The sequence below is a fragment of the Fusobacterium sp. genome (assembly GCF_019012925.1).
GTDB lineage: Bacteria > Fusobacteriota > Fusobacteriia > Fusobacteriales > Fusobacteriaceae > Fusobacterium_A.
Map to the genome: position 1 here is coordinate 1 of NZ_JAGIRL010000021.1, position 57,671 is coordinate 57,671.

Here is a 57,671-nt window from a genome sequence, read left to right on the forward strand (position 1 = left end):
TATACTAGCTGAAGGACTAAGAATAAGACAAGTTGTCTAAAAATAAAAAGAACCGTAGGAACTACGGGGATAGCTTGGTAAATATAGTTGGCTAACAAAAGCAACTATTTCCCAAGAAGAAGCTCCCACTTCAAAAATTACTAAGTAATTTTAAGTGGGAGAGGTTCACTAGGAGGTGAGTGATATAAGAAATCTTATAATAAAAATCTTATTTTTGACCTTAACAGTTTTGTCATTTTCCAATGATAAGAGTGTTGAAGATAAGGTAGAGAAGTACAACCAATACAAAAAATTAGTAGCTGAAAATAGAGAAAAAGAGATTCAAAGAAATCTACCCTCTCCAGAGGAGATACAACTTTACTACACTGAAGAAAAACTAAAACTTGAAAGAGAAAAACTAGATTATGAGAAGAAGTTAGCCTATGAGAGAGCTTTAGCTGAAAGAAGAAGAGATAACCTAATAAATACTATCATAATAGGTGGAGTAGGCTATGGTGGATATAGACTGGGAAGACATCACCACTGGTGGTAAATAAAAAGAGGTCAGTTAATTATTATAACTGACCCCTTATTATTTTATCTTCTATATTTTGTATACTTTAATACTTGAATTATAAGTGTTGGAATAAAAGCAAGAACATAGATTAGAATTAAATCATTTGTTCCTAAAGGAGCAACTTCAAATATAGAGTGTAAGCTAGTTAACATAAGAACTCCATTCAATAGCACAAAACCTATTCCGAAAGCTATTAGTGAGAATGGATTACTCATCAATCCCAATCCAAATATTGAGCTATTTCCTCTACAGTTGAATCCATGGAATAATCTTGCTAGACATAGTACAGCAAAAGCCATTGTACTACCTTTTAAAGCATCTTTCATACTTCCAAATCCAAAGTAGAATCCAATGATAACACAAGTAGCAATAAGAAATCCCTCTCCTAAAATTCTCATAGATAATCCCTGAGTCAATATAGGCTCTTTAGGGTCTCTTGGTTTATCTTTTAATACCTCTCCCTGTGAGGGCTCCATTCCAATAGCAATAGCTGGTAGACTATCAGTAAGTAAATTTATAAACAATAGATGTACTGGAGCAAAAATTACAGGTAATCCTGCAAATGATGCATAGATAACTGCCAATATAGCTGCTGTATTTCCAGAAAGTAAAAATCTAATTGAATTTTTTATATTAGCATATATGTTTCTTCCTGTTGTTATTGCCTTGACTATTGTTGAGAAATTATCGTCAGCCAGTATCATAGATGCTGCATCTTTTGAAACTTCAGTTCCAGTAATTCCCATAGCAATTCCTATATCTGCTCTTTTTAGAGCTGGAGCATCATTTACCCCATCACCAGTCATAGCACAGATCTTTCCTAAAGATTGCCAAGCTGTTACAATTCTTATCTTATGCTCTGGAGAAACTCTTGCATAAACTGATGTTTGAGCTACTTTTTCTCTCAATTCCTCGTCAGACATCTTCTCAACATCAATTCCTTCTAAAACATTATCTCCATCTCTATATATTCCAATCTCTTTAGCTATTGTTCTAGCAGTAACCTTGTGATCTCCTGTTATCATCACTGGTTTTATCCCAGCTAATATACACTTCTCTACAGCTTCTTTAGACTCTAATCTCGGTGGATCGATCATTCCAATAAGAGCTACAAATATATATCCTGTTTCATCTTCTAGACTTATCTCTTTTTCAGAGTCTAATATCTTGTAAGCATAAGTTAGTACTCTCAAACCTGTTTCAGCAAATATAGTATTTATATTTTCTATCTCTTTTTTGTCATTTGCATTGATCTCTCTGATCTCATTTCCATGCATAATAGAATTTACTCTTGGAAGTAGTGAATCTAATGCTCCCTTTGTAAACATAACAATTTTTCCATCTATCTTATGAACTGTACTCATAAGTTTTCTATCTGAATCAAATGGGATCTCAGATATACGTGGATATCTTTCCTTTAGCTCTTTATAGTTAAAATTATAATTTTCAGCTAAATTGATAAGTGCTATCTCTGTAGGATCTCCTACCTCATTTGTAGCATCATTACAAAGTATACTCTCCTTCAACACCAAATTTTCTGTCTCTCTCTTTGAATCTAAACCATTCTCTTCCAATACTCTTCCATTTACATACACTTTTTTTACAGTCATCTTATTTTGAGTCAATGTTCCTGTTTTATCAGAACATATAACACCTACACAACCTAAGGCTTCTACTGATTTTAAATTTTTTATAATTGCATTCTCTTTAGAAAGCTTCTGTGTACCAATAGCAAGAACTATAGTTACAATTGAACTAAGAGCCTCTGGAATAGCTGCTACTGCTAGAGCTACAGCAAACATCAATGAATCTAACACATTTACACCATGGAATAGATTTATCATAAAAATCAAACCACACAATACAATAATTCCAATTGATAATTTTTTTCCAAAATTGTCCAATGAAACTTGAAGTGGTGTTGTCTTCTCTTTAGTATCTTTCAATAACTTAGCTATTTTTCCAAGTTCAGTATTCATACCTGTAGAAGTTACCAATACTACTCCTCTACCATAACTTACTAAACTCCCAGAAAATATCATATTTTTCTGATCTCCCAAAGCTAGATTATCTGCCACAATCACATCACTTTTTTTCTCTATTCCCTCTGATTCTCCAGTAAGTGAACTCTCATTAACAAGGAGTGAAAAACTATCTATAACTCTACCATCAACTGGTACTAGATCTCCTGCTTCTATAAAGATGATATCTCCAGGAACTATCTCCTCTGAAGAAAGCTCTCTCTTTTCTCCATCTCTTAATACCTTTGTCTTAGGAGATGAGAGATTTTTCAAGCTATTTATAGATTCTTCAGCTTTAATATGTTGAATTGTTCCAAGTATAGCATTGATTACTATTACTGTTAAAATAACAATTGTACTCTCTATATTCCCAGATACTGCTGAAATAATTGAAGCTATGATAAGAATAATTACTAAAAAATCCTTAAACTGTGATAAAAAAACAACAAGATTACTCACTTTTTCATCTTCATTCAACTGATTTTTTCCATATTTTTTAATTCTCTCTTGAGCCTCTGCTGTTGTAAGACCATCTTCTGTCACTTGAAACTCCTTAAAAATTTCATCTTTTGATTTTGAAAAATAATTTTTCATAAATCCTCCTTCTACTTTTTTGTTCCTATTTTTCTTATCTATTCTCTAATAAAAAAAGACTTTTAATATAGAGCAAAAACTCTATATTAAAAGTCTTGTTACCCATTAGGTATACAGTACCAGAGAACCCGTGGTTTCGTGATGTTGATACTATATTTTCAACTACTCCCTTTCAATATAAGAAAGATATTATTAACTTTTACAGTATGATATTATCATAACTTTATCTAAAAGTCAATATTTTATTTTCTATCTTCCCCAAGTGTCAGTATTTTTATTCCAAGAAGCTGCTATTTCAACCTCTTCCTCTGTTAAATAGTTCTCCTCTTTAGCTAACTCTAATAAAGCTGTAAAGTTTGATAAAGATTCCCATTTAATATTTTTTTCTGCAAAGTTTTTATAAGCTTTATCAAATTCATAAGAGAATATAGAAACTACTTCTACCTCTGTTGCTCCCTCATTTCTTGCAGCTTCAACAGCTTTGATTGAACTTCCACCAGTAGAGATTAAATCCTCAATAACTATTACTTTCTTACCTTGGAAATCTGCTCCTTCAATCTGTCTTCCTGCTCCGTGAGCTTTCTTTTCTCCTCTTATATAACTCATTGGTTTGTTCATAGCCATAGCTATAAATGCTGCCCAAGGAATTCCTGCAGTAGCTGTTCCTGCTACTACATCAAACTCTTTCTCAGATAATTTTTTTACAAACTCATCAACTACTACTTGTCTTTCAACTGGATATCCAATCATCTTTCTATTGTCACAATAAATAGGACTTTTAATTCCTGATACAAATGTAAATGGCTCTTTTACATTTAATTTTACTGCTCCTGTTCCTAATAATGATTTTGCTACATCTTTTGCTCTACTCATAATACTTAATTTCCCTCCCATATTTTCCATAAAATTGTTTATTTAAATATATTATTTGACCTCTTAATAGTGTTGCAAAAACGCTACCACCTTTATTAAATGATTCATAAGGGGTCCAGCTCGCCTTACTTATAACTGTTTCATCTTTTATAGGTGATTTGTCCTCTCTATCCACTATAATCAAGTCAGCATCATAGCCAACTTCTATTTTTCCTTTATTCTCTATCTTAAATATCTTAGCTGGATTTTCACACATAACTTCAATCAATCTTTTTAAACTTATCTTACCTTCATCTACACCTCTTAGCATCATCTCAAGAGAGTTTTCTACTCCAGGTATACCAAAAGTCAATTTTGCTAATTTTTCCTCTATCAAGTGCGGTGCGTGATCTGTTCCTATTGTATCAATAGTCCCATCTGCCAATGCTCTCCATAGCTCCTCATTATCCTCTTTACTCTTTAGCTCTGGCTTCATTCTTAAAAGCATTGAATTTCTTTCACTAGACTTTACATCATCTTCATTTAAGAAAAGGTGGTGTGGTGTCACCTCTCCAAACACTTTTAATCCCCTTGCTTTTGCTTCCCTTAACATCTTAGCTTCACTAGCTTTAGACAGGTGGCATAAGTATAGTGGCTTATCATATTTTTCACAAAGCTCAAGAGCTTTAGCTACCATCTCTTCCTCTGCGTGAACTGATACTATTTTTGATTCCTTAAATATATTTTCAATAGTTTGATTTTCAGTTATCAACATATCTCCAGTTGACATATTTAAAAATATCTTTGTTGACGCTACTTCATCAAAAATTTTTTTAATCTCTTCACTGTTATCATTTCTACTTCCACCAAAATTAAAACCATAATCCACATATGATTTTCCAACCATCATATTTTTCTTATCTTTTAATATTTTTGAAGTAATAACTGCTGGAACTGTATTTGGCATATCAATAAAAGTGGTAACTCCACCCTTAGCACACGCCATACTTCCAGTCATAAAATCCTCTTTTTGAGTAAGTCCAGGATCTCTCATATGGCAATGAGCATCTATAATTCCTGGGATTACAAGTTTTCCCTCTGCATCTAGTATTTCAACATTTCCTACAATATTAGGAGCTATCTCTATAATTTTTCCATCTGCTATCAATATATCTGTAATTTCTTCCTTACCATCAATTAAGATTCTACAGTTTTTTATTAACATAGACCTGCCTCTTTCATTCCTTCTAAGATTTCTGCCTCAATTAATTCTGCCGCTTTTGCTGGATCTTCATTTTTAGTTATTGGTCTTCCAACTACTAAGAAGTCGCATCCATTTATTATTGCATCTTTTGGAGTCATTATTCTCTCTTGATCATTAGTTGCTGCCCACTTAGGTCTTACTCCTGGACAAACAGTTTTAAACTCTTTTCCACAAGTCTCTTTTATAAGTTTTGCTTCCCAAGGAGAACATACTACTCCATCTAATCCAGATGTTTTTACTAATTTTGCCCAGTTTAGAGCTAACTCTGCCAATGATAATTTAGATTGGAAAGTCTCTTCCACATCTTCAGCTGATAAACTTGTAAGAACTGTTACACCTATTACTAAGTTCTCCTCATTTACCTTCTTAACCTCTTCAGCCACTTTAGACATCATTTTCTTTCCACCACTTGCATGTACATTGAACATAAATACATTTTGCTTAGCAGCAAACACAGATGCCATTGCTGTCGTATTTGGAATATCATGGAATTTAAGGTCTAAGAAAACCTTCTTTCCCTTAGCTGAAAGATACTCTATTATCTCTCCCTTTGAGTTTAAGAAAAGCTCCAATCCAACTTTATAAAAAGTTGCTCCCTCTCCTATTTTCTCAACTAACTCTTTAGCTTGATCTGCTGTTGGAAAATCTAAAGCTATTATCATTCTATCCTTTGCTGTATACATAAATCAATCTCCTTTTTACTACTTAATCTATATTCTATAACCACTATCTATGAGCTATTCCCACTAACTCATTTATATTTTCTATTCCATTCTCTTCACAGTACTTTTGTAATCCCTGCTCAATCTCCACAGCTAACATAGGATTTGAGAATATTGCTGATCCTATTGATATCATAGAAGCTCCTGCCATTATAAACTCAAGAGCATCCTCTACACATGAGATTCCACCCATACCAATTATTGGAATATTTACAGCTTTATATACTTGATACACCATTCTTACTGCCACTGGTTTTACCGCTGGACCTGAGAATCCTCCAAAAGTATTTCCCAATACAGGTTTTTTAGTCCTAATATCTATTACCATTCCTAGTAGAGTATTTATAAGTGAAACTGCATCTGCTCCATTTTCCTCTACTATTTTAGCTATACTTGCTATATCTGTTACATTTGGAGATAATTTTACAACTAATGGTTTTGATGTAACTTTTCTTACCTCTCTTGTTACTCTTGCTGCAACCTCTGGATTAGCACCAAAAGCCATCCCTCCATCTTTTACATTTGGACAAGAGATATTCAATTCAACTACAGCTATTTCTGGAATCTTATCAACTCTTTTAGCTATCTCTACATACTCTTCCACTGTTTTTCCATTGATATTAGCAATTATATTAGTGGTAATTCCATTAGCTTGCATATCTGGTAAAATATGTGATTCAAAATAATCTATTCCTGGATTTTCTAATCCAACACAGTTTAACATTCCTGCAGGAGTCTCAGCTATTCTAGTTCCATAATTTCCATCTCTTGGCTCTACAGTAAGCCCTTTTATCCCTATCCCTCCAAGGATATTAGGATCAAAATACTCTTTATACTCAAGTCCAAATCCAAAGCAACCAGATGATGTCACTATAGGATTCTTAAAATCTACACCTAAAAATTTAGTTTGTAATCTGCTCATCTTTTCCTCCAATAAATTAGTTTCCACAACAAGTTTCAGTTTTTTCTAAAACAGGATCAAAATCTACAATAGTTTCAGAATCAAATACAGGTCCATCATGACAAACCTTTTTCATTCCAACTTTAGTTTTTATAGAACACCCTACACAAGCTTTTACTCCACAAGCCATTCTAGCCTCTAATGATATCTCACATTTTGTGCTATACTTTTTAGCAGTTTTAGCTACAGCTTCCATCATTTTTTGAGGTCCACAAGTAAATACCATATCAAATCTCTTGTCTTTCATCAGTTCTTCCATCTTAACTATTACATTTCCCTTTGTTCCAACTGATCCATCATCTGTTGTAATATGAGTCTCTATTCCATCTAAAGAGAAATTAGACATTATCTCCATAGCAACTCCATCTCTTCCACCAGCTATAAAAGTAACTTTATTGCTCTTAGATAGAGCTTCAATAAGTAATTTCATAGGAGCCATTCCCATTCCACCACCTACTACTAATAACTCTTGATCTTTCATATCAGTAGAAAATCCTGTTCCTAAAGGACCTTGAATATTTATTATCTCTCCAACTTTCATAGAAGCTAGATCCTTTGTTCCTCCACCTTTTACTTCATAATAGAACTCAAGCTCTCTTTTCTCCTTGTCAACATAGTGTAAACTTATTGGTCTTTTTAAAAAATAAAATCCATTTTTACATTGTAACATATAAAACTGTCCTGCTTTTGCTGGATCAATTGTCTTGTCCCCTCTAACTCTCATAAGATAGTTATGTCCAGCAACTAATCTATTTTCTAAAATTTCACAATTTTCTAAAAACATTTCTCCTCCCAATATTTATATATAAATTAATTAATTATTTTATCTCTTTTCCACAGTAGTAACAGAACTTTCCAAAATCCTTAACTACTACTTTATTTCCTGTCTCTTCAAAATGTGTTACACACTTAGGATTTTTACAAACAGATAAAAAGTGCTCTTCTATCTCATCTTCGCTCTCTTTAGCAGGAGCTTTTGACTCTTTTAATCCCATTGCTAAAGCATACATAGCCTCTCTTGTAGGAACACCATTTGCAGCTTGTTTAAAATATAGAGCATGTTTTGTATCATCTAAATCAATGTTGATCTCGTCAACTCTAGGTAGTGGATGAAGTATTATCATATGCTCTTGGCACTTATTTAAGATTGTATCTCTTGATATTTTATATACTCCACTTACTTTGTTATACTTCTCTATATCATCAAATCTCTCTTTTTGAATTCTAGTCATATATAGTACATCTATCTCATTTAAAACCTCTTCGTATTCAGAGCAGATATGATATTTCATTCCCTTCTGATCTAGCTCCTTTGTAATATATTCAGGAATCTGTATAGATTCTGGTGCCACAAAGTAGAACTCACCATTGAACATCTCCAAGGCTTTTGTTAAAGAGTGTACTGTTCTTCCATATTTTAAATCTCCAACAAAGGCGATCTTAATATTTTCTATTCTTCCCAACTCTTTTTTTATTGTAAATAAGTCTAAAAGTGTCTGACTTGGATGCTCATTTGATCCATCTCCAGCATTTATAACAGGATTTTTAGAAACTTCCGAAGCAAATTTTGCTGCCCCTTCTATATAGTGTCTCATCACAATTATATCTGAATAAGCTTCTACCATTTTAACTGTATCTCTCAGCGATTCACCTTTTTTTAGTGAAGTAGCATCTGGAGAATCAAATCCTAACACTTGAGCTCCCAATCTATATGCTGCTGATGTAAAAGATAATCTAGTTCTAGTTGAAGGTTCAAAGAAAAGGCTTCCTACAATCTTTCCTTTAGCCAACTCTGGTTCTGCTTTTTGTGAAAGTTCATTGGCAACTTCTAGTACCTCTAATATTTCCTCTTTTGTTAAATCTTTAATAGATATGAAATCTCTCATTTCTACTCCCTCCTGTTTAAATTAGACAAGCATAAAAAAAGGAATGTAGCTGTTTAAAAAACAGCGTTCATTCCTTTAATATCTATGTTTACAATATAATTTCTAAAAAATATAAAACAATTAGAAAATAAAACAGAAATAGAGTATACTTTTTTAAATTTATCTATGAAATATCTCATCACTATTCCTCCTTACTTTCTACATATATCTTTGCTATTCTATCATACTTTTCATATTTTTTCAAGTAAGAATTTTAAGAATATTATTTTTTTTATTAATCTTTTAAAACAGTGATTAACTCCTTCTTATATTCGTCTAGATTATCAATAAGTTTATCTATCTGCTCTTTAGAAAGTTTTACTGTTTTATCAGTAGTTGGTACATTTTCAAAGCTTTTATCTATCTCAACATTTGTAACTGGGAACATATAGTTTTTCTCACTCATAATCTTTTGGAAGTCATCTGATAAGATTCTCTCCATAAACTTTTTAGCTCCCTCTTTTACCTCTTTTTTATTTACAAGAGCTCCTCCCTCTTGATACATAAAGCTTCCCTCTTCCAATAAGAAACTATCATATTTAGCTGAATCCTCTCCTGTAAAAAATAGATTACTTGTTGCATATCCTATCATCATTGGAGCCTCTCCAGCTGAGAATTTAGCAAAAGCCTCACTCCAACCTGGTTCTACACTATAAACAGCTGGTTTTAACTCCTTCCAAAACTCTATCCAATTATCTCCATATAAAGCCACACTCCACTGTAAAGCCTCTTCTCCTGTAATAGATACTTTTGGATTCTCTACCATAAGTTTTTTACTCATCTCTCCAAGCTCTTTTAGATTTTTAGGTGGATTTTTTATCTGCTCTTTGTTATAGTTTATAGCTAATAATCCATAATCTAAAGGTGTTACATAGTCGCTGTTCATTTTAAATTTTTCATTAGTTATATTCCCTATATTTTTAGGTGTATATGGCAGAATTAGATTATCCCTTCTAGCCATTTCAGTTGTAAGTTCAGTAAGTCCTACTACTACGTCAGCTTTAGGATTCTTTTTCTCCAATTTCAATCTTCCAACTATTCCATCTATAGCTATAAATTTTATTGTATCTCCCGTTTCCTTTTGAAATATACTTCCATATTTTTTCTCTATCCACTTCATAGAGCTAGGTCCATAGACAGTTATCTCTTCAGCACTAACTATTGTTGTTGCTCCTAAAATCAAACTACATAATAAAATCTTTTTCATTTTTTCCTCCTCATTATTTAATATATTATACTACAACTCCTACTATTTTGCAAAAAATGTAACCTATTTTACTATCCCTTTAAGCTTAAAATATGGCAGATTATTTTGAACTTCAACCTCACTCTCAACTCTATATACCTCTCTTACAAGCTTTGGAGTGAGTACCTCTCCAGTGACCCCTTCAGCATATTTTTTCCCATCTTTTAATACTAAGACTCTATCACTGTATTGAGATGCTTGATTTAGATCGTGAAGAACCATAACTATAGTTATATTTAGCTCCCTATTTAGCTCCCTCACTAACTCCATTATCTCAAATTGATGACATATATCTAAATATGTAGTTGGTTCATCTAGGAGTAAGACTGGTGTTTTTTGAGCAAGTACCATAGCTATCCAAACTTTTTGTCTCTCTCCTCCAGATAGACTCATAACCTTTCTATCTTTAAACTTCTCTATCTTACACATTTGCATTGCCCAAGCAACTATCTCATCATCCTCTTTATTCAATACTTCATACCATCTCTTATGAGGCATTCTCCCATACTTTATAAAAGCTTCCACAGTTATGTCATCTGGAATCTCATTATTTTGAGATACAAAAGCAAGTTTTTTAGCAAACTCCTTACTCTTTATGTTATGAATAATCTCACCTTCCAATGATATTGTTCCACTTTTATATGGTATAACTCTCGATATAGCCTTTAGTAGAGTAGATTTTCCACAACCATTAGTACCGAGTATACTCAATATCTCCCCTTTTTTTATAGTGAGATCAATCCCCTTAATAACCATATTTTTTTCATAAGCAATCTCTATATTTTCTCCATTTATTATGTACATATCAATCCCCTGTCTTTCTTAGTAAATATAGGAAAAATGGCACTCCAATTACAGCCATTACTATTCCAGCTGGAATCTCAATAGGAGCAAAGAGTGTCCTTGAAATCGTATCTGCCAACACTAAAACAATAGCTCCTAATATTGAGGAAAATGGAAGTAGATAAAGATGATCAGATCCTATTATCATTCTTGCCATATGTGGAACTATCAATCCCACAAACCCTATCAAACCAACATTTGCAACTGATATCCCCGTTAAAAAACAGGCAAAAAGAGATAGTTTCAATCTCTTTCTTGGAATATTAAAACCTAAGTTAATAGCAAAGTTATCCCCCAGTTGTAGGATATTAGCATCTCTTATCAATGTCATAGCCCCAGCTATTCCTACTACTGTATAGGGGAAAATTCCATATACATGATTCCAATTCTTTCCATTCAAGCTCCCGTTTAACCAAGAGAGTACCCCTTGTATCTCATCACTAAAAAGTATGAACATAAGCCCTGTAATACTTCCCAATATAGAGTTTACTGCCACTCCAGCCAAAATAACTCTCAGAGGTTTTAACCCCTTCTTCCAAGCTAATAAAAATACTAAAGCACAGGCTAAAGCTCCCCCTATAAATGCTGTCAGATTCATAAATAGCATTGCATTTGGAAAAATTATCATAACAATCAAAGCTGAAACACTAGCACCTGCTGAAACTCCTGTCAATCCTGGATCTGCCAATGGATTTTTCATAACTGCTTGTAAAAGTACCCCAGCCAAAGAGAGATTACAACCAACCATCAAGGCTATTAATATTCTAGGAATACGAATATCCCAGAGTATTGATTTTAATATCTCATTGTTGTAACCCTTGATAAAAAGAGCCTTAATTATCTCTTGCAATTCAAAATTAACACTCCCAAATCTCACAGAAAATAGAGATATCATAACTAAAATTAGCATTGAAAATAAAATAATAAAAGTTTTCCTATTCACCATAGACATATCTATATAACTCCTCTAAAGCATCAATTGAATTAACTCCAGCACTCATTCTAAACAGTGTTGGATCAATTATATGGATAGCATCATTCTTGTAAGCAGTAGTCAACTTCCATATAGAATTTGTTTTAAAGCTCTCTTTAAAAACCTCTCCATTCTTAGTTTTGCTATTTGGCATTATCAAAATAATATCTGGATTTAAAAGTACTAACTGTTCTAGACTAAATGGAACAGATTTTTTATCTGTGGAGTTTTTATCCAATGAAGTAACCACGTTTTCACAGTTTATCTTCTCTATAAGCTCCTCTAAAAAATGTTGCTTTCCAGTCATAAAGAAACTCTCTCCATTCCCATAGATGATTGCAATTTTTTTCCCTTGCTGTTTACTTGCCTTCTCTATTAAGATACTCTCTCTTCTGTCCCAATCATTTAGTATCTCTTTGGCTCTCTCCTCTCTATGAAATGCTCTTCCCAAAATCTCAACTGCCTCTTTGGATTGTGCATAAGTTTCAACTTCCATATAAAAACTTGGTATATTTAGCATATCATATTTAGGCTTAATATTGTTCTTAGAAAATAGTGTAGCTACAACTAGGTCTGTCCCTAAAGATTTTACTTTTTCTAAATCTGGCATTCCTGATTTTCCTATTCTTTCACTCTTATCATATCTTTTAGGAATTCTTGTAGATGAGTTTGGTACTCCCACTAAATCTATCTGTAAAGCATCAAAAAATCTTGATAAAATTGCTGAATCTGTTATAACTTTTTTAGGCGTATAATCAAGCTTTAACTCTTCATTTCCCTGTTTAATATAAAAACTCTCCCCCCCTAATGCAATAAAGGCTGTAAGTATAAATATACATATTATTTTTAAACTCTTCATCTTTACATCTCCTATTTATCATTAATCATATAAATTCTATTATTTAATTTATCCTTTGTCAATCATAATTTATTGTTTTACATTTTATAACATTCACTATTGACTTTTTAAAATAAACATAGTATATTGATATTAGAACAAAATATTGTTTTAAGGTTCTCTTTGGAGATTAATTGGGAAGAGAGGTTTATTCCTCCACGGTCCCGCCACTGTGTTACTGATGAACGGTAAAGATACCACTGAGCAATTGGGAAGGTTTACCTAGTAAGTTGAAGTTAAGTCAGGAGACCAGCCTTATACGTTATTTAATATCTTGCGAGGACAAGGATATTACTCTATCAATAGAGCAATTTACCTGTCCCCCAAAAAAAGTGGGGATTTTTTTGCCCCTAAATTAATTAGGAGGAATTTTATGAGAACAATTACAAAACTATTTTTAAGCTCAATGCTATTAGTTAATGGAGCTGTGGCATTAGCACATTCAGATGGAGGATTTGTGGACAAAGATTTTTTTGATGGAATGAAAAAAGATGATAAGGCTGCTATCTTAATGGTACACTTTGGTACTACTTTTGATGACACTAGAGCTTTAACTATTGATAGAATCAATGACAAAGTTAAAAAAGAATTTAAAAATGTAGATGTTAAAGAAGCTTATACTTCTAGAATTATTATGAGAAGATTAAAAGATAGAGGAATTGTAAAATTAAACCCTCAAGAAGTTTTAGATCAATTAAAAGCTGAAGGATATACTCATATCTTAGTACAAGGTACTAACGTTATGAATGGAGTAGAGAGTGAAAACCTAAGTAAAGAGATCGCTTCTTACAGCGATTCATTTAAAGATATTAGAGTTGGTGCTCCTCTATTAACTGATCACCAAGACTATGAGAACGTTGCAAAAGCTATTGCTAAAAAAATCGGTCCTCTTAAAAAAGATCAAGGTGTAGTATTAGTAGGACATGGAACACCTCACTTTGGTGGATCTGCTTATGCAATGATGGACTATGTATTCTCTGCTGAAGGATATGACAACTATGCTGTTGGTACTGTAGAAGGATACCCAGAGTTTGATAATGTTGTTAAAAAATTAAAAGATAGAGGAGTTAAGGATGTTATCCTTATGCCATTTATGTTCGTTGCTGGAGATCACGCTAGAAATGATATAGCTGGTGAGTGGAATGAAGAGCTACAAAAAGCTGGATTCACTGTATCTAAAGTTATATTAATGGGACTTGGACAAAATGAAGATATTCAAAATATCTATGTTGACCACTTAAAATTTGTAAGTCACCATGAGAAAGAGGATATGGCAGCTAAAAAAGTTCAATATTCTAATGATAAAGACTAATTAGATTTTACTAAAAGATTTAAGACTGTTGGTTAGACTTTCTAACTTAACAGTCTTTTTTTATTTCCCTAGCAACTTAAAAAAGAGCCGTGTAGATCAATGATTTTACTCATCAATCTATCACAGCTCCATTTTAGAATGCAATTATCTTAACTCTATTCTGCTGATCTTGGTTCATCTGTAGGATACTGTACTCCAAAGTTATACTTCTCTACTACATGTCCTATTCTTTTTACTAATGGATTTGGTGTTGTAAATTTACTTCCAAGTGGTAGTGTTACTGGATCTACTTTTATTATAAAGTTATTTCCTCTTACACTTTCTATTGGAATATCCTCTATATGATATCTTCCAAACTTATCAGTTGTTACCACTAATCCATCTATAGTCGAAAGTTTAGCTCCTGCTATTCCCTCTTCATGTACTCCTAGATTATATAGCTCTATCTGTTCATAATAGAATCCTGATACTTTTATAATCTTTCTATTTACTTTTAATTTTTCTCCTACTTCTCCTCTTCTCAACTCTCCTTTTTCTATTTTGATCACTTTTCCATTAGGGAGCATTGTTAAGTGAAGTCCGCTATCAGTAGTTATTTCCAATATTGAGATCTTATCTGGAGATTTTATTCTTCTTCTTAGGATCATTTTCGGTATCTCTTCTGTTTCCAACTCTCTACCTAAAATATCTCCTAACTCTCCATTTTTTATTCTAGTATAGTACCAATAATACTTATTAGTATTTACATACCAACCATCAATATTTTCATAATTATCTCTATGAGATTTTGTCTCGATTCTTACATCATAAGCATTAGCATCATCTTGCCAACCATCTCCATCTCTGTCATGGAATACCTTACCAATCACAGTAGACATATCAAACAATCTATCTAAAACAACATCTACAAAGGCTCTAGCTATATTTGAAATTCTCTTATCTTTCTTATTTGCTACATGAGCAATATTTTCATATACATTTGGTGTAACTCCTGTTCCAACTCTTAATATATATGTGATTTTCAAATTCTCTTTACCTTTTAATTTAGGAATAATAAACTCCATATGTTTTCCAGAAAATTCTGGTTCAACTTTCTGTTTTACATATTTTCCTGCTTCATTTTTTCTGTAGATTCTTGCTGTTCCTTTTACATATCTAAATCCAGGTGGTAACTTATCCCATACATGGATCTCTGTCAATCCTCCACCAGAATCTTTAGTATTTGTAATATCTAGTTCATAAGCTACTAGATCTCCAACACTAACTTGCTCTTTATTAGCTTGTTTTGAAATTTTGATTACTTCATCTTTTTCAATTGCTACTAAATGTGGTGGTTCTGGATCTTTAGCATTTATTATATTGTTCTCATCATAATTATATTTCTTACTTTGAAGAACTCTCAATGCTTTAGTTTCTGATCCTGAAATATGTCTTGATTCTATGAATTGTCCTGCATTGTGTACTGGCACTGCATCTTCCTCTATATCTACACCAGGAACTTTATTTTCAATTGCCTTTTCTATTGCATCTTCTACATCTTGAGGTAATTCATCATAGACTTTTACTCTAAATATAGCCTCTGTTACTCCAGTTCCTTTTTTATCTTTTAACATAGGTGGAAGAATAAGTTTACCTTTAATTCCCACTGATTTTGTATCAACATCACTATTTTTAAATAACTTTTGAGTTTCCACAAAAGCACTTATAGTATTTTTACTATCTTCCACTTTTTGTTCTTCGTGGTATATAATTCTAGGTTTTTCATTCTCTTGTAAGTTCATATCAGTGTAATGAGGAATATTTCCTAAAATTTCAACAACTTCATTCTTCTGTTTAGCCAAATGGTTCAGTCCTTGAATTTCCACTTCTTTATTAAATGGATTTACAAAAGTAAATTTATACTCAATAGTTTGTCCTGTTTCTACAATTTTCTTAGGATTATTTTCAACTTCTTTTCCTGACATAGTTTCTAGAACTCTTGAGGATAGCTCTATTTGAATTCTATAATCAATTGGAATTTCTGCAAAAGCACTATTAGTTTTATTTGTTTTAGTATCTTTCGCTTCTACTTTATTTACTAGATAATCTCTAGCTTCCAATCCATTTGTTAATGGAACTTTTAATTTTACTCTAAATTTAACTTCTACATTTCCATTTGCTTTTATTTTTATATCTCCAGAAATATCTTTACTATCTTTGTTATATTTTAAAGTATTTGAAATTGCTCCACTAACCTCTATTGATTTATCAATAAAATCAACAGTATCAAATAGTTCTATGTTCTTTTCTTTTTTGTCCTTATCTTTAACTTTTTCAGTTAGATAATCTTTAAAGTTTACTACCTTCTCTTTAATAGATGGGTTGAATAACTTAATTGTATATTCTAGTTCTTCATAAGGTTGTAGCACATGATTTTCTGGATTTGTCCACTTAGAATTTTCATCTTCTTCTTTTGGTCTTACATCTAGAGCCTCTTTTTCAACTCTAATTGTTACATCAAATCCAAGTCCCTCATCAATAATTTCTTCTGGAACGAATAATCCATTTTTAATAAATGCAGTGTTATAGAATTTCTTATCTTCATTTATTCCTGTATTTTCAAATGTACTATTAGCTTTGAAAGTTATATTTAATACAGCTCTTTCTTTTCCTTCCAATGCAGTTGGTAATGAATATTTTAATTCTCCATTACTATTAATTACTGATTCAGGTATAATTCCTATCTCTTTATATGAAGTTTCAGATTTTTCTTTAAAGATTTTTAAAGTCATGCTCTCAACTTTTGCAAATTTTAACATATAACTTAGATCATCTTCTATTTTAATATCACTTACATTCTGAGCTGAATAGTTTTCAATCTCTATATCATACCAGAATTTTTCTGTAGGATATATAAATCTATCTCCACTTTCATCTAAAGATGTCTTTTTAGATTTTAATAGTGATTCAAGATGTGGTCCTTGAGTGTATGCTCCTTCATCATATTTTTTATCTGAATTAGGTTTTACTAATGCTGTATTTTCTAAATAATGAGGATATTTTATATCCTTAATCTCAGATTCATTTTTAACTTTTACATCAAAAGTAACTGTTACATACTCTTTAGGCTCTATTCTCTCAATAATTGCATAGATTCTATTCTTAGCATCTGGTTTTACATCTTCTGGTTTAATTTCTTCTCTTGAAATTTCATTTAATGGTTTATAAATAGTAACATCTTTTCCTTCACTATTAACTACCTTGAAACTTCCCTCTATAAAATCAGCTACCTTATAAACTTCTTTCCATCTCTCTGTATCTTCTACAAACAATGGACTCCATGCAACACTATCTCCACTATTGTAAATTCTAATAAAGTATCTTACTCTATCTCCCGGTAAAACTACTACACTTCTATTTTCACCATTTGAATCTACCTCATTATGATCATCAAAAGCAAAGTAATTTTCTAGTGGTTTAGAGTAATCTATATTTCCATTTTCATCTGGTCTATATGCTTCATAGTCCTTACTTGCCTCTATTTTTACATTACTTGGAACTAAAATTGGTGGTTCTGGGTCATGTATCTCTTGACTTACACCACTTTCTGTTATAGTTACACTATTTGGAAGTTCTGTATTTTGTTCTACTTTTACAGGATTGTTTATTACAATATCAAATTCAATCTCTAAATATTTTTTATCAAATTTAGCTACTTCTGCTTTGATTTTTGTGTCTGTAACTGTAAATACAATATTCTTTTCAGCAGTTACATTTTCTAATCCTTCTACAACTCTTATACTTCCCTTATCAAGTTTAGCTACATTTTTTCCATTTGGAGAAAGTGTATTAGTTAAATCATCTTCAACTACAACATCACTTATTATACCTTGTGTTGCATTTGTAAATTTAAGTGTGTATGTTACTCTTTCACCAGCAATAACCTCTCTATCTCCACCTTGCTCTTTAGATACTTTTATTCCAGTTACATTTTTCATATGAACCTTGTATTCTTCAACTTCTCCACTTCTTGCATAACCAGTGGCATTCATAATCTCATCTTTATCAGCTGAATATCTAACTCTTAAATATCTAAAGTCTAATGGTTCATCTTTTCTTAACAAGATAATACCTGATAGAGCTTTTTCTAAATCATTAGGATCAATAGTTAACTCTTGTTCTTGTTGTGTAACCTTGTGTACATCACCTATTCTTACCCAATCAAAGTTATCTTTTCCTCTATTATTTCCTGTTAACCAGAAACTAATATATCCTTCTTGAGAAGTTTTAACTTTTATTTTGTTTTCTTGTCCTCTTGTTATTTGAACAATTTTTTCCTTTGCATTACCTTCATCAACTTTTGGTTCTTCCCCATTTACAAGGATAATTCCATCAGTATCATCATCAGGTTTTATCTCATTTTCAATAGAGATCTTATCACCTAGTTTATAAAGTTTTGAAACTATCTTAGTTTTTGGATCTATTATTCCTGCTCTAAAATGAATTACTGTATCTTTTGAATCTTTGTTAGAGTAATCTCTTTCCATCAATCCGTGTGATACCCTTCTTCCTTTTACTTGATTTTCATCATCAAAGTCTGGAATATATTGTCCTGCTATTAATCTATCTTTTACTTTAAATTCCTCTTTTTCATAAAGTTTATAGTCATTTCTATTAACTTTATTTTCTCTATTACTACTTTCGGTAATTTTCATTCTAAATTTAAAGCTCATAGCACTATTTTCTTTTAAGTTTTCAAAGTATACTTTGTATCTTGTAATATCTCCATATCTTCTTTCCATTTCAATACTACTGATATTTCCAGTATCTTTTGTTAACATTTCAAAGTAATTATTTCCATACTCTTCAATTTTATCAAATAAAACTTCTCCTAATCTTGTTTCAAAATAGATGTATTTACTTTGAACAGCATTTGTTTTATTAATAATAGTTACTGTATGCTCTACTGTTTCTCCTGGAACAATATTTCTATCATGTTCTCCAACCAATTTATTTTCAGATGTCATAAATCCTAAATCAACTGGATAGTAATCTTCATCTTTTTCCATTCCAAACACAGCATCTAGTCCCTGTCTTATTACAACTTTATGCTCTTCAATCTCTCCTGTTACAGCCATTTTTTCCTCAAGTTCATTTTTATCAGCAGAAATTCTAATAATAAATGCTTTTTCAAGTTCATTCTTATTTGCTTCCACTAAATATTCTGGAAGAATAAACTCTACATCACTATCACCATTTAAAACTAATTTAGTTGGTGTTGTTATTTGAGTATCCTTATCTCTAAATTCTAGTCTATCACTGTTATCTATTGAAGTATCTTTTATTTCTGTAACCCAAGCTGAAATAAATCCATTTCCTTTAGCTTTAATTTTTATTTTATTATTTAAGCCATCATATAGAATATTATTTCCTAAATTATCCTTATCAAAAATTATACCATCATTATCATCTGAATTTTGTGGTTTATTTTCCTCTTTAACTTTTTCTCCTAAGAATAATCCATTATCACCTGTTGTTAAATAATGTCTTGTAGCTTCATCATCTTTACCAACTTCAACAAGATTTCCAGCATAGTCTCTATTCATTAAAGTTAAGCTTACTCTGTTGTCCTCATTATAAGGTTTAAATTCAGGAATATGATTATCATAAATTAATCTATCTTTTAAATGGAATTTATAATCAGAAGTTTCGTTTCCTTTTTTCACTCCTTCTTTTAAATTCTCCTCTGTAACCTTGAATCTTAAAGTTAATGTTCTATATGAAGAACTTGGAATGTGTGGAACAAGAATTGTATATTTATATCCATCAACAGGTAAAATTATTCTTTCACTGTGATGTCCATATACTTCTGACTTACCTTGAACCTCTCCTTTTCCTACTTCCTCTTTTACTAACTCTACAAATTCTCCAGCTATGTTACTATTATAGACTAACCATAAATCTTTCTGAACACTATTTGTTTTATTTAAAATAGTAATCTTATGCTCTATTATCTCTTTTGGAGAGATGTTTCCATCTTTATCTCCATAAGTAGCCTCACTAGACATTCCTTCACCATTTATATAATTATAAGTTATTCCTAAATCTTCTGGCTTATAATCTTTTTCAGTTTCAATTTCACTACCAAATTTAACTGTTACACCAGAAATAATTTTTACTTTGTAGTCTTCCACTTCCCCAGCAGTTGCCATTCCAGTAGGATTTTCTACCTCTTTGTCACTAATAGGGCTGTATCTTACTCTTATAATTCTATCTTCTGGTATAGCTTTATCCTCTAATTCCTCTCCTAAATCAAATGAAATATGTACACCATTCGGATATTTTTCTATACTGTTACTTTCTATTTTTAAAGTGTTTCCTTTTTCAGCAAAAGTTTTTATATCTTCTTCTGGAGTTAATCTAATATTTAATTTTTTAGAATTTTTCCAATCTTTTGTATCTTTATCACTTAACCAAACAGAAATATATCCAGAGTGTGTAGGTTTTACTACTATCTCATTTGTTAAGTTGTTATAAAGGATATTTGTTTTATTTCCTTGTTCATCAACATTAGTACTGAACTCTACACCATCATTATCATCTGAACTATTTGGTCCATCTTCTGATGTTATTACATTTCCTAGTATCGCTGGATGTGTCCATAATGCAGTTGTCATTCCTGATGTAATATAGTGTCTTGCATCTGTTGTTACTTCATAACTTCCTACAAAATTATTTCCATAATCTTGTTCCATTACTTGAAGATTTTTTCTATTTTTATATTCTTCCGTATCTGGTTCTATACCATTAAATACTATTCTATCTTCTATTACGGATTTTTGAACTTCTCCTAGTTTTCTAAAAGATTCTCCATCTATTCTTAGTTTTATTTTTAATGTAATATCTTTTTTCGGAGCTATCTCTTTTATTTTTACTCTGTATGAATATTTATTTGTTTCATCTAAAGTTAGTAAGCTAATTTTTCCATTTTCAATGCTTTCTATACTTCCATTTTCTTCTGGAGTTACAACTTCGTAAACTACCTTATCATCATTTAATAATAAATTCAATAAGTTACTATTTAGATAGAATTCTTTATCTCTTTGCTCTGTATTAGTTAGGTTTCTAACTGTTATTGTATGTTCTACAATTTCATTTGGTGCAAAGTATCCATCTCTATCTCCTAAAGATTTTTCTTTATGTTCTTCACAAGGTATTCCTAAATCTTCTAGTCTATACTCTGTTGTATCTTCAAATGTTCCAAATTTAATATCCATTCCATCTTTAATAACTACTTTATAATCTTCTACTTCTCCAGTTTTTGCCATTCCAGTAGATTTTAATATATCTTTTTCATCTAAAGCAAATCTGACTCTTAATACTCTTTCTTCCTCTTTTAATTCAGGATTTAATTCTAATTTTGGTAAAATAAATTTAACTCTATTTTTTCCTAATTTTATCTTATATCCTTTTACTTTATCTTTTGCTGGTTCTTCACCATCAACAAGAATTGGAAGATTTATAGAACCTTTCCAGTCTTTTGCTTCTTTATTACTTAACCAAAGAGTTATATATCCACCGATTTCACTGTTAGTAGAAATATTTAAAGCATTTTCTAAATCATTAAATAATATATTTCTATTATCATTTGATTTAGTTATTTCTACCTTATCAAATTCTACACCATCATTATCATCTGATATTTGTGGTTTATCTTCTTTTGATATTTTTTCTCCTAAGTATGCAGGTTTGCTTCCATTTTCTTTTGAAATTATATAATGTCTTGCTACTTCTTCAGAATCTACTTCTATAAATCCTTTTCCAGCTTCTCCATAATCACTTTCCATTTTAACTAAACTTACTTGATTATTAATATCAAATTCAGTATATTCTGGTAAGCTTTCCTCATCTATTGTAACTACTCTATCTTTTATATAGAATTTATAATCTTTATCAAGATTTTCTTTAGTTACTTTGAAACGAGCTTTTATAGTTCTATATCCTACTTCATCTTTTGTTGTAGCTTTAATATCTTTTACTCTTATTATATAATTTATTAAATTATCTGGTTGCTTATTAACTGGTATTAATTCTGCATATTTTTTATCTTCATCTACAAATCCAATGAATTCTCCACAAATATTAGTATTAAATACTATATCTTGATATTCTTGATGATGATTTGATTTATTATAGACAGTTATTGTATGCTCTATTATTTCATCTAGTGCATAATATCCATCTTTTGCTCCTAAAGTTACATCTTTATTTTCAGCCTTGTAAGTTACACCTAAGTCAACTGGTTTATATCCTTTTTCTTCTTTATCTTTACCGAATTTAACCTCTGTACCTTTTTCAACTAAGACTTTGTAATCCTCTACTTCTCCTGTACTTGCCATTCCAACAGGGTCTTTTATTTCATTTTGATTTACAGCATATCTTATTCTCAGTATTCTCTCTTCTGATGTACCTATATTTTTCAATACATCTTTTAAATCAAAAGCAATATCAGTAGTTCCTGCTTCTATTTCTATTGGATTGTTTTTATTTACAACTTCTGAAATAGCATTTACATCTGTTCTTAATTGTATTGGTATTGAATCTTCCCACTTGTCATTAGTTGTATTTCCCTTACTTAACCAAGCATTGATATATCCTTTATGAGTTACTGATACAGTTATCTTATTTGTTAAGTTGTCATAGATAATATTTACATTTTTATCTCCTACAACTTTTTTATCAAAAATAACTCCATCATTATCATCTGAATTAACTGGTCCATCTTCTGATGTTATTACACTTCCTAGTATTGCTGGGTGTGTCCAAGTTGCTCTTGTTATTCCTGATGTAATATAGTGTCTTGCATCTGTTGTTGCATCATAACTTCCTACAAAATTATCTCCATAATCTTGTTTCATTAGTTCAACACTTACTCTATGATTTAAGTTTTCTTCTTTAGCAGTTTCTTTTGGAAGTTCAATATTTGGTTCTACTTTATCATATACCAATTTATCTTGAATATATGACTTACCATCTTTAAAATCTTCTCCAGTTACTCTAAATTTAACCTTAAATGTAAAGTCTGATTTAGGGTTTACAGTTTTTAATTTTATTAAATACTGATTTGCTTCAATAATTTTACTATCCATTATAGGAGTTATTGATTCAATTTCTCCAGTGCCAGTAGTAATAATCTCAAAGTCCTTACCATTATATCCATCTTTAACCAATGTATTTAGATTACTCTTGAAAATAATCTCTTTATTCTTTTGAACCTCATTTACAAAGTTTTTAACTGTTATTGTATGTTCTATTATCTCATTTGGTGCAAAGTATCCATCTCTATCTCCTAAAGATTTATCACTATGTTCTTCACAAGGTACTCCTAAATCTAAAGGTGTATATTTAGCATTTTCAACCTTTCCATCACCAAACATAACATCCATTCCAGTTTGAATTATAACTTTGTAATCTTCTACCTCACCAGTTAAAGCTGTTTGTTCTGGTTTTTCTAAATCTTTTTTATGAACTGCATATTTTACTCTTAGTACTCTTTCTTCGCCATTTGTAGCTGATAATTTTGGCACTATAAAGCTAATATGATTGTCTTGATTTGCTTTTACTTCATACATATTAGTTTCCACTGTTTCAGTTTGAGAATTTTCATCTTTTGGTTTATTAAGTGGAATACTATATTTTTTATCTGCTCCTAAACCATCACTTAACCATAATGCAATATAACCGTCATGAGTTGCCTCTACTTTAATACTATTTCTCATATCAGAGTAAATTATATTTCCTGTTTCAGCTAGATTTTTTACATCTGGTTTAACTTCACCAAAAGTAACACCATCATTATCATTTGATACTTGTGGTCCATTTTCTTCTGTAACTTTTGTTCCTAAATAAGCTGGGTTTACATTTCCATAAGTAATATAATGTTTATCCTTTGTTGAATCATAATTACCTACAAAATTTTCTCCATAATCTCTTAACATAGGAACATCTTTTTGTGCTAACTGAATATTTGTTACTTTATCATAAGCGTTTTGAATGAAATGCCAAGCTTTATCTTTTGTATTTCCATCTGTAACCTCAGTCATATTTTCAGAAGTAATTTTTACAAGATAAGTTAATCTTAAAGTTTCTCTTCCTTGAATTTCTTTAATTTTTATAGTGTATTCACTATAATTATCAGAATTAGCAAGTGGCATTATACCATTATCTACTTTAATTATTTGATCTATTTGACCTGTCTTATCTTTTTCCTCTTTTACAGATTCTTTTGAACTATCATTATCTGATAAATCAATGTTTCTTGTAATACTTACAAGTTTTACTTTATCATCAGTAATTACTCCATTATTTATTCTTAATTTAAGTTCTTGGTTTTCTTGAGTTAATTTAGATAGGTTTGTAAATGTTACTGTTTGTAACACATATTCACCAAGTCCAATATTTTCATCATTAGTTCCTACCATATTAGTTTTTAAAGATTTATAATTTTCTTTATTTAAACCAATTTCATTTGCTGTCATTAACTTATCAAGTGAATTTTCATCAACAGGAACTCCTAAATCTATTGTCTTTTCAAAATTAACTTCAAATCCTGGAATTAATTTTACCTTATAATCTTCAACCTCTCCGATCTTATTATATCCCTCTGCTCCATCATCATTTTTTAATAATGAATATCTTGCTCTTAATATAAATGTTGGATTTTGACTATATGAGTAACTTCTATTTCCAATATTATTTGTTCCAAGTTTATTATCAATTAAAACTGATAATTGATTTTCTCCATTTAATGAAGTTTCTTTTTTATTTACTTCAAATAAAGATTTTTCTAATTGAGAATTTTTTCCATTCTCTAATTTATCCCAAGATTTTTTATTAACATTAATATCTGATAACCATAATCTTATATATCCATCTTGTGATGGTAAAACAGGAATTAGGTTTTTGAAATTATTATAAAGAACTATTGTTTTTTCTTTTTCTATTTCATTTAAAATAGATTGTTCTCTAAATTCATTATCTCCACCTACTGTAACACCACTATATTTTGGAAGAAGTAATCCATTATCTACTGAAAACTCTTCTCTTGAATTATCTTCTGTTGATACAGTTTTTCCTAATTTTATTAAATGTTCCACCATGTTATCTTGGTTTAGTTTTTCCAACATTAATTTTTTATTAACAACTTGAACATTTGGTTTATTAACTTCTGTATCAATTATTGATGCAACATAGTTTCTAGCATCATCACCAAAATGTTTACTTCCAAAATCTTTCTCAAGTTTTCTTGTAATAGTATGGGCATTATTTTGTTGACCATTTTCTTGTCCGCCACCAGCATTATTATTAACTGATAGTTCTCCTTTTACAAAAATTTCTTGAGAAGTTTTTTCTGTTTTAGCTTCTTCTAATACTCTAGCTCTTATTTTTAAATATAGTGAAGTATTTGCTGGAATATATTTTAATGTTATTTTATATTTATTATTTCCAGATGAATTTAGACTATCTTTTTCTATTTTAGAAATATAATCTTTTATATTTGTTTCTTTTATAATTTTAAGAGTTGTTAATTTATCATCATCTATAAATAATTGAGTATTATCTAAAATCCATTCAGCATTAGTAATTTCAGCATCAATTACCATCTCTGCCCCTTGGTTAATTTCAGTCATATTATAAATTCTAATTAACTCTATAAATTCTTCTTCTGGAATTAAATGTCCATCATGGTATCCAGCTCTATTTCCTTTACCAAAGTTGCTATGTCCATCACTCAAGCTATCAGTATTAATTCCACCTCTATCAACTACAATTCCTAAATCTTGAATAAATTTATCTTCTGTTGATTTTTCTAAAATAGCTTCCTCTATCTTATCATCAATATCTTTAAAATGTTCACCATTTATAGAATCAACAAATCTTACATTTATTCCTGTTTGAAGATTAACAATATATTCTTCAACTTCTCCAGTTCTTCCAATTATATTATTATCTTCTAAATCTTCTTTATCAAGAGCATATCTTACTCTTAATAATTGTTTAGTATTTGGTTGATTCGGTGTTTGAATATAGATTTCATTAGGTTGTCCACCTTTTACTTCTATTGTTTGTAAAATTTCTGTACTATTTGTATCTCCATCTTTTCTAAGAACATCTATTGCAGAACTCCAATTTTTATTTATATTTGTTCCATCTTCATTAGTCATTTGAATTCTTATAAGTCCATCATGTGTAGGGTAAACAGTTATCTTATTTCTATAATTATTATATAGAGATTTTTCTGTACTATCTTTTATACTTGGTAATTCCACACCATCGTTTCCACTATCTTGACTTGGTTGATTTTCTGGTGTTACATTTTCAACTATATTTTCTTTTCTTAGTTGTACAAAATTACCATTTAATTCCCCTACTTTTGCTAAATAATGTCTTGGAGATTCTGTTGCATTACTTGGATTTCCATTATTATTTCCATAATCTCTTAACATCTCTTTTACAAATATTCTACTTGATCCTAAATCACTCTTACTTGGATCTTCAAGATCAACAAATATCTTATTCATAGTTTTCCAGTCAGAACCATTAGTTTTAATTATATCTTCATTTGTAATTTTTTCTACAAACTCAATTATAATTTCCTCTTTTGATTCTACCTTACCAATAGTTATTTGATATTGATTCATATTTCTATATTCATTAGAGTCAACACTTGGAAGACTTTCATAAGCTACCTTATCAATAGAAATCTTTTTATCTTCTATTGATTTTTTAGATACTACTTTAATTATAGAATTATCTGAATTTGTTGGATTTATTTCATCTTCTCCTGTAAGTTTAACTATTTTTCCTAAACTTGAAGTAAAGATAAAGGTTTTATTTTCTTGAGGATAATCTGTATAGTTTTGAATTTTTATTCTATGTTTTACATATTCCCCATATCCAATATATTCATCATTAAATCCACCTTGAGATTTTACATCTGTTCCTGTTAAAGTCCAATCTTCTTTTTTCCAGTTATTTTCATAGAATCCTAAATCTTTTGGTTTATAAATTGATTCATTTTCATTGTCAAACTGAACATTAAATCCTCTTACAACCTTAAGTTTATAGTCTTCTACCTCTCCAGATTTTGCTGGACCATATGGATTTATAATATCTTCTGGATTTAAAGCATATCTAATTCTTAAATATTTAAATCCATCATTAATATTTCCACTAGCCTTTTCAAAGTATCCTTCAAGATTTGGAATATGTAGTAATAAATCTGCTTTTCCATTTTCTTTTATAACTACTGGTTTTTTACCTGATTGATCTGTTTCTTCAGTATTATTTACATTATGAGGGTCATAAACTAATCTATCAATCAGTTTAATACTATAATCTGTATCATAATCGTTTGCACCATTAGTTGTTGGATTATTAGATAGCCATACTGAAATATATCCTTTTTGAGTTACTTCTAAAGGAATTCTATTAATCATATTATTATAAATAATATTTTTCTTAGTAGTTTCTTCTTTTGCAAATGTTAATCCATCATCTTCAGTAACTTCATTTTCTATTTGTTCTTCTGTATCAAGAAGTTTTCCTAATTTTATTAAATTATATTTATTTTCTTCTTGAACTTTAGGAGATACTATGTTCATAGCATCTATATTTGTTGAAACAATATAATGTCTAGCTTCTGTATGAATATTTTTATTATAATTTCTTAACATACTACTTCCATAATCTCTTAACATCTCTTTATTAGAAGTTGCATAGATTTTATATTTTTCAGCATTATCTTGTCCAACTTTATCTTCTGCTCTTATTCCATAATAAACTTCATTAGATAAATACCAATCTTTTTTAGCTATTAATATTGGGAATCCACTTGTCATATCAGTTGGAGAAATATTAGTTTCTTTTCCTTCTCCTAAAACTTTTTGTTTTAGTTTAATAATTAAAGTTTCATCTCCCATTAATTGCCCTAAAGTAACTTTATACTCTTTAGCTTTTTTCTTATCTACAAGATTTTCTTTTTCTCCTAAAGCTTCTATTGTCACTTTTCTAACTTGAGATTTATCATTTTTAGAAATCATATTCTTTTCATCTTTATCCCAAATTTCAAAATAGTCTAAATAAACTTCTCCAATATCAGTAGTATAAGTAAACTCAACATTTCTTTGCTCTACATCAGTTCTATTTTTTATAATAATATTATGTAAAACATCTTCTGTTGGTGCTAAATATCCATCTTTTACTCCCACTCTTTTATTAAAGTCATTTACATTTTCTATTCCTAGATCAGTATACTTATCTAACTCAAGTTCAACAGTTGGTACAACAATTACTTCATAATCTTCTACTTCTCCAGATCTTGCCACACTTTCCATAGTAGCAACATCTTCTTTATTTAAAGCATATCTAATTCTAAATCTCTTTGCCTGTCCTAGATATCCTTTTTTATCTTTTGGAGTTTTAAAGTATATTATTGCTTTTCCTTCTTTATCTGGTTCTACTGGCATTGGTTCATCATAAATTGGTGTATTTTCTTTTGGTTGTAAATTATCTTTTGTTATTGCCATTTTCAACTTATCTGCTTCTTTCCAAATATTACCATTATCTGATAACCATACTGTTATATATCCCTTATGATTTAGATGAAGAGTTACTTTATTCCAAGCATCATCATAAATAAGGTTTTTATTTTGATAATTTCCTATTTCTTTTGGTGCTCCTATTTTATTAAACTCAACTCCATCATCAGCCTCATTAGAGTTTAATCCTGTTCCAACCTTATCATTATTAGGTTGTTCCTCTGTTGTTACTGTTGTGTGATCTTTTGGAGTATTATTAGTTTTATCAATTACTCCTGTTCCAAGATACATATCAGAAGTATAGTAATGTCTTACTGCTTCCTTAACATCTTTATTTTTTTCTTCAGATAAACTTACACCATAATCTCTTAACATTGGTAATGATTTTGGCTTTCTATCTACAGATTCATCTACTGAACCATCTACTTTATTGTTCTCTTCAAATATAATTTGACTTATAGTATTAAAAGTTCCGTTTTGTTCTCCAGTAAATTCATCTGTTATATGTTGTCTTAAAGAGATTGTTAAAGTTTCATTTCCTAAGATTTTATCAACTAAAATTTCATAGTATTTAGAACCATCATCTAGATATTTATTTGGTTCTCTTTTTATTAGTTTATCAGTTGAATCTACTATTCTTATTCTATGATTTTCTTCTGTTGGACCAGCTGGATTATCTACAACATCAGGTCTTGGTCTCCAAGAGCTTACTCTATTTAAAAAGGCTTTCTTTGTTTCAGGCTTATCTTTTATCTCAGATTCTATCCAAATATATGGCTCTTGTGAATTATCTTTTGTTGTTTCTAACCAACCATTATTGATTTTTAAAACAATCGGATTCTTATCTGTTTCTACAAATCCGTTTTGTTCTACATCTGTTCTGTTTACTATTTCCACAACATTTTCAACTATTTCACCTAAAGATACATTTTTATCATTTACTCCAACTCTTAGTAATTTACGAGCTTTTTCATCTTCTTCATTTAATGAAATAGTTTCTGTATGAACTTTTTCTGTATTATCTAGTTTTTCATCTACAGTTATTCCAATATCTCTAAGTTCCTTTAGTTTTACATTTATTCCACTGACAAGTCTTACATTGTAGTCCTCTACCTCTCCAGTATAGGCAGTACCTTTTGGATACATTATTCCCTTTCCACTAGAAGTTCCTTGTCCATCTTTTATTTGTAAATCCTCTTGAGCTATTGAATATCTCGCTCTTACTATCCTATCTCTACCAACACCTTCTGTTACTTTTATAAATACACTTGTTGGTTTATGATTTTTATCTTCTATTATTTCTTCTGTTTCATCTTTAGGCAAATTAAATCTACCAGCAAGTTTATTCCATCTATTATATTTATTATCTTTTTCATTTTTACTTGCTGTAATTAGATCTTTTTGATCTACTGCCCACTTATTCTCTTCACCATATTTTGTACTATTATTTAACCATAAAGTTACATATCCTGGGAATGCTGATGAAATTTTTATTCTATTTTTTACATTACTATAAAGGACTGCTTTAAAGGCATTATCACTTATATTTGCTTTATCAAATAAAACACCTTTATCTTTTCTTTCGTTATCCCTTATCCATGTATCTTCATCTACTATATTGGCTAAATTCTTTTCTGTTTCAAAATCTGCAAGTCCAGCTCCGATTTCTAGTTTTTTTCCATTTCCTTCTCTTAAAATTCTTACTAGATAATGTCTTGCTTCCTTTTGTAAATCACTATCTCCATTAATATATCCACTTCCATAATCTCTTTTCATCTCAGTAGAGAATTGATCAGTTTCAATTCCATCTACATATGCTCTATCTATATATGCCCAGTTTTCTTCATCTTCTCCCACTACTTTAGCATCAAAATAAACATATAAGACTTCATCTGATTTTATAGCTGGTCTAGTATCACTTTGTTCTATTATAATTTTATATCTTTTTTCATCAGTAATTTCTTTCTTCTCTACTATTGTTATTTTTCTACCATATTTATCTGGTACTTGAGTATCATTAGTAGCTAATAAATTAGGTTTAGAACCCTCTTCCTTATCAACGGCTGATTTAGATAGATATATTCTTGGATTTCCTAGTTTACCATTTTTCTCTATTATCTCTCCAATTTTAGCACCATATTGTACTGTTATTTTTGGTTGATCTGTATGAGTTAAATTTATAATTTTTATTCCTCTTATAAATTCTTCTTCTGGCATTAAGGATCTATCATTTTTACCTACAATAACTTCTCTACCTTCATTATGTATTTTTAAACCATTGTCTGTTAATGTATGTAATTTTGCATCAAGTCCAAGTCTTAACTCTACTGGATAATCTTGAGTTTCTCCACTTCTTGCAGTTTTTTCAGGATCATTAATATCAACTTTATCAAGAGCATATCTAGCTCTTAAATATTTTCTCTCCTTATTAGAGAAATTTCCTTCTTCATCTTTTTGAATTATTTTTGATAAATCTGGAACAATTATTTTTACTTCTTGTTCTTTTTCATCTTCAACTAGATGTTCTATATTTTTTTGTTCTAATGTTTCTTTAGGAGAAACTACTTCTAAAATTTTATCCTTTTCTTTTGAAGTTTCCCAATTATGACCATCTCTATTTAACCAAAAACTAATATATCCTTTGTGTGAAGGAAGTACTTTTAATGTATTTATAAGATTATTATAAATAACTTTACGTTCTTCTACTGTTGCTATATCAGTAGATGATTCCATAAATTCAATTCCTGTATCTTTTCCTTCGTCCCATGATTTTCCATCAAATTTAAATGGAGAAGGCTCTGTTGTTACTGCACTAGCTAAAGCTGTTACTTTTACTTTCTTTTTATCACTATACAATAAATAGTTTCTTGTTTCTGCTAAATATGGTTCATTGACTTTTTCTTTAGATTTATCTTTTAATAAATAACCATTTCCATAGTCTCTATTCATTACATTGAAGATTTGATCAGCTTGAATATCCCCATTTATATTAAGTTTATTCACTACTCTCCAGTTATCATTTAGTTTATTATTTAAATCTTCATCTGTTACTATCATCCAAAGTCTAATTCTTATTCTCTCACCCTTAAGCATCTTAGGAATAGTTATTTCGTACTTATATTTACTTTCTCCTACTTCTGTATTTACTTTCTTTTCTATTCTTGGAGTTTTATCTTTTATATCAGTCGCTGAAATATTTGTTCCTGTTTCCCCTTTAGAGTTTATTATAAATTCCTGTTTATCAAAATTATCTGTTATATTTTTCTCTCTGTATATTTCATAATAAACTGGATATTTTGTATTATCAGATTCTTTATTAACTTTTCCTTCAAGATGAAGTTGATCTCTTAAAGTATTATCATATAATTGAGAAACATTTGTTTCAAGAATAGCCTTAGAATTTTCATGATCAAATGCATTTGATGTATTTATCATTGTAAACTGTGTCTCATATAGTTCAAGATATTGATACATCTTGTCTTCTGCACCTAATCTCTCATCTGGAGTGTATTCACTGTATACTCCTAAATCTTTAGGAAATTTAAATCCTGTATCAAGTGGTCTAAAATAAATTGCATTATCTTGTACTTCACCTGAAGAGGCTGGTCCTACTGGACTTTTTATTTCCTCTTTGTCAAGAGCATATCTTATTCTTAAAATTCTTGTTCCTTCTGGATATTCTGGAACAGCTATCTCTATTTTATTTTCCCCAGCTTCTACTTTTATTGGTTCTGGTATTTCCTTATCAGGTAAATTTCCTTCTCCTTTTCTTGCTTTACTTTCTTTTTCTGGAATTTGTGGATCAGGAGTATTTTTATCTAAGAGTTTAGCTACTATCATAGTATTATTTTTTTCATTTCCCCAGTTACCAGAACTTGGATCAGGATAATTATATCTATTATCTGCATCATTTCCATCATTTATAAAGAATGAAACATATCCAGGGTGACTTACTGTTAATTTTATTTGGTTTCTTACCCCAGTATAAAGTAATTTATAACCAGATGTTCCCAATTGCTCATAGAAAATAGTTAATCCATCTGGATTTCTTCTTTCATCTAAAGTTACTTGCTTTTTAGATACTTCATCTTTAAACTCTATATTATTTCCTATTTTCATTACATTTCCATCTTTATCTCTAGCCATGTAATGTCTTGCTTCATTCTCAGTATCCATATATCCAACAAGTCCAAGTCCGTAATTTCTTGCTGTATCATAGAAACCTTTTGTATCCTTATGTCTTGGATCTTTTGCATAATTAGTATTTTCATATTTTGTTAAACTATCTACTTTTCCAAGCCAATTGTTACCCTGTCCTTGGAATCTATAATATCTTGGGTTTTGTCTATGATCTGGCCAATGTTCTGCTTTATATATTCCGTTATTTTGTTCAAACATTGTTTCATTTAGCATTATTATACTATTTGATGTTGGACTTTCTGTTGGACTATAATACCAACTTAATTCACCATAACCACGCCACCATAATTCATATGATCTCCAGATATAGTCACCATAATATGTTGCCCATTCATGTCTAACGTCTTTTTCTTCTGTTACTTGAGCATTATAGATTAAATCAAGAGTTCCATCATCACCATTATAAGTTGGTGGCATTTCCATAACTTCTAAAATCGTTATTTCTCCACTAGAATTTTTAATACTAGCATTTGTCATTTTAGTTTTATCATTTTCATCTTCTACTTTTATTCCAGAACTTACATCTGTTTTAGCATATGAAGTAGTATTTGAAAATCTTATAAAGTTTCTTGCTGGAGCCTTATTTTTGATTTTTATTCTATATTTAAACTTTTCTTTCCAAGATAAAGAGTTTTCTATTTTATTTCCATTCGATTTTTCATAAATAGCATCACTCTCTGGATCTTTTATTCCTTCATCTTCTACTAATATTTTTTCAAATTTAAAAATATCATCATATCTTGTTATTTTATAGTCTTCTATCTCTCCAGCTCTTATAAATTCTGTTGCTGACTTATGACCTTTATCATCTCTTTCAAGACTAAATTTAACTCTTACAATAGTATGAGAACTTAAAGCTTTTAAATATAGTTCTATTTCGTTAGCTACTCCACCTTTTACTTTAAAAGTTTTTTCTGAAAATCCACTATTTATTGTAATACCATTACCATTTGCATAAGTAGTTTTTTCTCTAGGAGTTTCTACTTTTCCTGTTTCTGGATTAGCATATTCAATAGGTTGCCAACCAACTTCATCCCATTTTGCTGTTTGACCATACCAGCTACCATAAGACCAATATCCTGGATTTCTTGACCAAACCCAAATACTAATATATCCATCTTCTTTAGGTATTACCACAAATTTATTATTTGCTCTATGATATAAAATAGGATTATTATTGTCTGCTTTTTCATTTGAATTTAATGGATTAATAGATACTCCATCATCATCTGTATCTTTCATATCAGTATCATCCCAACTATTATTTCTATAGTGTTTTGGATACTTTTCAGCTTTTATTCTCTCTCCAAGCCCTGTGTACTTATCTTTCTGAACTTGAGTTTTTACCATATATCCTCTAGTCCCTGTATTAGGTTCAGTATAATAATCTTGATTAGTATAATAATAATAGTAATCATGATATGTATAATCATTTTCATAATCTCTTGCCATTATATTATATACTGGTTTTATACTATCAGAATGAGCATCATAACCATGTCCTGTATCTATTCCCTTTAAATTTACATCAACATTGTTAAATCCTTTTGTCTCGTTCCAATGAGAAGTACTATTTACGTGGTATCCTGATGAGTGCCCAATACTTCCAATAGCTATATTGTCATAAACTCTATAATCGTTATAGTATAAATTGCTCTCTAAATTATCATCTACTTGTCTTTTTATTCTTATAATCGTTTCTTTCTCTTTTTCTAAAGTTAAATTCATTAAAAGAGTAGTATTTCCTGATGATTTAGGTTCTTCTATTCTATTTGGATCTAATGTTTTTTCTTCAAACTGAACATCTATTCCTTTACTATAATAATCATTTACAAGTATAGCTACATTACTTCCACTTTGAATATATTGAGGTTTTATAGTTTTATTATGAAGATTTCTAAACTGTATTCTTTCATCAAACTTTTCTCTCATGCTTAAAATATTATCATATTCACCACGTATTTCTCCACTATGATTATCTGCACTTCCATTTAATTTTACCCCATAATCTAATGGTGATAAAAATCTAGCTTCTACTGGTGGCATTACTCTTACTTTATACTCTTCTACCTCTCCTACTCTTGAAAGTTTTTTCAAGTCAGTAATTTCATCTTTTACAAGAGAATATCTAATTGTTAAAGTTCCACTTGCATCATTATTATTTGTATTTCTGTAAATTCCATCAGGAATTAATACTTCTATTTTTTGCTCTTCCCCTACTATCAAAGGCTCTAGATAATCTTTTTCATTTTCTTTAGAAGTATTTGCTATTCTTATTGGAAGTTGAATAGGTGTTTTTAATTTAGGTGGATTTGTTGTTTCCCACTCATTATCTAACCAGAAAGTTATATATCCTTTTTCAGTAGGTTTTACTGTTACATCATTCCATTCACCTGTAAATAATGTAGGTTTTCCTTCTTTATTATTCGCTTTTTCATCTATATATGTTGCTATTTTTCTTATAACAACACCATCATTTGTTGTAGCTGATATAGATTCACCAGATAAATTATCTACATAAGAAACTGTATTTCCTAATTTAGGCTCCTCTTTCACTTTATAATGTCTTACATAAGCAGTATTATCCATATCTTTTTTCATTTGAGGATATAAATTTTTATTATAATCTTGCTTATCTCTTTGAGTATTTGTATTAGCTTTATGGTAACTTTCCTCTGCTCCATTTACATTTTTATAGCAGTTTATATAATATAAATTGTTTATAACTTGATTACTATTGTCCTCTTGTACAAAATAGTTAAATGATAATTTTAATTTTCCATTAGCTGGTATCTCTTTTTTAACTTTAAATAAGTAATTTTTATCACTTACTCTTTCAATTTCTATATACTCATCTGCTGTCACTTTCTGATCATTTAAAGCTACTTCTAAATTAAGTCTATCCATATTAATGGTAGTATTATCTGTGTTTAACTCAAATATTCCATTATTCGAAGTAAATCTTACCCTTTTATTTTCTAGAATAGCTGGGGTTAATGGCTGATGTCCTCTATTTTCAATAATAATACTTTGTCTTACTCTCTCTCCATAGTTAACATCACCATCTTTTAATCCATATATTTTTTTCTCTACTGGATTTTTAGATAAATCATCAACTTCTACTCCAAGTTCTTCATAACCAGCAAAATAAGTATCTATTGAATCAATTAAGTTAACAATATTATCTTCTGCTTCTCCTGTACTTCCTACTTTGAAAATATATTCTGTAGTTCCATAATTTGGAGAATCAGGTAAAAATTCATTAACTTGACTTTCAATTTGTCCATATCTTATTTTTAATTTCTTTTCATTTCTTGGATTTGGAGTATTTCCATTAGACATACTATCATCATGGAATTTATATCCTTCATATTCATTTGGAAGAATAAATTTTAAAGTTTCTTCTTGATTTCCACCTGCTAATTTATGAGTTTTGGCTTTTCCATTCTCTTGGAATAAAGGATAATGCTTAATTTGGTGTTTATTATCAGGATTTATTATTTCTAACCAAGCTTGTATAAATCCTTCATGAGTTGCTGTAACTGTTATGCTATTTTCAACTTCTGTTGCTAAATTTAACTCTGTTAAACTTGTAGTGAATCCTTTATCATTAATCTTAATAATTCCATCATTATCACCAGTATTTATAGGATCTGAATTTGAATGACGATAATTCATTCCATCATATTTAATAGTTTTTCCTAGATGTGGCTCTTCTTTCACTTTATAATGCCAACCAGCAAGTCCACCATCCATAGTATGTCCTATTCTTTTTTTATGTTGTCCAATTTCTATAAATTGTGGAGTTACTTCTTTATCTACATATCCTATTTGATCTTGATGACGTTCTAATATATATAAATCATTTTTTACATATCCATCTGATGTTTCTTTAGATACTATAAAATCAAAATTTATTTTTAATTTTTCTAAACCATCAAGCTTATTAAATTTAAAATAGTAAACTCCATTTGATCCTTCAACTGTTACCCTATCTTTTGAATCTGTTAAAGGTGTTTCAGAATTATTTGCAAATAATCTTACATTCCATTTTGTTAAATCAATTTCACCAATATTTGATACAAATTTTATTCTACTTCTATTTAATATATCTGTAGAACTTTCTTCTATATTTGTACTTGTAATATTTGATATTGTTATAACTTGATTAATTACTTCACCAGTAGTATATAAATAATCATCAGCACCAAAAATATTATCCTCTCTAGTAGGATTTTTTATATTAGTTTCTACTCCTTTATCTCTCCAACTTTCAAATACTACATTAGTTGGTGGCATTATAGAATATTCATAATCTTCTACCTCTCCCATAGCAGAGTACTTGTTATATGTATCTATATCTTCTACTCTAGGTGAATATCTTATTCTAAGAACTTTATCATTTAGATAATTTGCTTTTGTTTCTGGTGTCAATTCCTCTAAATTATTAAATTGATAACTTTTTAGATAAAATTCTATATTATTTTCTCCAGCTTTTACTGAATATGTATTAGCAACTTGAGATTCACTATCTTTCTTTTCTTTTGAAAGACTTACCCATTTATTATCTTTACCAACATTTGTCCATAAAGTAATAAATCCATCTCTTTTTACTCTAATATTTAAAGTATTTACAGCATCTAAATTAAGAACATTTTTACCTTTTAAATTATCTTCTATTAGACTATATTCTTTAAATTTTTCTACACCTTCACCATCATTGCCTTTTCCAAATTCTTCATATTTTTTAGGTGATACCTCAGGAGTCCAAGAATTTTGAAAAGTTTTACCTAAATACATTACTTTGTTATCTGATTCTAAAAATTTAAAATGTTTAACACTATCTTCTTTTTCAGTTTCAGTTTTTAATTTATGAATACTTCCCATATCATACTCTAAAGTATAAATATCTTTTTGAGCTATGGCTCTCTTATCAAATAATAAATATTGGGTTATATTGGCTATTGTAGGATTATAGTTATTACTAATTTCTTTATCAACAGTAGCTTCTATAATTAAAGTACCTTTTTGTCCAGCTTTTAATTCTGGTAATTCTATCTCATATTCTTCAAAAGTATTACCTTTATATTTGTCATCATTTCTTAAATTATCAAAATTATACCACCAACGCCATGAACTACACCATCCTGAATATTCTTTAGAATCATTTGAATCATATTTTCCTAATTTTTTTATTGGTAGGTTTTGTCCATTCATAGTAACTTTTTGAACTGTACTCATAGATGTTCCTAATGTTACTTTTAAATTCTTTTGTGTAGTTGAAGTTTTATTCTCTATACTTATTTTTGTTTCAAATTTTTCACCAATAGTTACTACTCCGTCATTAGCTCCTATTGTTGTCCCATTTACTGAAAGTCCACCATCATTATGAATAGTTCCTTCAAAATCTGCTATTACTGGCATTAAAAATTGATTTATCTTATAATCTTCTACCTCTCCAGAATAAGCTATACCTGTTGGTTTTAATACTTCTTCTCTTGTTAAAGCATACCTTATTCTTAAAAGTCCAGTATAAGATGCAACAAAACGTTCATAATTACCGTTATTTATTATATTTTCTTTAAGCCAGTAATCTTTACCTGTTAAATCTAAAGAAATATTATTAATTCCAACTGTTACCTGTTGTGGTTCTAACCAAATTACATTATTATTTCCTTCCCAAATATTATCATGACCAAAATACATACTACCACAAGATCTATAAGGTTTTGAAGGTAATAATCCTATTGATACCCAACCATTGTGAGAAGCATCAACTTTTATTGTATTCATAGCTTTTTGGAATAATGTATACTCTCCAGAAACATACACTGAATTACTTACATTTCCATTTGTATCTGTTGCTGGTTCTAATTTTAAGTACTTTTCATCTATTCCACCATTAGCTTTTCTTAAATCACTTTCTGTTAATAAATAATCATCTTTATTCTTTTCTTCTAAGACAATTTCTGTTTCATTATATTTATCTGGATAATCATAATGTTCACTAATTAAATCATTAGTTATTCCATTTTTGTTTAAAATCATATTTTCAACTATCATATTATGTTTAGCTCTAATTTTTATATCTTCATTATTAGAACCAAATGAATATCTATAGTCAGTTTCTCCAAATTTTAATTTAGCTGTGTCTTTTATGATTCCAGCAATTGTTAAACTTTCATTTCCTTCTATATAGTGATTATTATCATCTCTATTTATAAGTTGTTCTCTTATTTTCATTGGAATTCTTAGTTCAACAGCTTCATTTCCGTTTAGATGTCCCACTGTTATTGTATATTTATAGTAACTTTCATTTGTTTCTTTTTTTATACTTATTCTTGAAGTATTATTTAAATCACTTGGTTTAAGCTCATCTATTTTTCCTTCTACCATTTGTCCATTATAAACTTCAAATGCATTAGATACCCAATCAGCCATTTCAGTTGTAAATATTATCTCTTTATTTTCTAAAGCTTCAATACTTGTATTTCTAATAATTATTTTATAGCTTACATCTTCACCAAAATAATATTGTCCCTCTTTACCTTTATGAGTTTGATTTCCATCTGGAGTATTATTAAAAGTTATTCCTAGTTTTTCATGATCTTTTGTATCATAACGATTAAAACTTGTTTCCAAAGCAGGTATTCCATAGACTCTATAATCTTCTGTTTCTCCTGTTACTGATCCTTGACCATTTCCATTATCTACAGCTTTTAATATATCTGCTTTTCTAGGAGAGTATCTTATTCTTAAGAATGTGTCTTTTCCAACTATTCCCATAATCTTAACTGGAACTTTTAAATTTGTACCTTTTTTGACTTCATATACTCCGTTTATAGTCACATTTGTCCAATTGACTCTTTCAGGATAACTTATGTAACTGCTATCATAAGATTCTGGATTAGCTACCCAAACACTTATATATCCATCATGTGATACTTTTGTTACCTTGACCTCAGTAGCAGCATCAGAAACTATGACATTCTTTTTACTTCCATTAACAATAGCACTATCAAATTCTACACCATCACCTTCACCATAAAAATCTGGATAATAGCATGTACTATAACTACATCTATCAGATTCATGAACTTTATTATCAAATGTTATTTTTTCCCCTAATTTAGCTATTCCATCTCCCATTTCCAATTCATAATGTCTAGCTGTAATAGAGTAATTTTCTATTCTCTTTGTTTTATTATAATTTGGCATAGAAGTAGCATACTGTTTATTTAATAAAGTATCTTTCATTCCTCTATTAATTTTTGGATCAGTATTTAAAATATTATAATGTTCTACATTACCTTGATATATCTTATCTCTATTTCTCCAGTCATTTCCATATTTTTTTATATCTTCTCTATCTTCTAATATTTCAAAACTATATGTTAATGTTTCTCCATTTGTATTAACTGGAACTTCAATATCTCTCGGTATATAAGTAAAAATACTTTTATCTTGATTTTCTATTTTTTCCATATTCTTAGAAATAAAAGTTTCACCATTAATAACTTTTAATGTTCCATTAATATAAATTCCCATATTAGTATCTAATTTTATATCTTCTAATATAACTGGTAAACTTGATTCATTCTTTACTTTTACTGTATATTTTACTATTTCATGATATTTTACTATTTTATTATTAGCTTCTTTTACATCATTTGTTGTATTAAAATCTCCATCTAAGTCTACTCCTAAGTCTTCAACTGTTATATCCTCTACTTTAATTGGAGAAACTAATTTAATATTTAAATAATCTTCTACTTCTCCCAAAGCTGAAACTTGATCATAATTTTCTACATCATCTTTTAATGGAGAGTATCTAACCCTTACATTTACAGTTTCATTTACTGCAAATTTATCTGTTGGTATAGTTACCCAAACTTCATTTTCTTTATTACCTTCTACTTTTTGAAGATCAAGATTATTTATTTTAGTTTTTCCTTTTTCCAGCCAAATAGTTACATAACCATCATAATTTGGAGTTATTTTTAATAAACTTCCTACATTTTTTCCATTTTTATCTTTTCCCCAATATAATACATTTTCCAAATTACCATTAGTAGTAATTTGTTTTTTAGGGAATACAACACCATCATTTTCTATTTCACTTGCTTGCCGCCATTCCCATGCTATTTTTTTACCCAATCTTACAGGTTCTGCAATTCCTTGTAAATTAGGATTTACTTCATAATGGAATCCAGCTATCTTTAATCTGTTAGATTCATAACCACTGTAATTATTAAGGGGATCTAATAGACCATAGTTAGACTTTAAATATTCATTTCTAAACTCTTGTTGTCTATAAAACTCATCATTAAATCTTTCTAAAACAGTTTTATTTCTTTCATCTTTTTTTAATGTAACCTTAAAAATAACTTCCTTACTAGTACCTGGTATGATATTTCCAGCACTTAATATGTATCTATTATTAGCATTATCATATACTATTTCTGCTTTCTTAGAAATTTCTCCCTCTAATGGAGTTGGTTCAGTAATAGAATTTTCAATATATTCACCTTTTGAACTTGTATAAAATAGATTTGTTGGTGGCATAGATGTCTGAGATCTATTTTTAAAAGTTACTTTATACTCTACTACTTCCTTATGACTTAATTTATCATCATTAGCACCAAAATTTACTTGATCATTTATTGGAATTCCTAATCCTTTTTGTTCTACTTTCCAAACAACTGGATAACTTCCATATACTAAATAATCCTCTGCTTCCCCCATTAAAGACGGACCATCAACTTTTGATATTTCCTCTTTATCTAATGAATATCTTACTCTTACTATATATGGCTCATTATGTTTTATATTTTTTCCTATAGTATTAACTCTTATTTCTAGTCTATCTCCATCTTTTGTTAAGCCTTCAATACTTTGAGGAACATCATATAATTTTTGCCATGATAAATTTTTATAATTTTTATAAATTATAGTATTTCCACTTTGAGTAGGTTTTAAAGGCTTGGCATCGGCTATCCATACATTTATATAACCTTTATCATGAGAAAATTTTCCCTTTAAAATATTTTCTGCTTCTAAAAAGATTATATCTCTATCTTTTACATCTTCATCTTTTGGAAATACTATTCCATCTTCATTTTTTTGAACACTAGAAAAAGAATCAGGAGCATATTTTATATCTGTTCCTAATTGAACTAAACTATTTTTTACTTTTAATTCGTAATGTCTAGCATCTTCATGTAAAACATCTCTCGATAACTCTTTTGAACCATAATTTCTCTGTAAAGTTTTATATTCAATTCCTCTGATTATTTTATTGTCTCCATTAGACTTTACTATATAAAACTCATCTTTTGGCATCCATCTTGCATTTTTAATATCACTAACATTTTTATCTTCATCATACTGATATTCTCTATCTATTTTTATATTAAATTTTATTCTGACATGATGTCCACCTTTGATACCACCATCTTTATCTCCAATAGTAATTTCATAATCTTGGTAACCTCTCGGTGTAGTTCCATCATTTTTCTTAACAATTGAAACTTTTTCGTCAAAAGAATGTTTATCAGCTAAATTTTTATTATTTATCTCTTCAGCTTCTATACTTTTTCCATTTTCTAATGAAACTAAAGTTCCCATTTTTGTTCTAAACTTAATACTTTTAGCATCTGATATTGTATTAGTAATATTTTCAGCCATTATATTATATTCTATAATACCACCAAAATTTACTTTTCTATAATCTTGGTCTCCCTCTTTATCTACCTTTTCATATGTTGCATTTTCATTTTTTCCATAACCTTTTTTTTCTAAGTCAACCCCCAAGTATCTCATTGTAATTTCAGGAACAAAAGCTGGGAATATATAGACTTCATAATCCTCTACTTCTCCCATACTAGCTGTAACCATTGGAGTTCTTACTTCTTTTTCTTCTCCAGATATTCTTGCTCTAAATGTTCTTCTTACAACTACCTCTGTTTCTGGTCCAATTACATTTATCCAAAATTTATCTGTCCCTTTTATCTGTTTTTTTATTTCTTCTGGGATTTTGTCATTTTTACCCCAAGTATCATTACTACTTGGAACACTTTTTAAATCTACTGTGTAAACAGAATCTTTTGTATCTCCATGCCACTTTTCATCCATATTAACAAAATAACTTAACCAAGCAGTAGGAATTTCTTTACTATCTTCAATTCCTAGATAAGTTTTATTTGATTCTCCTGAAATTAAAACATTTTTTCCTTTATACTTTTCTTGAGTCCCTTCATATTTTGGTAAAATTACTCCATCACTTGTAGGATCTTCTACACCTTTTATAGTATTAGTGGCTTCAAATTTTTCTCCTAAATATAAAGTTCCTGTAGGCCATTTCCCACCTTCTTTAGGTTTCCCATTCGCTAAAACATAATGTCTTACCTCTGTATTAATATCATAGCCACCTTGTAAGTTGTTACCATAATCTCTATTTGCTACTATTTTTTCTACTGTTGCTCCTAGTTGATTTGCTCCTTCCCAAAGTTCAGCTTTTAATTTCCAGTTATTTCCATCATTCTCTTTAAATTCTTCTAAACTACTACTTCCATTTATTTCTAATGTAGCAGTTTTTCCTGCTGGAAGACTTGCTACATATATTTCATAAGCTCCTGGTTTTCCTGCCACCTTACTTACTCTTGAAATATTATTTTTTCCAGTTTCTTCTCCATCAATAGTAACTTTAAATTCTGTAGTCTTTAACTCTAACATATTACTAATAAATGTTACTTCTTTTCCAATTATATCTGCACCCTGAATATTAGTTAAATCTATAAAAGTTGTTATATCTTCATTATATTGAATAACATCATCTTTCGTTCCAAATGATACCCCACTATTATTTAAAGATATTCCATTATCTCTTATTTCTTTTATTTCTCCTGAAAAAACTTGTTTTGGCTTTATTATATAGTTTTCTACTTCTCCACTTGTTCCATGAGAATCAAAAACTCCTGCTTCTGTCTGTTTTAAAGAGTACTTTAATATAAAACCTCTTATTGTATCTGTTCCATTAGGTATTTCAAATACAACTTCATTTTCTCCAGGATTTACCTTTTTAATAAAAACTCTTTCCCAAATATATTTTATATTTTCTCCTCTACCAGTTCCTAATTCAGCAAATCCTCCTACATATCCTATATGTGAAGCTTTTATTTTTATTGTATTAGTTCCTAAGAAAAGTTCTCTTTCATTTGCTTTTAATGTTTCTTTTCTATTAAAAATTCTTCCTAAATACTTAGCAAAAAAACCTTCCTGTTTTTTTGAAACATTTTGAGTTTCTACTACCCAACCATTATCTGCTTCTATTCCACTTTCTCTATAACTTTCTTCCCAAGTTATATTATCTCCCAATTTAACATATTCATGAACAACTTGAGTTGGATCATTTTTTGGTTCTGCTAAATCAAGTATATTATGTTCACCTATATTTCTTCCTTTTTGAGTTGGAATACTTCCATCTTTATTTTTTTCACTTAGGTCTACTTCTTCTGTAAATTCAAAATTATTAAACTTTATATCTTCCAATTCACCTGTAGTTGAATTTGCCTGTTTATAACTTCCTGTTATAAAAGGATGATATTTTTTGGTAATATTTTCATAGTTATATGCAACATTAAAAGAAACTTCATAAATTCTTTCTTGTTTTAATTCTCCTTTTGAAACTATTGTAGCTTTTTTATTCGTTGGATCAAAAGTAACTTCTATTTTTTCTTTATCACTTTGCACTATATCATTTTTATCATTTTCCATTCCTTTGTAATACCAGTATACTTCAAATCCTTCTGGAGTTAAATCTCCAAACTCTTTATAATCTACTACTACTTCTTCGCTAGCTTTCCAAATCCCTTGTGATAAATTTTGAAATCTAACTTTAACTTTTGCAGTTTCATCTTTTATTATTTTTTTATCACGGATTCCATAAGTTCCTTTATATTGTGTTCCTGGGTATCTTAAACCATTATCATAGACTTCTAAAGTTTTATTTATGATATTTTGATACCCTTGATCTATTGCAAATATTCCTTCTCCACTTGATGTTTCTAATTTTTTAGGAATAAACATTATATATGCTCTTTCAACAGCAAAATCATTTTCTGGTTTTGTTGCTTCTTTAACATTTGGATTTGGTACTGCATTTGTATCAAAGTTAAAACTTAAATGACTCCAATTTTGACTACTTCCTGTTATTTCCCCTATTTTTTTTGCATAATTTTTAAATTCCTCGTCAGTAACTTTGCTTCCTTTTTTTATACTTTCTGGAATCTTTTTTAATAAATAAATATCTGTATTATAATTTCCTGTATTTTTATACCATAATTTAATATTATATGTTGTATTCTTTTCTAATGGCATACTTAATTGCCCAATTATATTACCACTATTTGAATTTCCATATTTTACAAAATAATAGTAATGATCAAATTTAGGATTAGTTCTACCTTGATATACTGTACCTTCATTTGCATACCATCCTTTTCCATCATCACCACCTTTTGCTATAGCCACATCACCATCAAATTGACCATTAAATCCTGGCATATTCAAAAACCAAATACTTTTAGCTTGAGTATCTGTGTTTTTATTTGTTTTAGCATTAGCTATACTTGTGGAACCAAGCATAGCTAATACTATAATAAACATTATAAATATAAATTTTTTCCTTAATATTTTAAAATATTTACTCATATTTCTCCCCTTTGAATTTTTTACCTTCCTCTAGAATCTACCGACTATATTGACATACACTCCTCTTGCTCTATAGTCATCATATCTTAGATCATCATTAAAGTCTGTAAAGTTATATCCTACTCCTATTCTTAAATTTTTATGAATGTCGTAGTCAATTCCAGCCATAATTCCCTCTTTTTTATCATTGTTAAGGTCTGATACTAACCAATGGTATTCTCCAGATACTCTCCAATTTTTATAAAAGTTATAGCTTAAGCTCACTGCATATAGAGATGTTTCAGCACTAAACCATTCACTCTCATCATTAGCAGCTTTCATCTCTGCCTTTTTATATGCCCATTTTCCACCTATATCCAATTTCTTAGTAAATGAATATATAGCATCTATTGAGAAGATATTTGATCTTTCATCTAAATCTCCAAATGAGTAATCACTATCCTCATCTACTCCATTTAGATCATAGATATAGCTATATTTCCAAAGCATATTCAATCTATCATTCCAAATAGGACGATAAGCTCCTCCTATTCCCAACTCCATAAACTTGGAATCATAACCACCATTTATTTTGTCTTCAGTTATTGAAAAATCTAGTTTTCCTACTGCTGTCCACTCTTCATTATACTTATATCTCACATCATTTACTGTCAACCACTCTATAGTATAATCCTCTGTTCCTTTATCCTTTATCATCTCTAAACGGTTATTATACTTCCACTTTTTCCTATCATCATAGTATAGATTAGTACTTACAGAGTTTCTCTTACTCTTTCCATCCTCTTCATCCAAATCACCCTGCTCATATCCAATTCCTACTCTCAATTCTTTGGTAAGGTTGATATTCAGTCCATATACTTGAGTAATCTCTTTTCCAGCATCTCTATCTTTATTCAGTTGATTCTCTTGGAAAATCTCATATTTATCCCCTATCAATACCTTTTGTCCAAATGCTACCTCATTGCTTGTACCGTCATACATTCTCTCCTGCTCTAAATTTAAATATGTTTCATATGATTCAGATACAGCATAAGCTAATTGAAGTACTCCAGCACTCTCCTCATTTCCTGCCGAATAATCTCCTGTTATTGATAGTTTATCTGATATTTTTGTAGTTCCTCCTATATTTCCCATAACATCATTAGTATCTATTTTATCTGTACTAAGTGCTTTTTGAACTCCAACATATCCGCTTGTATTTTCAGTAAATTGATAATTCACTGTTACTCCTACATCTACACTTTTTCCAATACCATCAGATTCATAACCTTTTTCTGTAAAGTGTCCACCTGAATTGTGATCATTTAAGTTTGATGAGGTATCATCTCCCTCTTCACTATTGTTACTACTTCTAACAGCTACAGCAACTGACATCTTATCATTTACTGCATAAGTTCCTTGGACACTAACCTCTTGCTCTACATCTTTCTCTCCATCATCTTTCGATTCTGTTCTAGTGAATTCAGCACTTAAAACTAGTCTCTCATTGACAATATAGTCACTTTTTAATCCATATTCAGTATCCGTACTTCCATCATCAAGGGAATCTACTGAAAAACCACCATCTTTTTTATTGTACCAAAATTCTGCCATAGAACCTTGTGTAAATTTACTACTTAACTCATTTAAAGAGAGTACTCCTTTTATTTGATAAGCATCTCCACTATTATCAAAATTCTCATCTTTGTTCTCTTCATTTTTATCTATGTAGTTTATATCTTTAAAATTAAGTCCACCAGTTGATGAGTAAGCTCCCTTACCTATTTTTCTACCTTTACTTTGAGCATATTCCCATTCAATATATGTATTTTCACTCTTTCTCAATACTCCACTCAAACCTTTTAATTCATAACTCTCATCTAACTCTGTACTTTTTACATAAGCTCCACCTATTTGTACATTATCATTTATCCAGTATTTTCCGCTTCCACCAGTAGTATAATCTGAACTATACAGTCCATTTCTATCATAGTACTCATACTGAACTTTCAAGTATGTTTTATAGTCACTAATAGGATTATCCTTTATAACATCTCCCAGCTCTTTATATCCATATTGGAACAGAGGCTGATTAAGAATAATTCTACCTTGAATATTATTTATTGCATAGTCATCACCTTCAGACAGTCCAATCTCCTTTACCTTCTGTCCTGTTCTTTGGTTAATAATCTCTATTGTTACCTCTTCACTACCCTCTACTAAATCTCTATTTCTTAAATAGTAAAGACTTCCACCAGTAGCTAAGAAAATATTATATTCAGACAGTGTTTCTGGATTAGAAAAGAAAACTGTTCCAGAATATTTATCCTCATTATAGCTAGTTACATCTTGACTAGCTCCAATAAATTGTGCTCCATATAGAGATTTAGAGTAATTCACATACTCCCCATTATCAATTGTAGAACTATAGTTCCCCCACATAGCTTTATTTTTATCCCACTCAACTCTCAAATAGAATTGTCCTTGACTCTCCACATCCATCATTGAATATGAATCATCACCAAATGTATACCCCTTATCCTCTCTCTTCATATCTTTGAATATCTCTCTGTTATCTCTTTTCCCTAACCCATCAAAAATATGTTTTAACTCTTGATTTTCAGTATCCATCTGTGCAACTATATTGTATTTTCCAACTCTATTCCTTGTATAGAATGCTAATCTTCCCTCATTAAACATTCCTTCATCATACTCTGAATTTTGTAATAATAGTTCACTCTCTTTCTCTACCTTATTTCTTCCTATTTTTACATCTGCTATACCTACTATGAAGTGATAATTTTCATCTATCTTCATTGGAACTTTATATGAGTAGAGATAGATCTCCTCTATTTTTTTATCTCCGTCTATTTTTATTGTCACACCATCTTTTTCTCTTATTACTACTTTATCTTGCTTTTTAGAATCTATTTCAACCTCAGAATCCTTATCTAAATGTTCTCCACTTTGTATCTCCTCTGCTGTTCTAACAACTTTTCCTATATCATACTCATTAACTTCATAAACTTTGAATTCAAAGTCATATTCACCAGGAAAATAGTATGTCTCATATACAAAATTCCCCGTTTCATCAACACTTATCTCTTGATCATCAAGCACTATTTTATTATTCTCTTCAAATCCCTTTCCATAAAATCTTATCTTATAGAAATCTATTGGTATATGATGAACTCTCAAACTAGAAGTATCATATATACTCTCTATCAATTGTTCATCTGTTTCATTCTCATCTATTTTCTTTACTTTTAATTCCTTAATTTCAGTTTCATCTTTTTTTCCATTTTTATCTTTGACACTTAATTTGTAATAGATGTCCTCTAATTTATTATATTTTTTATTTAAGCTAATCTCATATCTATTATTTAACTTTACCTCATTTAAAACTATACTTCCTAATTTCTCTCTTCCTTGCTTATCTCCAAATATCTCTATCTCTCCATCTTTTATATATTTCAGATAGTTAGAATATATGTAGAAATACACTTTCTCTGTTCCAATCTCTCTATTTCCAACAATATTCAGTTTTGGTTTTACAGTAATAGGATCCAAACTAGCTAGAATCTTTCCTCTCTTCTCTCCACTCTCACTCTCTACCTCTTCTCCTTGTTGAAATAGAATATCCATCTCTTCAACTATTACAGGTTCCTGAAATTTTTTCTCTTCAATAAAAATTTCCTCTTCAGATTCTAATACTACCTCTTCTTCAACATCTTCAGATTCATTATTTTCTGTTTCAAGAGTTTTATCTTTTTTTACTACTAAGATTTTTTTCTCTCTTTTACTCTTTTTGTCCTCTACTGATTTTTTACTTTTTTCCTCTAAAATTGCTACTTTTTTGTTTTTTTCTTCCTCAATTTCAACATCTTTTTTTCCCGGTACACATTTTTTCAAAGTTAATACAATTAATACAACAAACATAAGAATTTTTAGCATTTTCCTTTGCCAATCTCTCATTTATTTCCTCCAACAATTATTTTTTAAAAAAACCTATACTTTTTTATTTGACAAAATATTATTTTTTTGATTTTTTTGTCACAAATTTTACACAAATTAAAATATACACTTTTAGAAAAAGTGTACTTGTAATAACTATTTTTATTGTAGATTATACCATAAATAAGACGTTTTTGTCTATATTATTCATGTATCTAATCATATAATTTTGCTGGTTTTGTCACATTAATTTTTAAATAAAAAAGGTGTTAATGAACTAATACATCAACACCTTTTTCTAGACTTTTATAACAAATCTATCTGTACAACACACCAATATCTTTTCTAAGATATTTTCCTTCAAATTTAACTTTCTCTGCATCAGAGTATGCTTTTGCTCTAGCTTGTTCAAGAGTATCTCCAATAGCTACAACATTTACTACTCTTCCACCATTAGTTAAAAGTTTTCCATTTTCTAACTTTGCTCCAGCAATGAACAGCATATTCTCCACACTATCCATCCCTGAAATCTCATATCCCTTATTGTATTTCTCTGGATATCCACCAGAAGCTAAAACAACACAACAAGCTGATTTATCACTCCATTTTACATTTGTAGTTGATAATTTTTTATCAATACCGCTCTCTAATAATTCAATAAAATCTGATTCCAACAGTGGTAATACAACTTGTGTCTCAGGATCTCCCAATCTCATATTATACTCAAGAAGATAAACACCTTTAGAAGTTATCATAAGTCCAAAGAAAATAAATCCAGCAAAATCCATTCCCTCTGCTTTTATCCCTTGAAGTGTAGGGTTCATTATCTCCTCTACAAACTTATCATAAACCTCTTTTGTAACATATGGATTTGGGGCAATAGTTCCCATTCCACCAGTATTTAATCCTGTTTCTTTCTCTCCAATTTTTTTATGATCTTTAGCAGATATAAATGGTAAAATTATATTTGAATCTGTTACTGACAGTATAGATGCCTCTACTCCATCCAAAAACTCCTCAACTACAATTTGCTCTCCAGCACTACTAAATACTTTATCTACCATTATCTCTTCTACAGCTTTAATAGCTTCTTCTAAGTTTTGGCATATGAGCACACCCTTCCCTGCAGCTAGACCACTAGCTTTTACAACTAGAGGAAACTCACAAGTTTTAATATACTCTTTAGCTTTCTCAGCATCATCAAAAACCTCATATGTAGCAGTTTTTACACCATATTTTTTCATAAAATCCTTTGAAAAAGCTTTTGACCCCTCCAATAGTGCTGCCTTTTTATCAGGTCCAAATATTCTTAATCCCTCTGCTTGAAATTTATCTACTATTCCATCAACTAAAAGCTCTTCACTTCCAACTATTGTCAAATCTATTCTATTCTCTTTAGCGAAATTCAAGATCTCATCTGTTCCTTTTAAGTTTACATTCTCTCCCTTTTCAAGAAGTTCAGTTCCCCCATTTCCTGGAGCACAATATATCTTCTCTACTCTCTCATTTTGACTCACTTTCCAACAGATAGTATGCTCTCTTCCACCGCTTCCAACTACTAATATTCTCATTCTCTCTTCTCCTTTAATTAGTGTTTGAAATGTCTCATTCCACTAAATATCATAGCTATTCCATGCTCATTACAAGCCTCTATTGATTCTTTATCTCTAATAGATCCTCCTGGTTGAATAATAGCTTTTATTCCATGTTTTGCACATGTATCTACCACATCTCTAAATGGGAAAAATGCATCAGATGCAAGTACAGCTCCCTCTATTCTCTCACCAGCTCTCTCTATAGCCTGTTCTGTTGGCCATATTCTATTTGTCTCTCCATTTCCAATTCCAATAGCCATTTTATCTTTTACAACTACAATAGCATTAGATTTTACATGTTTCACTATCTTCATTCCAAAATCAAGATCACTCATCTCTTCTGAAGTTGGTGCTTTTTCTGTAACTGTTTCATAATTAGTTGAGAAGCTTAAATCCTCATCTTGAACTAATATTCCACCATCTACTTTTACTAGATTAACTTTGTCCATTGGTTTATGGTGACATCTTATCACTCTTAAATTTTTCTTAGTTTTTAACACTTCAATAGCTTCTTCAGAGTAATCTGGAGCTATAACTATCTCTAAGAATATTTTCACTAGCTCTTCAGCAGTTGCCTTATCTACTTTTTTATTAATTGCTACTATTCCTCCAAAAATAGATACAGGATCACATTCATAAGCCTTTGTATAAGCCTCATAAACATTATTTCCAATAGCTGCTCCACAAGGTGTAGAGTGTTTTACACCACAACAAGCAGGCTCTTCAAATTCACTAACTACTTTCCAAGCTACATCCATATCCCTTATATTGTTAAATGATAACTCTTTTCCATTCAATTGATCAAAATCCTTCATAGCTCCACTATCAGTAGTTGATACATAGTAAGCTGCTTTTTGATGTGGATTCTCACCATATCTTAAATCCATCACTTTTTCATAAGAGGCATTTAAGTAGTGTGGCATCTCATCTCCTAATAGGAAAGATGAGATTGCAGCATCATAAGCTGATGTTAAATTAAATACTTTTCCAGCTAATCTCTTTCTAGTTTCAAAAGAAACCTCTCCAGCTTCCATTTCATTCATAACTGTTTCATAATCAGCAGTATCACTAATAACTACAACATCTTTAAAAGATTTTGCCGCTGATCTTAGCATTGTTGGTCCACCAATATCTATAAATTCAACTTTTTCTTCAAAAGTTAAATCCTCATTTACTTTTTTGAAGAAAGGATATAGATTTACAACTACCATATCTATAGTCTCTATTCCTCTAGCTTTTATTGTCTCCATATGCTCTTCATTATCTCTTATAGCTAATATTCCCCCATGAATTACTGGGTGAAGTGTCTTTACTCTTCCATCTAACATCTCTGGTGCTTTTGTTACCTCTGCTACCTCTATTACAGGAATATTGTTCTCTTTTAAATATCTATATGTCCCACCTGTTGAGATAATTTCAACATTTTTCTTTATTAAAAATTGTGCAAACTCTAATATTCCACCTTTATCAAAAACTGATATCAATGCTCTTTTCATTATTAATAGACTCCTTTACTCTCTTTCAGATATAATTTTTGCAATAGATTCTGGTAAAAGTTTGTGTTCCTCTACTAAAACTCTCTTTTGCAACTCCTCAGCTGTATCCCCTTCTAAGACTTTTACTCTCTTTTGAGCTATGATCTCTCCGCTATCTACTCCTGTATCAACAAAATGTACTGTGCAACCACTTTCACTCTCTCCAGCTTTTAGAACTGCTTCATGCACTTTTATTCCATACATTCCAGGTCCACCAAACTTAGGGAGAAGTGAAGGGTGGATATTAATTATCTTTCCCTTCCATTTGTTTACAAATTCCTCATCAATTATAGAGAGAAATCCTGCTAATACAATTAAATCAATTCCTTTTTCTGAAACTATTTTATCAATCTCTTTACATAGATCTTTCTTCAATACTTTTCTATCTAAAGTATATCCCTCTATTCCTGCTAGAGTAGCTCTCTCCACTCCATAACATTTTCTATCTCCTATGACAACTTCAACTTTACAATTAAGCTCTCCATTTTGAGATTTATCTATTATAGATTGAAGATTACTTCCACCACCAGAAACTAATACTCCTATTTTAAACATAGTCCCTTTTCTCCCTTTTGAACATATCCTATTTCAAAAGCTTCTTCTCCATGTTTTGCAAGCTCTTCTATTACTCCATCTTTATCTTTAGGATCTACTACTAGTACAAATCCCACTCCCATATTAAATGTTCCAAACATCTCTTCTTCTGAGATTTCACCCTCTTTTTGAATATATTTAAATATATCTAAAACTCTTAATTTCTCTTTTAAAACAACCGCTTGATGACCCTCGCTTATTGTTCTAGGTAAATTTTCAGGTAATCCTCCACCAGTTATGTGAGCCATTCCCTTTACATTATATTTCTCTAATACAGAAAGTACTGGCTTTACATATATCTTTGTAGGAGTAAGTAGTGTTTCACTAATTGGTTTTCCATTATACTCCTTTGTATAGTCAGTGATAACCTTTCTCACTAGAGAAAATCCGTTACTATGTATTCCAGAAGATGGTATAGCAATTAAAATATCTCCTTCAGATGTTGTACTTCCATTTACAATTTTAGTTTTTTCAACAGCACCTACACAGAAACCAGCTATATCATAATCTCCAACTTTATAGAATCCTGGCATCTCTGCTGTCTCTCCACCTATAAGGGCTGCTCCTGCTTGATAACAACCTTCTGCTACCCCTGAAACCAATTCAGCTGCTACTTCAGCATCCAATTTTCCACAAGCTAGATAATCTAAAAAGAATATTGGTTGTGCTCCATGACAAAGTACATCATTTACACACATTGCAACAGCATCTATCCCTACTGTGTCATATTTTTTTGTTGTAAGAGCCACTTCCAATTTTGTTCCTACTCCATCTGTTCCAGAAACTAATACTGGATTCTCATACTTTCCTAATTCATACATAGCACCAAAACTTCCAAGTCCATTTAGAACATTGCTATTCATAGTTTTTGCTACTGCTTTTTTCATAAGTTCTACTGCTCTGTATCCCTCTTCTTTATCTACTCCAGCCTCTTTATATGAAATTGCCATTTTTTCCTCCCAAAATATATTTATTCCTCTGTTGGTGTATCTACTGGATACTCTCCATTAAAACAACCTACACAGTAGTCACAACCTTTTAATGATTTTAACATATTCTCCATTGATAAATAATCTAATGTATCAGCATTTATCTCTTTTCTTATCTCTTCTACTGACATTCTAGCAGCTATTAATTCCTCTCTATGTGCTGTATCTATTCCAAAATAACAAGAGTGTTTAACAGCTGGAGAAGCTGAACGGAAGTGAACCTCCTTAGCTCCTGCTCTTCTTACTATCTCTATCAATATCTTACTTGTAGTTCCTCTCACTAAAGAGTCATCAATTATTACTACTCTCTTTCCTTCAAGATTTACTTTTAATGGATTTAATTTTACCATTACAGCTTGTTCTCTCAAAGCTTGAGTAGGTTTTATAAATGTTCTACCTATGTATTTATTTTTAATTAAACCAATTGCATAAGGTATTCCACTCTCTTCAGCATATCCAATAGCAGCAGGAATTCCTGAATCAGGAACTCCTATTACTACATCTGCATCTACCTTCATCTGTCTAGCTAGTAATCTTCCAGCTTCTACTCTTGATTCATATACATTTAATCCATCAATAACACTATCAGGTCTAGCAAAGTATATGTGTTCAAATGAACATGGAGCTTTTTTATTATTTTCAGAATATCTAAGAGATTCAACACCGTTTTCATCTATTATTACCATCTCACCAGGTTGAATATCTCTTACAAACTCTCCTCCTACTGCATCAATAGCACAAGACTCTGAAGATAGGATATAATCTCCATTCTTATTTGTTCCTAAGCAAAGTGGTCTTATTCCATATGGATCTCTTATTCCAATCAATTTATTTCCTGTTAAAATTACTAAGGCATAAGCTCCTTTTATCGCTCCTAATGTACTTCTAATTGCCTCCTCTACATTTCCACTAGCTTTTCTAGCTATTAATTTTATAATAACTTCAGAATCTATAGAGGTATTGAATGTTGCTCCTCCCTCTTCTAGTAGTTCTCTTATTACTTTAGCATTAGTTAAATTTCCATTGTGAGCTACTGCTATTTGTCCCAATTTATATTTACTCTCAAGAGGTTGAGCATTTTCTATTCTACTCTCACCTGTTGTCGAATATCTAACATGACCGATTGCTGCATTCCCAACAAGTCTATTTAATATTTCAGGTGTAAAGACATCAGCAGTAAGACCCATTTCCTTATAAGTAACTATTTTTCCAAAATTAGAAACAGATATTCCCGCACTTTCTTGACCTCTATGTTGAAGAGCATACAAACCATAATAAGTTATTTGTGAAACCTCTGTTATATTTTTCGAGTATATTCCGAATACTCCACACTCTTCTTCCATTTTATCTTTAGCCATTAGAATTTCTGTGCAGTTCATTATTAAGCCCCCAATCTCTTTAATACTTCTATATAAGCCTCTTCTATTCCTCCAAGGTCTCTTCTAAATCTATCTTTATCTAATTTTTTACCAGTCTCTTTATCCCATAATCTACAAGTATCTGGAGTAATCTCATCTGCTAATAGTATCTCTCCAGCAGCATTTTTTCCAAACTCTATTTTAAAGTCTACTAAAGTTATTCCTGTCTTATCAAAAGCATCTTTTAATAGGTTGTTGATCTCTCCTGTAATTCTGTATATCTCAGCTAACTCCTCATAAGTACATAGTCCTAATGCTACTGCATGGTGATCATTGATTAATGGATCTCCATAAGCATCATTTTTATAACAGATTTCAAATATAGTATTTGTTGGTTTTGTCCCCTCTGGAACTCCTACTCTAGCTGCCATTGATCCTGCTATTACGTTTCTTACTATTACTTCTAATGGGAATATTTTTACTTTTTGACAAAGTTGATCTCTATCATTTAATACATCTACTAAGTGTGTTTTTATTCCATTTTTCTCTAACATTTTAAATAGTGTTGCTGTTATTCTATTGTTCATTACACCTTTATTCTCAATAGTTCCTTTTTTAGCCCCATTTCCTGCTGTTGCATCATCTTTATAGTGAATTATTACTAAGTTCTCATCTGTTGTTGAATATACTTGTTTAGCTTTTCCTTCATAAATAAAATCTTTTTTTTCTACTGACATTTTAATTCCTCCTGAGATACTTTTGATTTTTTATAATAAATATTTTTTATAAACTTTTGCTATTTTTTATAGATCTACACCTGTTTCATTATCTGCTATAAACTTCTCTTTCATACTCTTTCTAAACTCTCTCAATTTGCTTTTTAATTCTGGAGATTTTAATGAAAGCATTTGTACAGCTAACATTCCAGCATTATATGAGTTATTTAATCCAACTGTTGCAACTGGTATTGATTTCGGCATCTGTACTATTGATAACAGTGCATCCATTCCATTAAATGCAGCTTCAATTGGTACTCCTATCACTGGTATTGTAGTTTTTGAAGCTATCACTCCTGGTAGATGTGCAGCAAGACCAGCTCCTGCTATTATGACTTCATACCCTTCTACTTCCAATTTTTCAAGAGTTTCTTCTAACTTTTCTGGAACCCTGTGAGCTGATAAAATATGAGCTGAGTACTCTATTCCAAACTCTTTTAAGCAGTTAGCTGCTCCCCTCATCTTATCAGTGTCTGATTTGCTTCCGAAAATAATTGCTACCTTCATCTTTCCTCCCAATATTATTTAAAATATTTAACTCCATTTTCAAATATTTTCTGCTCTTTATTTCCTACAATATTCTTAAATACATTATTTCCAAATCTCTCTGTATGTCCCATTTTTCCAAATACTCTTCCATCTGGAGATGTTATTCCCTCAATTGCAAATGTAGATCCATTAGGATTGAATCTAAACTCATTTGTTGGTTGACCATCTAAGTTTACATATTGAGTTGCTACCTGTCCATTTTCAAATAGTTTTTTAACTACTTCATCACTTGCAAAGAATCTTCCTTCACCGTGTGATACTGCTATTTCAAATTCTGAACCTGTCTCTATTCCAGCTAACCAAGGTGATTTGTTAGAAGTAACCTTAGTTGTTACCATTTGAGAAATATGTCTACCTATCTTATTGAATGTTAATGTTGGTGAGTTTTCAGTTATCTTTCCTATCTCTCCATATGGTAGTAATCCTGATTTTATAAGAGCTTGGAATCCATTACAAATTCCTAAAATAAGTCCATCTCTCTCTAAGAATTTATGTATAGCTTCTGCTATCTTAGGGTTAGTTAATACAGTGGCTATAAATTTACCTGAACCATCTGGCTCATCTCCAGCACTGAATCCACCTGGGAACATCAAGATTTGTGAGTTATTTATCTCTTTTACCATCTTCTCTATGGAATCATTTATGTACTCTTGATTCAAGTTTCTAAATACCAATATATTTGCCT

The 57,671-nt window shown here is 30.1% G+C and carries 23 protein-coding genes and 1 riboswitch (1 of these 24 running past the window's edge); of the genes, 2 read left to right on the forward strand and 21 right to left on the reverse strand.

Annotation, left to right across the window (positions count from 1 at the left end):
* Nucleotides 1-214 precede the first annotated feature (214 nt).
* The gene (locus QZ286_RS03180) at nt 215-532 is read left to right on the forward strand and encodes a hypothetical protein (protein ID WP_291255536.1); all 318 of its coding nucleotides are present in this window, start codon (nt 215-217) and stop codon (nt 530-532) included.
* A gap of 44 nt (nt 533-576) precedes the next feature.
* Here the strand turns inward: QZ286_RS03180 and QZ286_RS03185 are convergent, their stop codons facing one another.
* The 11 genes from QZ286_RS03185 to QZ286_RS03235 form a co-directional block, all read right to left on the reverse strand.
* Entirely contained in the window at nt 577-3,171 is a 2,595-nt protein-coding gene (locus QZ286_RS03185; protein ID WP_291255537.1) for a cation-translocating P-type ATPase, read from the reverse strand.
* Nucleotides 3,172-3,420: 249 nt separating this feature from the next.
* Nucleotides 3,421-4,044: an orotate phosphoribosyltransferase gene (pyrE, locus tag QZ286_RS03190; protein WP_291255538.1), complete on the reverse strand. Its 624-nt coding sequence runs from the start codon at nt 4,042-4,044 to the stop codon at nt 3,421-3,423.
* Nucleotides 4,037-5,248 (reverse strand): dihydroorotase family protein, encoded by a 1,212-nt coding sequence (locus tag QZ286_RS03195; protein WP_291255539.1) that lies wholly within the window; start codon nt 5,246-5,248, stop codon nt 4,037-4,039. Before QZ286_RS03195 ends, pyrE begins: the two co-directional genes overlap by 8 nt.
* The gene (gene pyrF, locus QZ286_RS03200) at nt 5,242-5,970 is read right to left on the reverse strand and encodes an orotidine-5'-phosphate decarboxylase (protein WP_291255540.1); all 729 of its coding nucleotides are present in this window, start codon (nt 5,968-5,970) and stop codon (nt 5,242-5,244) included. Before pyrF ends, QZ286_RS03195 begins: the two co-directional genes overlap by 7 nt.
* Nucleotides 5,971-6,013: 43 nt before the next feature.
* Nucleotides 6,014-6,931 carry a dihydroorotate dehydrogenase gene (locus QZ286_RS03205; protein ID WP_291255541.1) on the reverse strand — a complete coding sequence of 306 codons (918 nt, stop codon included), beginning with the start codon at nt 6,929-6,931 and terminating at the stop codon, nt 6,014-6,016.
* A 16-nt stretch (nt 6,932-6,947) separates the two neighbouring features.
* Nucleotides 6,948-7,754, reverse strand: coding sequence for a dihydroorotate dehydrogenase electron transfer subunit (locus QZ286_RS03210; RefSeq protein ID WP_291255542.1), 807 nt, complete (start codon nt 7,752-7,754; stop codon nt 6,948-6,950).
* A 34-nt stretch (nt 7,755-7,788) separates the two neighbouring features.
* Nucleotides 7,789-8,856, reverse strand: coding sequence for an aspartate carbamoyltransferase (pyrB, locus tag QZ286_RS03215; protein WP_291255543.1), 1,068 nt, complete (start codon nt 8,854-8,856; stop codon nt 7,789-7,791).
* A 274-nt stretch (nt 8,857-9,130) separates the two neighbouring features.
* Complete coding sequence (locus tag QZ286_RS03220) at nt 9,131-10,102, reverse strand: thiamine ABC transporter substrate-binding protein (protein ID WP_291255544.1); 972 nt, start codon at nt 10,100-10,102, stop codon at nt 9,131-9,133.
* A 63-nt stretch (nt 10,103-10,165) separates the two neighbouring features.
* A complete protein-coding gene (locus QZ286_RS03225; RefSeq protein WP_291255545.1) occupies nt 10,166-10,945 on the reverse strand; it encodes an ABC transporter ATP-binding protein in 780 nt (259 codons plus the stop codon).
* Between the two features lies 1 nt (nt 10,946).
* The gene (locus tag QZ286_RS03230; protein WP_291255546.1) at nt 10,947-11,894 is read right to left on the reverse strand and encodes an iron ABC transporter permease; all 948 of its coding nucleotides are present in this window, start codon (nt 11,892-11,894) and stop codon (nt 10,947-10,949) included.
* Nucleotides 11,895-11,919: 25 nt separating this feature from the next.
* The gene (locus tag QZ286_RS03235) at nt 11,920-12,816 is read right to left on the reverse strand and encodes an ABC transporter substrate-binding protein (RefSeq protein ID WP_291255547.1); all 897 of its coding nucleotides are present in this window, start codon (nt 12,814-12,816) and stop codon (nt 11,920-11,922) included.
* 136 nt (nt 12,817-12,952) lie between these two features.
* Nucleotides 12,953-13,128, forward strand: a riboswitch (cobalamin riboswitch).
* Nucleotides 13,129-13,228: 100 nt separating this feature from the next.
* Here QZ286_RS03235 and QZ286_RS03240 point away from each other — a divergent pair.
* Nucleotides 13,229-14,167, forward strand: coding sequence for a sirohydrochlorin cobaltochelatase (locus QZ286_RS03240; RefSeq protein ID WP_291255548.1), 939 nt, complete (start codon nt 13,229-13,231; stop codon nt 14,165-14,167).
* 155 nt (nt 14,168-14,322) lie between these two features.
* Here the strand turns inward: QZ286_RS03240 and QZ286_RS03245 are convergent, their stop codons facing one another.
* From QZ286_RS03245 to QZ286_RS03290, 10 genes are all read right to left on the reverse strand, one after another.
* Nucleotides 14,323-45,612: a hypothetical protein gene (locus QZ286_RS03245; RefSeq protein ID WP_291255549.1), complete on the reverse strand. Its 31,290-nt coding sequence runs from the start codon at nt 45,610-45,612 to the stop codon at nt 14,323-14,325.
* Between the two features lie 75 nt (nt 45,613-45,687).
* Nucleotides 45,688-49,611, reverse strand: a complete 3,924-nt coding sequence (locus QZ286_RS03250) for a hypothetical protein (protein ID WP_291255550.1) — start codon at nt 49,609-49,611, stop codon at nt 45,688-45,690.
* Nucleotides 49,612-49,907: 296 nt separating this feature from the next.
* Entirely contained in the window at nt 49,908-51,161 is a 1,254-nt protein-coding gene (gene purD / locus QZ286_RS03255; protein WP_291255551.1) for a phosphoribosylamine--glycine ligase, read from the reverse strand.
* Between the two features lie 17 nt (nt 51,162-51,178).
* A complete protein-coding gene (purH, locus tag QZ286_RS03260) occupies nt 51,179-52,684 on the reverse strand; it encodes a bifunctional phosphoribosylaminoimidazolecarboxamide formyltransferase/IMP cyclohydrolase (RefSeq protein WP_291255637.1) in 1,506 nt (501 codons plus the stop codon).
* A gap of 12 nt (nt 52,685-52,696) precedes the next feature.
* Nucleotides 52,697-53,275, reverse strand: a complete 579-nt coding sequence (gene purN, locus QZ286_RS03265; RefSeq protein WP_291255552.1) for a phosphoribosylglycinamide formyltransferase — start codon at nt 53,273-53,275, stop codon at nt 52,697-52,699.
* Nucleotides 53,263-54,264, reverse strand: coding sequence for a phosphoribosylformylglycinamidine cyclo-ligase (gene purM / locus QZ286_RS03270; RefSeq protein ID WP_291255553.1), 1,002 nt, complete (start codon nt 54,262-54,264; stop codon nt 53,263-53,265). The genes purN and purM overlap by 13 nt, the downstream gene beginning before the upstream one ends.
* A 20-nt stretch (nt 54,265-54,284) precedes the next feature.
* Nucleotides 54,285-55,682, reverse strand: a complete 1,398-nt coding sequence (gene purF, locus QZ286_RS03275; RefSeq protein ID WP_291255554.1) for an amidophosphoribosyltransferase — start codon at nt 55,680-55,682, stop codon at nt 54,285-54,287.
* 2 nt (nt 55,683-55,684) lie between these two features.
* Nucleotides 55,685-56,398, reverse strand: coding sequence for a phosphoribosylaminoimidazolesuccinocarboxamide synthase (purC, locus tag QZ286_RS03280; RefSeq protein WP_291255555.1), 714 nt, complete (start codon nt 56,396-56,398; stop codon nt 55,685-55,687).
* Nucleotides 56,399-56,464: 66 nt separating this feature from the next.
* Nucleotides 56,465-56,944, reverse strand: a complete 480-nt coding sequence (gene purE / locus QZ286_RS03285; protein WP_291255556.1) for a 5-(carboxyamino)imidazole ribonucleotide mutase — start codon at nt 56,942-56,944, stop codon at nt 56,465-56,467.
* Nucleotides 56,945-56,958: 14 nt separating this feature from the next.
* Nucleotides 56,959-57,671, reverse strand: the final stretch of a protein-coding gene (locus tag QZ286_RS03290) for a phosphoribosylformylglycinamidine synthase (RefSeq protein WP_291255557.1). The gene runs 3,016 nt beyond the window's last position; the window shows 713 of its 3,729 coding nt (coding positions 3,017-3,729); its start codon lies off the right edge, out of view — the gene reads right to left on this strand; it ends in the stop codon at nt 56,959-56,961.

What these genes read in the sequence shown, in the direction of transcription:
- QZ286_RS03185 (WP_291255537.1), bottom strand. Translation starts at nt 3,171, where the DNA reads ATGAAAAATTATTTTTCAAAATCAAAAGATGAAATTTTTAAGGAGTTT.
- pyrE (WP_291255538.1), bottom strand. Translation starts at nt 4,044, where the DNA reads ATGAGTAGAGCAAAAGATGTAGCAAAATCATTATTAGGAACAGGAGCA.
- QZ286_RS03195 (WP_291255539.1), bottom strand. Translation starts at nt 5,248, where the DNA reads ATGTTAATAAAAAACTGTAGAATCTTAATTGATGGTAAGGAAGAAATT.
- pyrF (WP_291255540.1), bottom strand. Translation starts at nt 5,970, where the DNA reads ATGTATACAGCAAAGGATAGAATGATAATAGCTTTAGATTTTCCAACA.
- QZ286_RS03205 (WP_291255541.1), bottom strand. Translation starts at nt 6,931, where the DNA reads ATGAGCAGATTACAAACTAAATTTTTAGGTGTAGATTTTAAGAATCCT.
- QZ286_RS03210 (WP_291255542.1), bottom strand. Translation starts at nt 7,754, where the DNA reads ATGTTTTTAGAAAATTGTGAAATTTTAGAAAATAGATTAGTTGCTGGA.
- pyrB (WP_291255543.1), bottom strand. Translation starts at nt 8,856, where the DNA reads ATGAGAGATTTCATATCTATTAAAGATTTAACAAAAGAGGAAATATTA.
- QZ286_RS03220 (WP_291255544.1), bottom strand. Translation starts at nt 10,102, where the DNA reads ATGAAAAAGATTTTATTATGTAGTTTGATTTTAGGAGCAACAACAATA.
- QZ286_RS03225 (WP_291255545.1), bottom strand. Translation starts at nt 10,945, where the DNA reads ATGTACATAATAAATGGAGAAAATATAGAGATTGCTTATGAAAAAAAT.
- QZ286_RS03230 (WP_291255546.1), bottom strand. Translation starts at nt 11,894, where the DNA reads ATGCTAATTTTAGTTATGATATCTCTATTTTCTGTGAGATTTGGGAGT.
- QZ286_RS03235 (WP_291255547.1), bottom strand. Translation starts at nt 12,816, where the DNA reads ATGAAGAGTTTAAAAATAATATGTATATTTATACTTACAGCCTTTATT.
- QZ286_RS03240 (WP_291255548.1), top strand. Translation starts at nt 13,229, where the DNA reads ATGAGAACAATTACAAAACTATTTTTAAGCTCAATGCTATTAGTTAAT.
- QZ286_RS03245 (WP_291255549.1), bottom strand. Translation starts at nt 45,612, where the DNA reads ATGTTTATTATAGTATTAGCTATGCTTGGTTCCACAAGTATAGCTAAT.
- QZ286_RS03250 (WP_291255550.1), bottom strand. Translation starts at nt 49,611, where the DNA reads ATGAGAGATTGGCAAAGGAAAATGCTAAAAATTCTTATGTTTGTTGTA.
- purD (WP_291255551.1), bottom strand. Translation starts at nt 51,161, where the DNA reads ATGAGAATATTAGTAGTTGGAAGCGGTGGAAGAGAGCATACTATCTGT.
- purN (WP_291255552.1), bottom strand. Translation starts at nt 53,275, where the DNA reads ATGTTTAAAATAGGAGTATTAGTTTCTGGTGGTGGAAGTAATCTTCAA.
- purM (WP_291255553.1), bottom strand. Translation starts at nt 54,264, where the DNA reads ATGGCAATTTCATATAAAGAGGCTGGAGTAGATAAAGAAGAGGGATAC.
- purF (WP_291255554.1), bottom strand. Translation starts at nt 55,682, where the DNA reads ATGAACTGCACAGAAATTCTAATGGCTAAAGATAAAATGGAAGAAGAG.
- purC (WP_291255555.1), bottom strand. Translation starts at nt 56,398, where the DNA reads ATGTCAGTAGAAAAAAAAGATTTTATTTATGAAGGAAAAGCTAAACAA.
- purE (WP_291255556.1), bottom strand. Translation starts at nt 56,944, where the DNA reads ATGAAGGTAGCAATTATTTTCGGAAGCAAATCAGACACTGATAAGATG.